The 57671-nt window shown below is 40.8% G+C and carries 60 protein-coding genes and 1 tRNA gene (1 of these 61 running past the window's edge); 15 read left to right on the plus strand and 46 right to left on the minus strand.

Annotated features, from left to right (window positions below; all coding sequences use genetic code 11):
- The 10 genes from NYF15_RS17450 to NYF15_RS17495 form a co-directional block, all read right to left on the minus strand.
- On the minus strand, positions 1 to 589 hold a 589-nt coding region (locus NYF15_RS17450; RefSeq protein ID WP_371354255.1), incomplete at its 3' end, for a DUF1240 domain-containing protein.
- Between the two features lie 38 nt (positions 590 to 627).
- Positions 628 to 1218 (minus strand): DUF1240 domain-containing protein, encoded by a 591-nt coding sequence (locus NYF15_RS17455; RefSeq protein ID WP_371354256.1) that lies wholly within the window; start codon positions 1216 to 1218, stop codon positions 628 to 630.
- 38 nt (positions 1219 to 1256) lie between these two features.
- The gene (locus NYF15_RS17460; protein WP_371354257.1) at positions 1257 to 1847 is read right to left on the minus strand and encodes a hypothetical protein; all 591 of its coding nucleotides are present in this window, start codon (positions 1845 to 1847) and stop codon (positions 1257 to 1259) included.
- 38 nt (positions 1848 to 1885) lie between these two features.
- Positions 1886 to 2476, minus strand: a complete 591-nt coding sequence (locus NYF15_RS17465; protein WP_371354258.1) for a DUF1240 domain-containing protein — start codon at positions 2474 to 2476, stop codon at positions 1886 to 1888.
- Positions 2477 to 2512: 36 nt separating this feature from the next.
- The gene (locus NYF15_RS17470) at positions 2513 to 3103 is read right to left on the minus strand and encodes a DUF1240 domain-containing protein (protein ID WP_371354259.1); all 591 of its coding nucleotides are present in this window, start codon (positions 3101 to 3103) and stop codon (positions 2513 to 2515) included.
- Positions 3104 to 3141: 38 nt separating this feature from the next.
- Positions 3142 to 3732, minus strand: a complete 591-nt coding sequence (locus NYF15_RS17475) for a DUF1240 domain-containing protein (RefSeq protein WP_371354260.1) — start codon at positions 3730 to 3732, stop codon at positions 3142 to 3144.
- Positions 3720 to 4577: a hypothetical protein gene (locus NYF15_RS17480; protein ID WP_371354261.1), complete on the minus strand. Its 858-nt coding sequence runs from the start codon at positions 4575 to 4577 to the stop codon at positions 3720 to 3722. Before NYF15_RS17480 ends, NYF15_RS17475 begins: the two co-directional genes overlap by 13 nt.
- Positions 4578 to 4830: 253 nt before the next feature.
- A complete protein-coding gene (locus NYF15_RS17485) occupies positions 4831 to 5889 on the minus strand; it encodes a succinylglutamate desuccinylase/aspartoacylase family protein (protein WP_062567364.1) in 1059 nt (352 codons plus the stop codon).
- Between the two features lie 47 nt (positions 5890 to 5936).
- Entirely contained in the window at positions 5937 to 6842 is a 906-nt protein-coding gene (gene rimK, locus NYF15_RS17490; protein WP_062567363.1) for a 30S ribosomal protein S6--L-glutamate ligase, read from the minus strand.
- A gap of 57 nt (positions 6843 to 6899) precedes the next feature.
- The gene (locus NYF15_RS17495) at positions 6900 to 7322 is read right to left on the minus strand and encodes an ATP-dependent zinc protease (RefSeq protein ID WP_062567362.1); all 423 of its coding nucleotides are present in this window, start codon (positions 7320 to 7322) and stop codon (positions 6900 to 6902) included.
- Between the two features lie 409 nt (positions 7323 to 7731).
- Between NYF15_RS17495 and zntB the strand changes: the two genes are divergently transcribed.
- Positions 7732 to 8703 (plus strand): zinc transporter ZntB, encoded by a 972-nt coding sequence (zntB, locus tag NYF15_RS17500; protein WP_062567361.1) that lies wholly within the window; start codon positions 7732 to 7734, stop codon positions 8701 to 8703.
- 6 nt (positions 8704 to 8709) lie between these two features.
- Here zntB and NYF15_RS17505 read toward each other — a convergent pair whose 3' ends face one another.
- Positions 8710 to 8922: a Rho-binding antiterminator gene (locus NYF15_RS17505; RefSeq protein WP_371354262.1), complete on the minus strand. Its 213-nt coding sequence runs from the start codon at positions 8920 to 8922 to the stop codon at positions 8710 to 8712.
- A 305-nt stretch (positions 8923 to 9227) separates the two neighbouring features.
- Here NYF15_RS17505 and NYF15_RS17510 point away from each other — a divergent pair, with 305 nt between their 5' ends.
- A complete protein-coding gene (locus NYF15_RS17510; RefSeq protein ID WP_371354263.1) occupies positions 9228 to 12029 on the plus strand; it encodes a TonB-dependent receptor in 2802 nt (933 codons plus the stop codon).
- A 56-nt stretch (positions 12030 to 12085) separates the two neighbouring features.
- Positions 12086 to 14032 carry a glycoside hydrolase family 97 catalytic domain-containing protein gene (locus NYF15_RS17515; RefSeq protein ID WP_371354264.1) on the plus strand — a complete coding sequence of 649 codons (1947 nt, stop codon included), beginning with the start codon at positions 12086 to 12088 and terminating at the stop codon, positions 14030 to 14032.
- 168 nt (positions 14033 to 14200) lie between these two features.
- Here NYF15_RS17515 and NYF15_RS17520 read toward each other — a convergent pair whose 3' ends face one another.
- Positions 14201 to 14860 carry a hypothetical protein gene (locus tag NYF15_RS17520; protein WP_371354265.1) on the minus strand — a complete coding sequence of 220 codons (660 nt, stop codon included), beginning with the start codon at positions 14858 to 14860 and terminating at the stop codon, positions 14201 to 14203.
- A 330-nt stretch (positions 14861 to 15190) separates the two neighbouring features.
- Positions 15191 to 15265: transfer RNA gene (locus tag NYF15_RS17525), tRNA-Arg, on the minus strand.
- Positions 15266 to 15484: 219 nt separating this feature from the next.
- Between NYF15_RS17525 and NYF15_RS17530 the strand changes: the two genes are divergently transcribed.
- The gene (locus NYF15_RS17530; protein WP_062567358.1) at positions 15485 to 15667 is read left to right on the plus strand and encodes a hypothetical protein; all 183 of its coding nucleotides are present in this window, start codon (positions 15485 to 15487) and stop codon (positions 15665 to 15667) included.
- Here NYF15_RS17530 and NYF15_RS17535 read toward each other — a convergent pair.
- The 3 genes from NYF15_RS17535 to NYF15_RS17545 are packed head-to-tail and all read right to left on the minus strand — an operon-like array spanning position 15664 to position 17373.
- Positions 15664 to 16470, minus strand: a complete 807-nt coding sequence (locus NYF15_RS17535) for a phosphotransferase family protein (protein ID WP_371354266.1) — start codon at positions 16468 to 16470, stop codon at positions 15664 to 15666. The genes NYF15_RS17530 and NYF15_RS17535 overlap by 4 nt on opposite strands.
- Complete coding sequence (pnuC, locus tag NYF15_RS17540) at positions 16470 to 17093, minus strand: nicotinamide riboside transporter PnuC (RefSeq protein WP_062567356.1); 624 nt, start codon at positions 17091 to 17093, stop codon at positions 16470 to 16472. Before pnuC ends, NYF15_RS17535 begins: the two co-directional genes overlap by 1 nt.
- Positions 17094 to 17115: 22 nt before the next feature.
- On the minus strand, positions 17116 to 17373 hold the full coding sequence (locus NYF15_RS17545) for a YkoF family thiamine/hydroxymethylpyrimidine-binding protein (protein ID WP_371354267.1): 258 nt from the start codon (positions 17371 to 17373) through the stop codon (positions 17116 to 17118).
- Positions 17374 to 17488: 115 nt separating this feature from the next.
- Between NYF15_RS17545 and NYF15_RS17550 the strand changes: the two genes are divergently transcribed.
- Positions 17489 to 17728: a DUF2960 domain-containing protein gene (locus NYF15_RS17550; RefSeq protein WP_130151710.1), complete on the plus strand. Its 240-nt coding sequence runs from the start codon at positions 17489 to 17491 to the stop codon at positions 17726 to 17728.
- 8 nt (positions 17729 to 17736) lie between these two features.
- Here the strand turns inward: NYF15_RS17550 and alr are convergent, their stop codons facing one another.
- The 17 genes from alr to radC all read right to left on the minus strand — a co-directional run bounded on the left by alr (position 17737) and on the right by radC (position 29225).
- Positions 17737 to 18816: an alanine racemase gene (alr, locus tag NYF15_RS17555; protein ID WP_371354268.1), complete on the minus strand. Its 1080-nt coding sequence runs from the start codon at positions 18814 to 18816 to the stop codon at positions 17737 to 17739.
- Entirely contained in the window at positions 18816 to 20195 is a 1380-nt protein-coding gene (gene dnaB / locus NYF15_RS17560) for a replicative DNA helicase (protein WP_062567352.1), read from the minus strand. The genes alr and dnaB overlap by 1 nt, the downstream gene beginning before the upstream one ends.
- A gap of 111 nt (positions 20196 to 20306) precedes the next feature.
- Entirely contained in the window at positions 20307 to 21248 is a 942-nt protein-coding gene (locus NYF15_RS17565) for a DUF4097 family beta strand repeat-containing protein (protein ID WP_130151708.1), read from the minus strand.
- A gap of 11 nt (positions 21249 to 21259) precedes the next feature.
- A complete protein-coding gene (locus tag NYF15_RS17570; protein ID WP_205989574.1) occupies positions 21260 to 21748 on the minus strand; it encodes a hypothetical protein in 489 nt (162 codons plus the stop codon).
- A complete protein-coding gene (locus tag NYF15_RS17575) occupies positions 21735 to 22286 on the minus strand; it encodes an RNA polymerase sigma factor (protein ID WP_062567350.1) in 552 nt (183 codons plus the stop codon). The genes NYF15_RS17570 and NYF15_RS17575 overlap by 14 nt, the downstream gene beginning before the upstream one ends.
- A gap of 132 nt (positions 22287 to 22418) precedes the next feature.
- Entirely contained in the window at positions 22419 to 24167 is a 1749-nt protein-coding gene (locus NYF15_RS17580) for a polymer-forming cytoskeletal protein (RefSeq protein WP_371354269.1), read from the minus strand.
- Positions 24160 to 24684 (minus strand): prepilin-type N-terminal cleavage/methylation domain-containing protein, encoded by a 525-nt coding sequence (locus tag NYF15_RS17585; protein ID WP_371354270.1) that lies wholly within the window; start codon positions 24682 to 24684, stop codon positions 24160 to 24162. Before NYF15_RS17585 ends, NYF15_RS17580 begins: the two co-directional genes overlap by 8 nt.
- The gene (locus NYF15_RS17590) at positions 24681 to 25082 is read right to left on the minus strand and encodes a prepilin-type N-terminal cleavage/methylation domain-containing protein (RefSeq protein WP_130151703.1); all 402 of its coding nucleotides are present in this window, start codon (positions 25080 to 25082) and stop codon (positions 24681 to 24683) included. The genes NYF15_RS17585 and NYF15_RS17590 overlap by 4 nt, the downstream gene beginning before the upstream one ends.
- Positions 25079 to 25528: a GspH/FimT family pseudopilin gene (locus NYF15_RS17595; protein WP_341803785.1), complete on the minus strand. Its 450-nt coding sequence runs from the start codon at positions 25526 to 25528 to the stop codon at positions 25079 to 25081. The genes NYF15_RS17590 and NYF15_RS17595 overlap by 4 nt, the downstream gene beginning before the upstream one ends.
- 5 nt (positions 25529 to 25533) lie before the next feature.
- Entirely contained in the window at positions 25534 to 25965 is a 432-nt protein-coding gene (locus NYF15_RS17600; RefSeq protein ID WP_371354271.1) for a type IV pilin protein, read from the minus strand.
- 239 nt (positions 25966 to 26204) lie between these two features.
- Positions 26205 to 26657: a 50S ribosomal protein L9 gene (gene rplI / locus NYF15_RS17605; protein WP_062567345.1), complete on the minus strand. Its 453-nt coding sequence runs from the start codon at positions 26655 to 26657 to the stop codon at positions 26205 to 26207.
- Positions 26658 to 26692: 35 nt separating this feature from the next.
- Positions 26693 to 26920 (minus strand): 30S ribosomal protein S18, encoded by a 228-nt coding sequence (gene rpsR / locus NYF15_RS17610; protein ID WP_002962753.1) that lies wholly within the window; start codon positions 26918 to 26920, stop codon positions 26693 to 26695.
- Positions 26921 to 26932: 12 nt separating this feature from the next.
- Entirely contained in the window at positions 26933 to 27235 is a 303-nt protein-coding gene (gene priB, locus NYF15_RS17615; protein ID WP_062567440.1) for a primosomal replication protein N, read from the minus strand.
- Positions 27236 to 27302: 67 nt separating this feature from the next.
- On the minus strand, positions 27303 to 27644 hold the full coding sequence (rpsF, locus tag NYF15_RS17620) for a 30S ribosomal protein S6 (protein WP_036973113.1): 342 nt from the start codon (positions 27642 to 27644) through the stop codon (positions 27303 to 27305).
- A 229-nt stretch (positions 27645 to 27873) separates the two neighbouring features.
- Positions 27874 to 28029, minus strand: coding sequence for a 50S ribosomal protein L33 (rpmG, locus tag NYF15_RS17625; RefSeq protein WP_022946036.1), 156 nt, complete (start codon positions 28027 to 28029; stop codon positions 27874 to 27876).
- Between the two features lie 11 nt (positions 28030 to 28040).
- Complete coding sequence (gene rpmB / locus NYF15_RS17630; RefSeq protein WP_036973115.1) at positions 28041 to 28277, minus strand: 50S ribosomal protein L28; 237 nt, start codon at positions 28275 to 28277, stop codon at positions 28041 to 28043.
- A gap of 273 nt (positions 28278 to 28550) precedes the next feature.
- On the minus strand, positions 28551 to 29225 hold the full coding sequence (radC, locus tag NYF15_RS17635) for a DNA repair protein RadC (RefSeq protein WP_130151700.1): 675 nt from the start codon (positions 29223 to 29225) through the stop codon (positions 28551 to 28553).
- Between the two features lie 141 nt (positions 29226 to 29366).
- Between radC and coaBC the strand changes: the two genes are divergently transcribed.
- From coaBC to NYF15_RS17660, 5 genes are all read left to right on the plus strand, one after another.
- Complete coding sequence (coaBC, locus tag NYF15_RS17640) at positions 29367 to 30560, plus strand: bifunctional phosphopantothenoylcysteine decarboxylase/phosphopantothenate--cysteine ligase CoaBC (RefSeq protein ID WP_371354272.1); 1194 nt, start codon at positions 29367 to 29369, stop codon at positions 30558 to 30560.
- A gap of 112 nt (positions 30561 to 30672) precedes the next feature.
- A complete protein-coding gene (slmA, locus tag NYF15_RS17645; RefSeq protein WP_062567343.1) occupies positions 30673 to 31260 on the plus strand; it encodes a nucleoid occlusion factor SlmA in 588 nt (195 codons plus the stop codon).
- 207 nt (positions 31261 to 31467) lie between these two features.
- On the plus strand, positions 31468 to 34221 hold the full coding sequence (locus tag NYF15_RS17650; protein ID WP_371354273.1) for a prolyl oligopeptidase family serine peptidase: 2754 nt from the start codon (positions 31468 to 31470) through the stop codon (positions 34219 to 34221).
- Between the two features lie 189 nt (positions 34222 to 34410).
- Positions 34411 to 36624, plus strand: coding sequence for a catalase/peroxidase HPI (katG, locus tag NYF15_RS17655; protein WP_371354274.1), 2214 nt, complete (start codon positions 34411 to 34413; stop codon positions 36622 to 36624).
- Positions 36625 to 36759: 135 nt separating this feature from the next.
- Positions 36760 to 38457, plus strand: a complete 1698-nt coding sequence (locus tag NYF15_RS17660) for a diguanylate cyclase (RefSeq protein WP_371354275.1) — start codon at positions 36760 to 36762, stop codon at positions 38455 to 38457.
- Between the two features lie 126 nt (positions 38458 to 38583).
- On the opposite strand, the gene NYF15_RS17665 is transcribed toward NYF15_RS17660, so the two are convergent.
- Complete coding sequence (locus NYF15_RS17665; RefSeq protein WP_371354276.1) at positions 38584 to 39768, minus strand: NAD(P)/FAD-dependent oxidoreductase; 1185 nt, start codon at positions 39766 to 39768, stop codon at positions 38584 to 38586.
- 322 nt (positions 39769 to 40090) lie between these two features.
- Between NYF15_RS17665 and NYF15_RS17670 the strand changes: the two genes are divergently transcribed.
- Positions 40091 to 42235 (plus strand): S8 family peptidase, encoded by a 2145-nt coding sequence (locus tag NYF15_RS17670; protein WP_371354277.1) that lies wholly within the window; start codon positions 40091 to 40093, stop codon positions 42233 to 42235.
- A 60-nt stretch (positions 42236 to 42295) separates the two neighbouring features.
- On the opposite strand, the gene NYF15_RS17675 is transcribed toward NYF15_RS17670, so the two are convergent.
- Positions 42296 to 42769 carry a peroxiredoxin gene (locus NYF15_RS17675; protein ID WP_371354278.1) on the minus strand — a complete coding sequence of 158 codons (474 nt, stop codon included), beginning with the start codon at positions 42767 to 42769 and terminating at the stop codon, positions 42296 to 42298.
- A gap of 100 nt (positions 42770 to 42869) precedes the next feature.
- On the opposite strand from NYF15_RS17675, the gene NYF15_RS17680 reads away from it, so the two are divergent.
- Together NYF15_RS17680 and NYF15_RS17685 are read left to right on the plus strand one after the other, a co-directional pair.
- Positions 42870 to 43511 carry an RNA polymerase sigma factor gene (locus tag NYF15_RS17680; RefSeq protein WP_371354279.1) on the plus strand — a complete coding sequence of 214 codons (642 nt, stop codon included), beginning with the start codon at positions 42870 to 42872 and terminating at the stop codon, positions 43509 to 43511.
- On the plus strand, positions 43504 to 43887 hold the full coding sequence (locus tag NYF15_RS17685; protein ID WP_371354280.1) for a VOC family protein: 384 nt from the start codon (positions 43504 to 43506) through the stop codon (positions 43885 to 43887). The genes NYF15_RS17680 and NYF15_RS17685 overlap by 8 nt, the downstream gene beginning before the upstream one ends.
- A gap of 134 nt (positions 43888 to 44021) precedes the next feature.
- Here NYF15_RS17685 and NYF15_RS17690 read toward each other — a convergent pair whose 3' ends face one another.
- From NYF15_RS17690 to prlC, 4 genes are all read right to left on the minus strand, one after another.
- Complete coding sequence (locus tag NYF15_RS17690) at positions 44022 to 45947, minus strand: methyl-accepting chemotaxis protein (protein WP_371354281.1); 1926 nt, start codon at positions 45945 to 45947, stop codon at positions 44022 to 44024.
- A gap of 115 nt (positions 45948 to 46062) precedes the next feature.
- Positions 46063 to 46818, minus strand: coding sequence for a class I SAM-dependent methyltransferase (locus NYF15_RS17695; RefSeq protein WP_371354282.1), 756 nt, complete (start codon positions 46816 to 46818; stop codon positions 46063 to 46065).
- Positions 46819 to 46861: 43 nt separating this feature from the next.
- A complete protein-coding gene (locus NYF15_RS17700; protein WP_371354283.1) occupies positions 46862 to 48040 on the minus strand; it encodes a two-component system response regulator in 1179 nt (392 codons plus the stop codon).
- Positions 48041 to 48150: 110 nt separating this feature from the next.
- Positions 48151 to 50202: an oligopeptidase A gene (gene prlC, locus NYF15_RS17705; RefSeq protein ID WP_371354284.1), complete on the minus strand. Its 2052-nt coding sequence runs from the start codon at positions 50200 to 50202 to the stop codon at positions 48151 to 48153.
- 136 nt (positions 50203 to 50338) lie between these two features.
- On the opposite strand from prlC, the gene gorA reads away from it, so the two are divergent.
- Positions 50339 to 51700, plus strand: coding sequence for a glutathione-disulfide reductase (gene gorA / locus NYF15_RS17710; RefSeq protein ID WP_062567330.1), 1362 nt, complete (start codon positions 50339 to 50341; stop codon positions 51698 to 51700).
- Between the two features lie 86 nt (positions 51701 to 51786).
- Here gorA and NYF15_RS17715 read toward each other — a convergent pair whose 3' ends face one another.
- Both NYF15_RS17715 and NYF15_RS17720 read right to left on the minus strand, forming a co-directional pair.
- Positions 51787 to 52320: a Fic/DOC family protein gene (locus NYF15_RS17715; protein WP_371354392.1), complete on the minus strand. Its 534-nt coding sequence runs from the start codon at positions 52318 to 52320 to the stop codon at positions 51787 to 51789.
- Between the two features lie 49 nt (positions 52321 to 52369).
- Positions 52370 to 52528, minus strand: a complete 159-nt coding sequence (locus NYF15_RS17720) for a hypothetical protein (protein WP_165381502.1) — start codon at positions 52526 to 52528, stop codon at positions 52370 to 52372.
- Between the two features lie 288 nt (positions 52529 to 52816).
- On the opposite strand from NYF15_RS17720, the gene NYF15_RS17725 reads away from it, so the two are divergent.
- The gene (locus NYF15_RS17725) at positions 52817 to 53551 is read left to right on the plus strand and encodes a MauE/DoxX family redox-associated membrane protein (RefSeq protein WP_371354285.1); all 735 of its coding nucleotides are present in this window, start codon (positions 52817 to 52819) and stop codon (positions 53549 to 53551) included.
- A 53-nt stretch (positions 53552 to 53604) separates the two neighbouring features.
- On the opposite strand, the gene NYF15_RS17730 is transcribed toward NYF15_RS17725, so the two are convergent.
- The 5 genes from NYF15_RS17730 to NYF15_RS17750 all read right to left on the minus strand — a co-directional run.
- Positions 53605 to 53859 (minus strand): hypothetical protein, encoded by a 255-nt coding sequence (locus NYF15_RS17730; RefSeq protein ID WP_228074395.1) that lies wholly within the window; start codon positions 53857 to 53859, stop codon positions 53605 to 53607.
- Between the two features lie 18 nt (positions 53860 to 53877).
- A complete protein-coding gene (locus tag NYF15_RS17735; protein ID WP_371354286.1) occupies positions 53878 to 54390 on the minus strand; it encodes a DUF2799 domain-containing protein in 513 nt (170 codons plus the stop codon).
- A 201-nt stretch (positions 54391 to 54591) separates the two neighbouring features.
- Positions 54592 to 56031, minus strand: a complete 1440-nt coding sequence (gene tldD, locus NYF15_RS17740; RefSeq protein WP_062567324.1) for a metalloprotease TldD — start codon at positions 56029 to 56031, stop codon at positions 54592 to 54594.
- A complete protein-coding gene (locus tag NYF15_RS17745) occupies positions 56028 to 56846 on the minus strand; it encodes a carbon-nitrogen hydrolase family protein (RefSeq protein WP_237119762.1) in 819 nt (272 codons plus the stop codon). Before NYF15_RS17745 ends, tldD begins: the two co-directional genes overlap by 4 nt.
- A gap of 1 nt (position 56847) precedes the next feature.
- Positions 56848 to 57671 carry the 3' portion of a YhdP family protein gene (locus NYF15_RS17750; protein ID WP_371354287.1) on the minus strand. The gene runs 3037 nt beyond the window's last position, so the window shows 824 of its 3861 coding nt (coding positions 3038-3861); the start codon falls outside the window, past its right edge; the stop codon is at positions 56848 to 56850.

The raw sequence follows: 57671 nt of genomic DNA on the forward strand, positions 1-57671 counted from the left end.
AGCGACCTTGCTCTTTATTTACTTTAGCAATAAAGGCTTTTAGTTCATCAAGTTGCGGTTCGATACCTTGCTCATTATGCCACTCAAACCACTCTTTAACATCAGACACAACGTAATGATGAACTTTCAAACAAAGTTCATCATTTTTTAGCCATACATCGGGGGAGCGTGTTGGGGAAAATTTATACCAAGAGCAGTAAGTGTAGCCATGGTTTTTTAAGTTTGCTTCAATGTAAAAACTCAACACAATCGACGAAATAAAGTATAAAACTATGCCAGCTAATGTTGACTTTATCATCAGCAAAAATGTTTTTTCATTTTTATAATTAAAGATCTTTTGAATTATCCCAATCATCATTAATACTGGGAATGGTAATAAAAAGAAAGCAGGAGCCTGAATACTAACCTCACTTACATAATAACCACCTTTATCAAAAAACACATGCTCATTCATTCCTTTATTTGCCCCATAAAGCAATAAAATCGCAATACAAGTCATAAATATCAAGCCAAACAGTAGCCAACATTTAGTAGTAAAATTAAGATCAGAAAACTTTTCATCTGATCTCTCCCATTTAAAAAATGGCATGAAATTCCTTTTCTGATATCTAATTACATTCGTTTATTTTAGCGACCTTGCTCTTTATTTTTTTTAGCAATAAAGGCTTTTAGCTCATCAAGTTGAGGTTCAATACCTTGTTCATTATGCCACTCAAACCACTCTTCAACATCTGACACAACATAATGGTGAACTTTCAAACATAGCTCACTATTTTTTAGCCATACATCGGGGGAGCGTGTCGGGGAATACTTATACCAAGAGCAGTAAGTGTAACCATGGTTTTTTAAGTTTGCTTCGATATAGAAACTCAACACAATCGACGAAATAAAGTATAAAACTAAGCCAGCTAATGTTGACTTTATCATCAGCAAAAATGTTTTTTCATTTTTATAATTAAAGATCTTCTGAACACCTGCAATTATCATAAAAAGCGGGAGCGGCAATATGAAAAAGCCAGGAGCTTGTAACCCTACTTCACTTATATAGTAATGATCTTTATCAAAAAACACATGCTCATTTAATCCTTTATATGACGCATACGTGATTAATAAAGTAATAAAGCTTAAAAAAATAATCGTTATAAATATTAAAAACTTAGCTTTAACCTCAAGATCAGAAAACTTTTCATCTGATCTCTCCCACTTTAAAAACGGCATGAAGTTCCTTTTCTGATATCTAATTATATTCGTTTAGTTTAGCGACCTTGCTCTTTATTTTTTTTAGAAATAAAGGCTTTTAGTTCATCAAGTTGAGGTTCAATACCTTGTTCATTATGCCACTCAAACCACTCTTCAACATCTAACACAACATAATGATGAACTTTCAAACAAAGTTCACTATTTTTTAGCCATACATCGGGGGAGCGTGTTGGGGAAAATTTATACCAAGAGCAGTAAGTGTAGCCATGGTTCTTCAAACTAGCTTCGACATAAAAGCTACTAACAACCATTAGAAAGAAACATATAGGAATTGCAAAAACCATTATTCTAATCATAAAAAAGAACGTTTTTTCATTTTTATAATTACATACTTTTTGTACTCCGGATAACAACATTAGAAGGGGGAATGGGGACAGGAGAATAGCTGGTACTAATATACCTGATTCACTGATATAGTAACTTTCGTCATCAAAAAATAAATTTTGTGATATCCCTATATATGATACGTATAATGAAAGAGCGCTAAGTATAGAAAAAAAGATAATACCAACGCATATCCCAAGCCTGTTTTTCAAATCAAGATCAGAAAATTTTTCTCTAGATTTTTTCCATTTAAAAAGTGGCATGACATTCCTTTTCTGATGTCTAATAATATTCGTTTAGCTTAGCGACCTTGCTTTTTATTTGCTTTAGCAATAAAGGCTTTTAGCTCATCAAGTTGAGGTTCAATACCTTGTTCATTATGCCATTCAAACCACTCTTCAACATCTAACACAACGTAATGATGAACTTTCAAACAAAGTTCACTATTTTTTAGCCATACATCGGGTGAGCGTGTTGGTGAATACTTATACCAAGAGCAGTAAGTGTAGCCATGGTTTTTTAAGTTTGCTTCGATATAAAAGCTACAAATAATTGAAAAAACCACATACAAGGGAACACCATAGAGTAATGATTTTACTAGATGTTTAGCAGTTTTATCATTTTCTTTCCCTAACAACTTTTGAACACCGCCCATAATAGCAATAATAGGAAATGGTACTAAAAAAACAGCTGGAGCTAGGTAACCAACCTCACTAATGTAATATAGCTTATCATTAATAATTAAATGATTTTTCACACCTACGTAAGTACCATACATGTACACAAAAGCCAAAAGCAGCAATAATATAAATGTTAGACATATAATCACTTTCTTATTGAATTCAAAATCTGAAAAATTTCCTTTAGATTCTTTATCTCTAAAAAACAGCATGAAGTTCCTTTTTAAATAGAATTATATTCTTGTATTTTAGCGACCTTGCTCTTTATTTACTTTAGCAATAAAGGCTTTTAGTTCATCAAGTTGGGGGTCAATACCTTGTTCATTATGCCACTCAAACCACTCTTCAACATCTAACACAACGTAATGATGAACTTTCAAACAAAGTTCACTATTCTTTAGCCATACATCAGGTGAGCGTGTTGGCGAATACTTATACCATGAACAATAAGTGTAACCATGGTTTTTTAAATTTGCTTCAATATAGAAGCTGCATATAATTGAAAAAATAAAGTACAAAGGAATAGCTACAAACATAACTTTAACTGCTAATAAAAAAGTTCTTTCATTCTTGTAATTTATTAACTTCTGAAGTCCTGCAACAGTTATAAGCAGTGGAAATGGAACAAAAAGAATTAATGGGGCAACATATCCATACTCATAAATATAATAATGATTTGTATTAATAAATATATAATCAACAAAACCTGTATAAGCTGCATGAACAAAAACAAAAGTAAATGCAATAAATAAGACCACCCCAAAATATACCGTTAACCTTCTGCTAAACTCAAGGTCAGAGAATTTTTCTCTAGATTTTTCCCACTTCAAAAACAGCATGAAGTTCCTTTTCTGATATCTAATTATATTCGTTTACTTTAACGACCTTGCTCTTTATTTGTTTTAGCAATAAAGGCTTTTAGTTCATCAAGTTGAGGTTCAATACCTTGTTCATTATGCCACTCAAACCATTCTTCAATATCTGACACAACATAGTGATGAACTTTCAAACAAAGCTCACTATTTTTCAGCCATACATCAGGGGAGCGTGTCGGGGAAAATTTATACCACGAACAGTAAGTGTAACCATGGTTTTTTAAATTTGCTTCAATGTAAAAGCTACAGATAATGGAAAAAATAAAATATAGAGGAATAGCAAAACACATTGATTTCAGCATAAGAATACTTGTTTTATCATTCTTATAATCTAATGCTTTTTGGATTCCTGCTATAATAATAAAAAGTGGAAATGGAATAAAAAATATCAAAGGTGCCGCATAGCCAAACTCACTAATATAAAACAAACTGTCATCAATAAGTATATGATTAACTAAACCATAATATGACCCATATATGTAACCCCAGCCCATACCAAGAAAAAAAATAAAGGCTAAAAAAAATATTATTTTATTTTTAAGTTTGAGGTCAGAAAACCTCTCTTCTGACTTTTCCCACTTCAATAACGACATGAGCCACCTTTGATATTTAGTTTTGGTACACCAAACAAACAGTAAAAGTAGTTTGACAGGCCATCACAATGAACCTCCTCCAAAACAGGCTTTTTAGGTGTAAGTTTTATAATTCCTTCCGCGATTTTAACCTCTATAACTCTAAGTTCTTCGGCCAAATACCTTACTAAGTTATCAATTTCATTTTTAAATATCATCGACAAAATGGTAAATCCAGTTCCTACTGCGACAACTATAATTAAAGGGATAGAAGCTGAAGTTATGACTATCGCACCTAAAAAATATTTTGCTAAGGTAGTTATCAGTAATGTTGTAGCTATTGTCGCCCCCACAACTGCCATATCAACAGCAACACCTGCAACGAAGTCATGCCATGTTGTTTCATCCCTCAAAACAAGATCCAATGCATGAAAAGAGACGGAGACGATCAAAGTAACAATAAACCCACCCTTCATTGACTTTGCCGCTTCTAACCTGCCCACACCAACTGTAAATAACTTTGGATTACTTGCTAAGTATCGGGTCCCTGTTAAGTGTTCACGAATACGTGGGTATGAGTCTATAATTATGGCTGGCGAGCCGTTATACACTTTGATTTTAAACTTGCCGAACACATTTCCCTGCTGTTTAAGTGCTGCAGCTAGTACAGTAAGCGATCTTACATCATCAAACAAAGGATATAAGCCTACACCGAACTTTAAATCACCTTTAATTCTTTCCCATTTATTAGATACAGAGTTATATTCTTTTAACTGCTCATCAATCCAATCAACAGCTTGTGCACGAGAATATCCCTGTTTCATTTTTACGGAAATAATGTAGTCAACAAACTCCGCTGAGTTCATGATTAACATTGTATGATTATTACTGGCCGAGTATGTTTTGAATTTGTTGTTGACGCTGCCTTTGAGCAATTGCGCGACGAGCATGTGCAGACATAGTAATTTCCTTATCAATTGACTAATTCCATTCGTCTCTATTTTAAACACTAAAGAAGTTAATTCAATGTCTGGTTAATCAGAAATGTCTGTAATTAACGCTTATCTCAAATAATAAAAGCCGCAAATTGCGGCTTTTAAAGTAAAAGATTAACAGCTATTAGTTATTGAGTTCAGCCGTTTTTAGCTCGTCTTCAATATCGCTTATTTCATCAATAAAGGTTTCGAGCTGTTGCTCTACAAGGCTATTAGCATGGGCAAAGTAAGCTAAATGAAACACTGCATCCCCTTCGTTTACAAGTGGCATCGTTTGCTGGCCAATAACAATACCACTGCGGGGTGCCAGTAGCTCAAGCTCAGCATCACCTAATGGACTACTGATATAAGCGAGCACTTGCCCTTTCATCACTCGCTCACCAAGGGATACTTGCGCACGGACAATACCATCCACTTCGGCACGTATCCAGCTCGTCGAGCTTGCAATCACTGGCTCAGGAAGCTTTTTAGCACGCTTGCCACGCACCATTTTTAAATGGCGCATAACATAATCAACCCCTTGCACGCCTGCGGCAATGGCAATTGGGTCAAAGCGCAGTGCCTCTCCCGCTTCATAAGTGATAACAGGAATGCCTAAATTGGCCGCTTCACTACGCAATGAGCCATTACGCAGTGAGGCGTCAATCACTGCCGGCGTACCAAATGCTTTAGCCATAGCTGCAGTCTCGGGGTCACTTAAGTTGGCTCTGATCTGTGGCAAGTTAGTACGATGGATTGCGCCAGTATGTAAATCAATAATATGCGTACAATGCACTGCTACTTGAGTAAAAAACGCATTCGCCATACGCCCTGCTAACGAGCCTCGTGTTGAACCAGGAAAACTACGATTCATATCACGGCGGTCAGGTAAGTAACGCGACTTATGGATAAAGCCAAATACATTCACAATCGGTACAGCGATAATGGTTCCACGCAATTGCTCTGGGTCGATTTTAGCAAGTAACTGTCTTACAACTTCAACCCCGTTTAACTCGTCACCATGAATTGCAGCACACACCATTAGCACAGGCCCTTGCTGCACTCCATTTACAACTTCAATCGGAATATTCAACGGTGAGTGGGTATAAAGCTTTGCAGCCTCAATCGAAAACGCTTTGCGTTCTCCAACCCCAACAGTATCACCCAAAATTGAAAACGGTGTATTTTTCTTAACCTTTGCCACGCACTGTTCCTTTTAATGGAGCGCTTACATGATTTATGGGTAAAGGCCTAGCCTTTACCACGCGTTGCTGTTCTTTTTGATGCCGCTGTTTTTTCAATAAACTCGACAATCATGCCAGCAATGTCTTTACCTGTTGCAACTTCAATGCCTTCAAGGCCTGGTGACGAGTTTACTTCCATCACCAATGGACCACGTGCAGAGCGAAGTAAATCAACACCCGCTACATTCAATCCCATTGCTTTAGCTGCTGCAACGGCTGTTTTTCTTTCTTCTGGGGTAATACGCACTAGTGTCGCGCTACCACCACGGTGTAGATTAGAACGGAATTCACCTTCTTGCGCCTGACGTTTCATCGCCGCAATCACTTTATCGCCTAATACAAAACAGCGAATGTCCGCACCGCCCGCTTCTTTTATGTACTCTTGCACCATGATATTGGCTTTTAAACCCATAAACGCTTCGATTACACTTTCTGCCGCTTTACGTGTTTCAGCTAATACCACGCCGATACCTTGTGTACCTTCAAGTAACTTGATTACAACAGGCGTACCACCTACCATGCTTAGTAAGTCTTTTACATCATCAGGTTTACTCGCAAACCCAGTGACTGGCATGCCTACGCCTTTACGTGACAATAGTTGTAATGAACGTAACTTATCTCGTGAGCGAGTGATTGCGACTGATTCATTTACAGGGAATACACCCATCATTTCAAATTGGCGTAATACTGCACAGCCATAAAAAGTCACTGATGAGCCAATACGCGGGACAATTGCATCAAAATCTTTTAAATTTTCACCACGGTAATGTATTTCAGGTTGCTCTGAATTGATGTTCATATAACAACGTAGTGCATCAATCACTTTTACTTCATGACCACGCTGCTCAGCAGCTTCAATCAAGCGACGTGTTGAATATAAATTTTGGTTGCGTGATAAAATACCAAGTTTCATAGTTAAAAACCTTAACTGATAAACTCATACACGTAAAAACGTGTGATAAGTCCTTTTCTATAATAAATGAGATAAAGCCGGATCAACGACTATGCGGTTTTCCATTGCTGTACGCCCTAACAACATTCTAAACTTCATTGTTGAACGGTTACTTAAAGTCACCCTTACAGGCCAGCTTTGGTTTCCTGCGACTAATTTTGTTTCGATAAAGTAGCGAAGTTCGCGCTGACCACTTGAGCTGGTCACATACTTACGCTCAACAACTTTTGCGCGGCACTCTACTATTGTTTCTTCATCGTCTTGTAAAGGGTGGGTTGAAAATTTCACCCAGTTCTCACCATTTTCTGAAAACTCTTCAACATCAAAAGCATGAATACACGAAGTACGCGCACCAGTGTCCACTTTCGCTTTGATCTTATCAATTCCCAGTTCAGGTAAGCTCAACCATTCGCGCCAGCCAACAATAATTTTTGCAGTCATTAATGTGCCCTCTATAAAAAAGTGTCTTATACGCTACAGAGCTAGAAACACCAACGAAATATATTTATCCCCTCGATAAATCGATTTAATTGACGTAGGCTAAACTATAATCAATTATACCCAAGCCACCTCAAGGTGCGAGTTTCAGTTGGAATTAAAAGCGATTTAGGCAAGGCATTGATTGCAAACAATAGTGGTTCTATGGTTAAAATCAATAACGCAGTATAAATCGCTTTTAAACCAACCCTTTGGGCGCTTCACAGGCACTTACTCTCATCGTTGTTACTTCCTAAAAGGGACTGCCATTCTTGCAAAGTAACGCCTTGATATTAAGCACCTGTGAAACGCTGAATTCTGCATCTTGAGGTGGCTTGGGTATATAGCACTATTTGTAAAACGAGAGTTCAATATGATCAATGGGTTACTTCATGTCTTAATTTTAGACGAGCAAGGCGGTGCGCGTGCTATTGACAATAGTACTGAGCTGCAAAATTGGCAACCCGAACACGGAAAACTTTGGGTTCATATGGATTATAGTCAGCCTGAGGCGATTCAGTGGCTTGAAAGCAGTAATCTATTAACTGATTACGAATTAGCATCATTAACAGCAGATGAGACACGCCCGCGCCTGACTAAAGTAACCAATGGCACTATGCTGTTTTTGCGTGGCGTTAATCTAAATCCTGCGCAAAGCCCTGAAGACATGGTGTCTTTACGTTTATTCATTAATGAAAACATCATAGTGACAACTCGCAAACGTCGTTTGCTCTCTGTACAAGATGTTGTTGCGTCATTTAATGATAGTAACGGCCCCTGTTCAATCTCTGAATTAGTGTGTGATTTGGCACAAAATTTAACATCACGCATGCAAGGTGTGATTGATAGTCTTGATGACACGTTAGATATTTTTGAAGATGAAATTGACGAACCAAATAAAGGCTTTGATAACCAAGCGTTAGCGCAAATGCGTCGCCAAACCATTGCTCTAAAACGCTATTTAAGGCCACAAAAAGAAGCCCTTATCACTTTATTAAACAATAAGTACAAGTGGTTAGATGAAGATGATAAAGCACGTTTAAACGAAACAACCAACATGTTAATTCGCTTTTTAGAAGAGCTAGACAGCTCAATTGAGCGCGCGCAAATCATTCAACAAACCATTGCTAATCAAGTGTCTGAGCAACTTAATCAACGTATGTATGTGATGTCGGTTGTCGCGGCACTTTTCTTGCCACTGGGCTTTTTAACAGGCTTATTAGGTGTGAATGTTGGCGGTATACCAGGTACTGAAAACCCCTATGCATTCAGCGTATTTTTAATATTTTTAGTCGTGCTTACTGTCGGTATTGGCATTTACTTTAAAAATAAAAAGTGGCTCTAACTAAGGTTAAACAACAACTACTGAAGTAATTAAATCAAGGCGAACGTTATGTTCGCCTTTTGCAGTTGTAATAATTAAGTGTTCACCATCGGGGTATATTATTTTCAAATTTACTGCTTTGCCCTGAAGCTGCTCACCAGAATCTAATGTGATCAACAACTCAGCGTTTTGCATACACCAAAGCTCATATTGATCGTAGTCAGCACAAGGTATTGGCACAACACCTCTCCTTCAATAATTTAATATTTTACGTAACCCACTAGCATGGAACTAACTAATCAATGGGATGTTCTCTGCATTAATGAGAAATTTTCAACTTAGTAGCAACATACCATAAACGCTAGTTTAGTTCAGTAATCAATCAAAAGTTCAAATAATAATCACTGTTTTAATGCATGAGCATTATTGACAAAAAATTAACCACATGCTTATTTATAATACAATATTATTAAAATAACAGAAGGAATAAACCCTTTTTACACGGGAAAACAACAATAATCTTTATGGAGAAAAGGTGAACACACATGAAATGTAAGCAATTAAAAAAGACAACATTTACATTATCTGCAATTAGCTTAGCAATATCATTTTCAGTTACATCCGCGCAACAACCTGCTGACAACACAGGTGATGAAATTGAAGTAATCGAGGTAAGTGGTATTCGCGGTAGCTTGCAACGCTCAGTATCAATGAAAAGAGAGTCATTGCAAATTGTTGACTCTATTTCAGCAGAAGACATAGGGCAATTTCCTGATACAAACTTAGCTGAATCTCTGCAACGGATTTCTGGTGTTGCAATTGATCGCAGTGGTGGTGAAGGACAGTCAGTCACCGTCCGGGGTTTTGGGCCTGAATTTAATACTGTTTTACTCAATGGCAGACGAATGGCATCTGACACAGGTGCACGTTCCTTTAATTTTGATGTATTACCCGCTGAGCTGGTTTCCGCCGTTGATGTTTATAAATCACAACCGGCTAAATTAGATGAAGGCGGTATTGGCTCAACAATCGTTATGCATACACCTAAACCACTCTCATTTGATGGTTTTAAGGCAGTCGCATCTGTAAAGGGTCTTTATGAAGACCTATCTGGCGAGTTTACACCGCAATTATTCGGTATGATAACTGACACATTTGCTGACAATACATTGGGCGCTTTAGTCTCGCTCACTCATCAAAAACGCAAAAACCAAATCAACCGAATCCTCACTGATGGCTATATGGTACTAAACCGTGATGATATGACAAATATCTCTGAACAGTTAGCACAGCAAGGTTATAGCCAAAATGATCAGTTCTTTTTCCCACAAAATTTGAACGTTAGCCCTGTATCTGAAGAGCGAGAAAGAACAACAATAAATACAGCGCTTCAATATGCACCAAATAGTAATTTGACCTTTACTTTAGATGGCTTGTACAGTGACTTTGAAGTGTATGCAGATACAACAAATGTGGGCTTATTCTTTACACCCTCTCTGATTTCGGATGCCACCTTCGATAAAAATGGCGTTGCCACATCGGTCACAGAAAATCGAAATCCAGATGCAACGCGGGCTACGTTAAGTAGGCCATCAGAATTATATGCTCTTGGATTTAATGCCGACTGGTGGATCAATGATAATTTAAATATCGCATTTGACTCATCTTGGTCAAGAGCAGAATCTGGTGGCGCAGATAACACCAATGTGAGTGTTGTAGGCATCGCAATTGAAGACGAAAACTTCTCAACAATTAATTACGATGAAAATGGTTTCCCAGCTTTAAGTGGCATAGCTGATGATGCTTTAACTGACCCAAGTTTAGCTCGCGCACATTTTAACTTACTTGGTACTGGCGGTGGCCCTTTTGGAGGTGGTCAAGACTTTGAAGATGAAATCACTCAACATAAGCTCGATGTAAAATGGACACCTTACTTTGGTCATTTATCAGAGGTCTCCTTTGGTGCGCAATATTCCAAACAAAAACAATCAGTAACAATTCGTTTATCACATCCAGAAGTACTTTGTGCTTACTGCGGCTTCAGTGTTGATATGCCCGATTCACTGTTTTCACAAACAGGCATAGGTAATGATTATTTAGGGGGAATTGGTGGGCTCCCCTCGCGTTGGCTTTCGTTCAATATTGCTGATGCAATCGAATACTTAGAATCGCCTGAAGCAATGACCGCTAACGACACTGCCAATAACCTACCTACGGGTACAACTGCTGCATTATTTGCAAACACGAACGGTTTTGATATTGCGACTAGACCTGATTCATCACAAGTTGAAGAAGACATACTCTCGACGTATTTAAACTTTGCATTTGAAGGTGATTGGGCTGACAAAACATGGAATTGGAACATTGGAGCTCGCTACGTTCGAACAGAGACCACAGCTATTGGCGTTTCTCAACTACTCGAAGATCTCACACTCTCCGCGGCTGACTTATACACGCCAGTATTAACAGGAGAAACCCGCGTTTCACAAACCAATAAGTATAACTACGTTCTACCTTCAACTGATTTTCGTATTAATTTAACTGACGAAATTATTGCTCGCGCATCTGCATCAAAAACTCTTACAAGGCCTCCTCTTAGCGCTCTTTCACCAAGAACTACCATTGGCTCCACTCGCCCCGGTAATCTATCTGCCTCTAGTGGCAACCCTGATCTAAAACCGTTTATTTCTGACAATATTGATGTGTCTTTAGAGTGGTATTTCAGCGAAAGTAGTTACCTGACAGCTGGTTACTTCAGAAAAGATGTGAAAAACTTTTTAGTCAGTACCGTCGAAAATCGTCCATTCCCAATAATAGATTCAGAGAACCTCTTTGAAGGCGATCCTATTTTTGAAGTGAGTTTAGTCGATAACGTCGAAAAAGCCGCAGTAGACGGTCTCGAACTATCAGCACAATACAGCTTTGATACCCTACTAGGATTTTGGAGTGGCTTTGGTGTTACCGCTAACGCGACCCTTGTTGATAGTAATGCTGAGCTTAATGTTGAAAATACGTCACAAACATTTGCACTAGTTGGCTTAGGGAATACTTATAACTTGATCGGCTTTTATGATAAAGGGGGATTCCAAGCACGTATTGCCTGGAATCGTCGCGATCGCTTTTTACAAACTGCTCGCGGTTTTGGTGGAGAGCCGACTTATGTTTCTGAATATGATCAAGTTGATATTAGGTTTAGTTATGACCTAAGTCAGTCTGTGCAAATCTTCTTAGAAGGAATCAACATCACGGATGAAAAAACCAAAAAAGTAGGCCGTTACGATAATGAGATACTTCTTTATGAAGAAACAGGCCCTCGCTATACCTTAGGCGTTAGCGCTACTTTTTAATCACCTCAAGTGGCACTAAGCGGCCACTTTGCATTAACGATTCAGAGGAATCTATCATGAGTAAAATAATCGCTTGTTTAACATTAGTTTTTACGAGTTTACATGCTTTAGCATCATTACCGATTTCATTAACAAGCCCTGATAACAAACTAAAACTGACAGTTAAACAAAAACAAGGCGCTCCCTATTACAGCGTTACGTATAACAATATTCTTTTTTTAGAAGACTCTCCACTTGGCCTTGATTCTTCAATAGGTAACTTTACAGATAACTTAAAGTTCCTTGCTCACGAAACACGCCAAATTGAAGAGCGCTATGAAATGAATAATGCAAAAATTAGTAAGGTGCATTATCAAGCCAATAAGCTCATCACACATTTTAAAAATAATGAAAATGACGAGATTGCTATTGAGTTTAATGTCTCTAATAACAACATCGCCTTTCGCTATACATTAAAAGCAAATCAGCAGGCAACACGGGTCAAAGTTTTGAGTGAAGCAACAGGGTTTAACCTACCTGACGATGCAACAACATTTATCACACCACAAGCCCTACCTGAAACAGGCTGGATGCAAACAAAACCTAGTTATGAGGAACCTTATACATTCAATGAACCTGTTGGTATCAAATCATCAAATGGCGTAGGTTATACCTTTCCAGCCTTATTTAAGAATACCAATAAAGGTTGGTTACTAATCTCTGAAACTGGAGTCGATAGCCACTATGTGGGTTCAAAACTAAGTGAGGGAACAAAAGATGGCCTTTATACCGTATCTTTTCCACAACAAGGAGAGAATAACGGAATTGGGGAAACCTATGCGGCAATGGCTCTACCTGCAGCAACACCATGGCGCACAATTACATTAGGAAAGTCCTTAAAACCAATCGTTGAAACAACGATTAGTTATGACGTTGTTCAACCTCGTTATCACGCAACTCAAGACTACAAAATGGGACGTGCAACTTGGAGCTGGATCGTCTGGCAAGATGAAAGCATAAACTTTAAGGACCAGGTAAAGTTTATAGATTTAGCAAGCGAATTAGGCTTTGAATATGTACTCGTAGATAATTGGTGGGATCAACGTATTGGCCGAGAGAAAATTGCAGAATTAGTCAATTATGCAAATACTAAAAATATCGGCATCATTCTTTGGTATAACTCAAATGGATGGTGGAATGACGCACCACAAACACCGCAAAACAAAATGAATACAGCACCCGCTAGACAAAATGAAATGGCTTGGTTACAAGACATCGGTGTTAAAGGACTCAAAGTTGACTTTTTTGGTGGTGACAAACAAGAAACGATTAAGTTATACGAAGACATATTCACAGATGCTAATCAATACGGCCTAATAATTACAGTCCATGGAAGCACATTGCCTCGAGGATGGGAACGCATGTATCCAAATTTTGTCACCTCTGAAGCCGTTTTAGCATCTGAAAACCTTGTATTTCACCAAAATTCTTTGGATCAACATGCATACAATGCAACCATTTTACCCTTTACTCGTAACACCGTTGCAGCCATGGATTTCGCACCCGTATTCTTAAATAAGCACTTATCACGTGATAATTCATCAGGCACAAAACGCAGCACCACAGATACGTTTGAGCTGGCTACTGGCGTGCTTTACCAGTCTCCTGTTCAACACTTCGGAATAACGCCTAATAACTTAGATGAACAACCCGAGTATGTGATTGAAGTATTGAAGAAAATGCCCACGGTCTGGGATGATACCCAATATATCAGTGGTGAACCCGGAACACATGCTGTACTTGCTAGAAAAAAAGGAGATAGTTGGTATATCACTGCTGTTAATGGCGAAAAGAAATCTAAAGATCTAACCATTAGCCTTCCTATGCTCAGTGGTAAGTCAGCAACCTTACTCTTTGATAATAAAGATGGCAGTACAGGAAAAAAGCCAGTCAAAATACCTCTGTCGGGGAAAGTGACACTGTCCTTACTTTCCGAAGGGGGGGCGTTGCTTATAAGTGAATAAAAAGTACGAAGTATGTTTAAAGGAAGCCAAAGCTCACGGTTGGCTCCCTTTATATTTATAAACCGAGTTCACCTATAAATCTAGCCTACTATTTGACTTAGATAGCCAAATTTAAAGAGCTGATTCGTAATGAAAACGCTAGTTTAAAATGCTTATCACCTATTAAAGTTAATCAACTCGAAAACTAATCGTTACAATATTATACGTGCTATCAACCTGATTACCGGCAACGACAGCCTTTCCTTCAACAGGGTAATCACTGGAAATAATGTAGGTTCCTTTCTCTTTATTGGTAACAGTTAATTGCCCTTTTTTATCGGTTGTTATTTTTAATTGCTGGCTAGGTGTTTGCACTAATACAGCATGATCAGCAACAGGATTATTTTTATAAACAAGTGTAAAGGTGCTCCCGTTTGCTTTGCTTGGCACGAACTCAAGCTCTTGTTTAGCTTTGGTATCTTGACGGCCAGCCTTAGCAAAAAGCTTAGCCGCTTGGAGCTTATCCGCCTCTTGTTCTGAGGTTTTCTCCATTTTCCAAGGTTTCCATAAATCATCTATGAAAGCTCTTACATCACCTTGCTCTTTTACCTCAGCTAACCAATAGTTTTGGTGTTGAGTAAGCGCTAAAGTCGACTGACTATCATTAACAAATACCTGTGCATTTTCTAGCCCTGCAATACTATCGCCAGATTCAGGTTCACCAGGCTCTCCTAAATACAGTTTTATATCATCGCCTTTTGCAGACTTTACCAACCAAACTTCATGTGCATTTGCAAAACTACTGCCGATAAGTGCAGTAATAAAAAGTAAATTCTTTAAGCTGTTCATTAAGTTTCCTTTTAAGCTTTAATGGTGTGTCTATCAACATAAAACGCAGTTTGAAATCAACAGTACAAGAGAAACTAAGTACACTTGCGTATAGCTATGCTGAAACAACCTTAACAATAATGATTATCAATTAAATTTGCAATTAAAAAGGAAATTTAAAGTATTTTAAGTAACAGACTTAAACGCAGGAACATAAAATACAAATAAGTTTAATGAATTACTTATAAGGGATGATGTTTGAACAGGCTTAAATATGCAGCTTTACTATCATAAGTAAGTAGCTTTATGGAGGAATCATAAGTTTAAAAAGGAAATAAATAGCAGAGCAAATGGCGCTCTCGGCAGGGATCGAACCTGCAACTTAGCCTCCGGAGGGCCACGTGATATCCATTTCACCACGAGAGCACATTTGTCGTCATCAATACTGACTCGCGATATCAGTATGACAACTCGGCAATGATAATGGCATCTTGCCTTAAATGCTAGCATCTAAAGCCCTATATGCTTATAAATTCAGCAAATTGCATTAAAACACTTCACATTCGGGCAGAACCACGGTATTAACGTATACTTAATAAATTAAATAACAAATGGCACTCATTGCCGTGTAAGGGGAATTTGAATATGAGTTTAATGTCTACAGAGCAAGTTGCTGAATTTTTAGGTGTAAAAGTCGAACGTGTTAAACGACTTGCTCGCGAGCATTTACTAATCTCGAAATCACAAGATGACAAAGGTGAGCCTTTATTTGAACCAGAAGATGTAAAAAAGTATAAAGAACTCGCCGAGCGAATTGGCGGCCTTTAATTTTTTACTTCCTTAATAAAGTGGTTAAGCTGTGTAAGCAGTGGCGCCACTTTATCCATTGCACCGCGTTGTTCATACCAACAAATACACAATAGTAAAAATACAGCATGAAACGCAGCGAGCTTTTCAAGCGATAAGTTGAATTCACGGTGTTCGCACACAAGTGATTGGTAGTTTTTAAGTAACTGCAGTTGCTGCGAATCATTGAGTCCAAAACTCACCACCAGCGCAGCCAAGTCAAAATAAACATCATTACTTTTGGCATATTCAAAGTCGATTAAAAACATGCCCGATTCGTTCACTATGATATTTTCTTTTACCAAATCGTTATGGCAAAAGCCCATATCTTTTGGCGCAGCAGCAATGTACGCGAGCGATTGTCCAATTAAATTCGCATGCTGCTGATACCGTGTAGTTTGCCGGTAGTAGTTAATTTCATAGGCAATATCCATAGGCTCGGTTAGCACTGGGTAGCGATGCAAATTAACTAAGTCAGGTAATAAACTGCTACAAAACTCACCGCTTGCTATGCTACCCGCCACGTAGTCAAAAATGGCAGTATCAGTTGCCTGCTCTAACCAAAGCGGTGTTGGGCAGCAACTTTGTTTAGCAAAATGCGCTTGCGCAGCTAGCCCTATCGCCGGCCAGTGGTCGCGATAATGCTTAACTAAGAAAGCCTTGGTTGATGTTTTTACTAGGTAGTTATCATTGCTTAATCCCTCAACCAACGGGCTAATTGAGGTAATCGTTAAGCTAGAGTTAAAGCGCGTAAATAGCGCATGAATTTGTTGCTCTGTTTTCATTATAGCTGTGCAAGTGGCTTAGCTTGATGTTGCTCGTATTCTTCGTACCAAGTTTTAAAGCCCCACGCTGCCATAACCGTATAAAAAACAAATAAAACGAGTGTTGGGTAATACCCTTTTTCAAAGTACAAGTACATCGATGCAGCATCAATCACAATCCAGTATAACCAATTTTCGAGCACCTTTTTAGCAACTAAATAAGTCGTAACAACAGCAAAACAGGTTGTAAAACTATCAAGGTAGGCAAAATCTGCATGGGTATAATTAGCCATTACAAAGCCAATAATCACTGAAATTAATGAGGTTAAAAGCAAGATAACAGCATGTCTTTTTAACGACCATGAAATAATCGGTAGATGATCTTTATTATTCATCCCTCGACGCCAGACCACCCATCCATATACCGCCATATACATATAATAAAAATTAAGTAGCGACTCCATCAAAAGTGCGCCATTCCAATACATTACGGTATAAATAAAGGTACTTATAAAAGCGGCAGGCCAGCACCACAGGCTTTCTTTAATCGCAAGTAGTAAATACGCCATTGACAGTGCAACTGCAATATATTCCCAAAGAGACATCGCAGTAAATCCTGCAAACGTGTCTGTCAAAAAATCCATGCTTTACTGTAACCTTGTGGTATTAATCATCGCTAGGCGATAAATCGCCATGTAAAAACTTACACACAAAAATAGCTTTACCAAACTCTTCATAAGAACGTTTGATTTCAGTATTCAATACAGACATCACTAAATCATAATCACCGAAAATCTGGGTAGACAAGGTATTGGTGATTACTTTAAGCCCTTCATAACTGTTTATACGGTCAATAAAACCTTTGATAAATGGAATGTAGTCTTGATGTAGTGGGTACTTACTGATCTCTACTGAAAGTTTCATTATGATTTACCGAGTCTTTGAAAAGTATGGCATTGTAACCCGCTTATACTAACAAGTCATGGCTATGGCTATTTTTTAGTGTAAAATCAGCCCCGATAAACTTTGAGGATTCATTATGGCACGCCGCATCACTTACAAATTTAAAAACCAACCTCGCGAAATCAATTTTGCTAAAGATAAATACCGCGATATGTACCATGCGATTGCAGCGGCTGAAGGTATTGATTTAACAAGTTATTTAAAAATGGAGCAGCAAGTCGAAATGACTTCAAAAGGCTCCTCAGCAGTGCGTAACTTTCGTGATCAAGAGTTTGCACGAATGGGGTTTAGCGACGTGTATTTCATTAAAGAGTAACTACAAGGTTACTCTTGATACTCGTAGCTTACGCGTGGGGTAATATTACACAGTAACTCATAAGGAATGGTTGTCGCGCATTGGGCTATTTCTTCAACGGGAAGCTCAGGCCCCCACATGATCACTTCATCACCCACTTGGATGTTGTCAAGGTTATCACCAATATCAACCGTGATCATATCCATCGCCACACTGCCAACAATACCGTAGCGTTGTGATTTAATAACGACCGGTGTGCCCTGCTCTGCGTGTCGTGGATAACCATCACCATACCCCATCGCGACCACAGCAAGCTTGGTTGGTTTATCGCTGTGCCAACGACCGCCATAACCAACACACTGATTCGCGTCAACATCACGAATCGCAATAACACGGGTTTTTAAACGCATCACAGGTTCTAAGCCATGTTGTTGACCAATACTATTTAGCATAGGCGACACCCCATACAGCATCAGCCCAGGTCGAACCCAGTCACCATGTCCGTTAGGCCATGCGATAATGCCTGCGGAGTTTGCCAAGCAGTGGCGCTGACCTTTTCCTGCAACCAAGCCATCAAACAAAGCAATCTGCTGCGCAGTTTTATCATCGTTAATATCATCAGCACATGAAAAATGAGTCATCAACTTAATGTTATTGTGCGCATTTTTACTGGCTTTTAGGCGGCTATAAAACCCTTCAAACTGTGACGGTGAAATACCTAAACGATGCATACCGGTATTCACTTTTAACCAACATGCAATAGGCGCATCTAACTGTGCTTCTTCAAGCACTTTTAGCTGATTTTCATCATGAATAATGGTTTGAAAGTTATTCGCTAAAAGAATGGGTAAATCATCTTTATGAAAAAAGCCTTCAAGCAACACTATAGGTTTTGTCAATCCACCGGCACGAAGCGCTAGCGCTTCGTCAATACGTGCAACCGCAAATGCATCCGCATCATTTAAGTATTGGGCGATTTTAACTAAGCCATGACCATAAGCATTCGCTTTTAATACAGCCATTACTTTGCAATCAGGTGCAAAGCGCTTCACCTGTGCTAAATTGTGAGCAAGCGCTTTTAGGTTAATTTCAGCAATGGCTAAACGCATTAATATTCATCATCCATTGCAGGACCCGCATAATTATCAAAACGCGAGAATTGACCTTGGAAGGTTAAACGTACTTTACCGATCGGGCCGTTACGTTGCTTACCTATGATGATTTCGGCCACGCCTTTTTCTGTACTGTCTTCGTTATATACTTCATCACGGTAAATAAACATGATTAAGTCGGCATCCTGCTCGATTGAGCCCGATTCACGTAAGTCGGAGTTGATTGGGCGTTTATCGGCACGTTGCTCTAGGGTACGGTTAAGCTGCGATAGTGCAATAACCGGACATTGCAGTTCTTTTGCCAGTGCTTTTAGTGAACGTGAGATTTCAGCAATCTCTAAGGTACGGTTATCCGACAAGCTTGGCACACGCATTAACTGCAAGTAATCGACCATGATCATACTAATACCGCCATGGTCTCGAGCAATACGGCGCGCACGCGAGCGCACATCCGTTGGAGTTAGGCCCGATGCATCATCAACATACATCTTACCTTTTTCCATTAACAAGCCCATGGTTGACGACAGACGCGCCCAATCGTCGTCATCAAGCTGACCAGTACGAACCTTAGTTTGATTAATTCGGCCTAACGATGCCAGCATCCTCATCATGATTTGCTCTGACGGCATCTCTAGTGAGTAAATAAGTACTGGCTTATCTTGTGTCATTGCAGCGTGTTCCGCTAAGTTCATCGCAAAGGTGGTTTTACCCATCGATGGACGTGCCGCCACGATAATAAGGTCTGAAGGCTGCATACCCGCCGTCATTTTATCTAGATCGGCATACCCTGTACTAACACCCGTTACACCATCTTGCGGCGACTGGTAAAGCTCTTCAATCTTATCAACGGTTTTTTCTAGAATGCTGTGTAAGCTCTGTGGGCCTTCAGTGCTTTTTGTACGCTGCTCGGCAATTTTGAATACTTTACTTTCAGCGAAGTCGAGTAGGTCATGGCTGGTACGCCCTTCTGGGCTAAAACCGGCTTCGGCAATTTCGTTTGCAACACCAATCATTTCACGGATAACAGCACGCTCACGCACGATATTCGCGTAGGCATCAATGTTTGCCGCACTTGGTGTGTTCTTCGCTATTTCAGCAAGGTAGGCGAAACCACCTATACTGCTTAACTGATTGTTTTTTTCTAAATTTTCAGAAATAGTGATTAAGTCAATCGGATCACCACCTTCAGCAAGGCTCACCATAGCTTCAAAAATCAGCTTATGGGTGCGGGTATAAAAATCCTGTGCAACCACTAACTCAGCAACACGGTCAAACGCTTGATTATCAAGCATTAAACCACCTAAAACAGATTGCTCAGCTTCTATTGAATGGGGAGGGACTTTTAAGGTATCGACTTGCTTATCTGGTTTGGCCATAACATCACAAAACTAAAATTGAATGGCTCTATTCTATCGACTTGCAAAGGCTGTGCAAATAGTAAAGCGGGAAAACTTCCCGCTTTATTGTAATTGAGTGAACTGTAATCGTTATTTCTGTTTACGAAGTTCAATACGCCCGCTAATGGTATCCATTTCGATATCAGCATCCCCACCGTTAATACTAAATTCTAAGTCGCTAGATGGGCCGTATTTCGCTTTAGTCGCTTTGTCATCACTGAGCTCATTTACAATTTTACCGTTAGCATGCGCTTCAATTTCAAACTTTGCCGATACATCAGTTGGGAAGTAAAACTCGGCGTCACCACTGACTGATTCAAAACGAATATTAGCATCTTCAAGCAGCTTATTGATGTGAACTTCTGCTTCACCATTTACGGTATTAATACGCAGCTTTTTAATTGCATCAAAAGCAAAGTCAATATCACCATTTACGTTTTCAAGACGCACATCTTGCGCTTTGGTTTTTGACTTAATGTCGCCATTCACCGCGGTAAAGCGTAAAGCACCTTGCGAGTTTTTATCGTTAATTTCGCCATTGACGGTTTCAAAGCGAATATCTCCGTTCAGGTCATGAGCATTTACATCCCCATTGACCGTTTCAAAGCTCATGTTGCCACTTATATTGTGCACTGTAATATCGCCATTGACGGTATCGATCTCAGCGCCCGCTTCAAGCTCTTTGGCACTGACCGTTACATTCACCCCAGCAAACTCAAGCTCACTGCTTTTTGGCATGTAAATAGTTAAACGAGAGCCATCGCCGCTATTCCAACCACTTAAGTTACGCGGCATTTTTACGATAAATTCAACACGGCTGCCTTCAACCTCTAAACGATAACCTTGTGCTTTATCGTCGAGCTCACCTTCGATTTTAAGTTGTGGTTTATCCCACCCTTCAATGCGCACATCACCACGTTGGTTTTCAATAAAAATACGTTTATTTGCAGGGACATCAATTTGTTCATTAATGGTTTGTCCTGCCATTGCCATCAGTGGCAGTAATCCTAATGTTAAGACTAGTAATTTCATAATTGTTACTCCTAAATCGTTTGCCACTTAGGTGCATGCACCTTGTTAATTAAATCTAATTGTTGCTGATAAACCTGCGATAGCATTTGTAATAAAGCAGGGTTTTCTGGTTCATTCTCGAGAGCCTGCTTGATGGCACTCTCAGCTTCTTCTAACTCTTTTAACTGTTGCTGCCAGTTATCTGTTAATGCAGGTTGGTTTTGATACTGCACTAATAAACCTTGCTTTTGCTTAGTAAAATAATTGCTCATTGCCATCATGCTGTTTGACTCACCGTGTTGGCCTACAAAAAGCTGCACAGTTAAAAGTGCTGCAATACAACAAGCGGCAACAGCAGCGAGCTTATTCCAGCCATGCGTTGGCTTATCTGATTGCTGCGTTTGCGGCCTTGCAATTGCTCGCTCAATACCCTGCCAGAGATCTTTTTCTGGACCAATATCTTGCTTTTGATTAAGCGAGTCATTTAAAAATTGTTCAAATTCTGGCTTACTCATTTTCATACCACTCTTTTAATAACTGCCTTGCACGGTGAAATTGCGATTTACTTGAACCGACTGCCATATCAAGCATGCTTGCTATTTCTTCATGGCGATAGCCTTCAATAGCATGGAGCACAAAAACCATACGTGCTCGCTCAGGTAGTCTCAGCACTAATTTGTCGAGACCATTAAAACCGTCGCAATCAGCTGCACTTTGCTCATCCATACCGCTTTGCTCAAAACTCACTACTTTCTGAAACCAGCTTTTGTGTTTGCGAATGTAGCTAATCGCAATATTACTGGTGACACTGTGTAACCATGTTGAAAACTGTGAACGCCCATCAAAGTTCGCTATTTTGTGCCATAACTGCACAAACACTTCTTGTGTTGCATCTTCGGCGTGCTCTTTATCTGCAAGTAATCGCAAACAAAGGCTATAAACCCGCTTCACATGCAACTCATAAAGTGTTGCATAAGCACCTTGATCACCGCTTTTAACGCGTTCAATTAAGGCATGCTCACTTTGCTGGACGAACGCTTGTTCTGCATCTATCAACATCCTGGATGTCGTCCTTTATGATTATTATTGTGAATTTAGTGTATTAGACGTAAGGGGAGATTCAAAAGGTTTAAATGAAATTAAATTTTTTTAACGTGTCAGGGCAACTAGTTGACCTGACAATATTTATAGCTAGTTAGTAGACGTGCCTTCACTGTTTTGTTGAATAGTTTCTTCCGTTTTATAACGCCAACCTAAAAACACGATTCGAGCAGGCGTTGATGGTTTTCCACCATTTTGCACTTTTAAAAGGCCAGCATCATAGTGAGCGCCACTGCCCCCTGAGGCAGTAATCGTTGAACCACGAACACTACCAAACAATTCACCACTGCCCGATAATTTTACTGTTGTTAAAGGTGCGTAAATTGCCGCATATAGATTTGCAGCACCACTAAATTGCACACCATTTACACCAGTAAATGATGAATAGAATGACAACGATGGATGACCACTTGTCGTTAAGCCCTCTTGCTCTGTGATCACACTCGCACCGGCCCCTATATTAATTTTGCCAGTGATAAGTATCGTTAAGCTGCTATCTTTTTTTATTGTTAAACGCGTGTCCCCTTCCATCGAAAAGTCACCATCAATAAATAAAATAACATCGCCCCCTGAAACTTCCATTTTTCCATCACTGGTCAATTTTAACTTGTCTAGGGCAAACACATATTCCTTACTTGTCGAACCATGTGGTTGGTTTTGAATCTTGGTATCAAATAAAAATACATCACTTAAACTTGGGAGTATCACTTGGCTACCATTTTGGCTAAAAAAGCCCTTTTCATTGGTTAGTTTAAACTGTTGGGTAGGCCCAATTGATAGCGAATGATAACTGTCAGTGTCGCTGTGCAGCTGTGCCATTTTCTCGGGGATGATTAAAGGATCACAGCTTGTATCAGGGTTTGTAGGGTCATAATCTGGAGCACTTGGATCTGCGACTGTGATGGGCTCTACATTTGGGTTCACGTTAAACTTACGATTACTATAGTGCACACCATCTTGCTGATTATTATAGGTATCTTTAAAATTACCCGTTCCACCATACATAATGTCTAAGCTTTCGCCTTGTGTATTATCAATATAAGTTGACCACTGCATAGAAGCATCGCCGTTGGCTCTAACAATCCCAGATACCCGACCACCTTTATGGATATAAAAACCTCGTGTGTATACGTTACCATCAATACGTAAACCACTGCCTGATGAAATATTAACTCCCGTATTTGAGCGTATATTACCAATTATGGGAGATGAGCCATTTAAATAAATAACACCCGTTGCTTTTACGTCACCTTTAATAGGTGAATGCCCTGAAAGAACAACATCTGAATCGCCATCAATTGTCGATACATCACCATCACTCGATTTTGTCTCTTCGTAGCTTCCTTGGCTTGAGTCGTAACTATCGATGGTGCCGCTACCTGACAAATTCACACCTTTACAACCCACCATTGCATTGGTAAATGCCGAACTCCCTTTGCCTCCTTGCACACTAAAACGAGCGACTAAATTGCTTTGAGCATCACCTGCATAACGTTGACCTAAACTTGCAATTTCCAATTCACCATCAAGGTTTTTGCTTAGTAAAGCGGTAAATTTTGCATCATCGCCAATCACCCCTACACCTCTGGCATTACCCGTTTTATCAATTAGTTCATCTATGGCCAGCACACCTTCACGGTTCAATGTTTGCTGTAGTAGTTTAGCTTGCTCGAACACCCCTTTTTCTGCCAATAGGCGGCTATTAAGCTTTTTCTGAAAATTACCACTTAATCGCTCTTGAACAATATTTTCTCGTAATGAACTAAGCACAACAACACTGGCCATTCCGGTTAAAATTAATACTGTTATAAGCGTAAAACCCTGTTGTTTTTTAGACACTATTTCCACCATATGCGTTCACTAGAATAGTGTTTGTTAGAGCAACATCAATATTAATTCCTGCACCAAATTGAGCAGGTAGTTTTTGGGGTTTAACAACAATACTAACCAACTCTCCAGATAAGCTAAACGACACGTTTTCTAAGCCCGTTAATAAACGCTCAGCGGCAGCGCCATTGAGTGAACACATTAAACTACTATTATCTAGGCTATACACTTCAGTCATAACGCCCGTGGTTAAAGTGCCATTACATGCAATCACGCCCTCTGGTTGTGTAATTGTTATGGTTGATTTATCCGCACTAATGGAGGGTACAAGCTGTGTTTGCTTAATGCTGCGGTTGAATACTTTACTGGTATAGCGAATAACTTCTTGCGCATTTTCAAGCTCTTTACTGACTTCAATCGTGCCCTTAATTGCTGCGTATGACAAACTCACACCAGCAAGTAAAAATGCCCCTGCGGCTAAGGCAACCATCAACTCAATAAGGCTAAACCCGCGTGCTAATTTATTCATAGACACACTGCCGACAAGTCAGGAAAACTGGCATTAAGACTTATTTGATTTTCTGCATTATCGGTCATGCGCTCATCAACCCACGCAACATTAATTTGCATATCATCATTATAAGTCGCAGGAATCGTAATTTGATAATCAGCTACTTGGGGGGCCAAACTGGCTCTAAAATCAGCATCTTGGAAAAGTGCGGGGTTAGTTTTTTGAATTTCACAAATGCGAGGCCATATCCGTTCAATACTATTTTGACCTTGAATTAAAGACACCGTGTAGTGAAAGCTATTTGTTGCATATTGTAGCGACTTTAACTGAGCAGCAGCTAAACCTAGTAAAGCGATACCAGCAATCACAACCGAAATCATTACCTCTAATAAAGAAAAGCCCGCTTGCTTTTTCATGCGCATCCCTTTGATGATTCAGCTAACCAGTTTTGACCACTTTTAAGGACACACATTACATAATCTGTGGTATTGGTGTGATTATCTTTAATATCAATTTGGGCTTGCTGGTCAACTTCACCACTTGCACTAACGGTTAGCGCAATTAGGTTTACTGTTACGCCAGCCTTAGTAATTGCAAACTCTTTTAATACAGTATCTGATCCCGCTTCGTTTAAAGTAACTTGCCAGAGATTATTATTGACCACCAATTTAATTTGACGCTCTTGCTTTACAGCTTCACTACGAGCATATTTATAAACACTGTTGAGTTGATTAGCTGTTGTTACAATACGGTCTTGTAGGATTTGCTGACTAAACGACGGAAAAGCAAGACTGACTAAAATACCAATAATCGCAAGCACAACCATTAACTCAATTAAAGTAAACCCAGCCGCTTTATGCACAACAGCTACTCCCAACAATCATTTACAGCAGCACTGTTACTACCGTCATGTTTAATCATGAGTTCACCACAGCGATCCCCAGCCTGAGCTGAGCCAGACTTAGGTGTTGCCTTTAAATTGAAACCACGGTTTTTAAAATCAACAACGGCTCCAGGAGCCTTTTTCGTTGGCGTATACGTAAAGGTGTAGTAATCAGTACTTTGTGTTGCAAATGCATTAGGATAGCCACCATTTCTCGAATATATGCGTTCTAGGCTGGCACCATACTGTAATAAAACTTGCTGGGTATCAGCACGTCTACTGTGCTGCATATGCTCGGTATAAGCAGGTAATGCCACACTGTATAGAATACCTAAAATAGCGATGACAATGAGAATTTCTATGAGCGTAAATCCACGTTGTTTATAATTATTATTTGATGATAATTTACTTTTCAACCTTAAATCCTTACCACTTTTTTACGAATCAAATATAAATGACAGCGCTGTCGGTGTCAATTTAAGCAATTTCATATTGAGTACACCAATTATACTAATTAAGAAGAAGAAATTAAGATAAAAGTACTAATGTTTAAAATATAGGTAAGACTATAAAGCTGCTTTTTGTACTAATTAAAAAGAAGCGGGTACAAAAAAGCCGTGCTTTAAAGCACGGCTTTTATTACTTAATATTGCTATTAAGCTTCAGCGATAACGATTACTTTAATAGTAGCTGTTACGTCTGAGTGTACTGCGATTGCAACGTCAAATTCGCCAGTCTCACGGATAGTACCTAGAGGTAAACGAACTTCTGATTTAGCAACTTCAACACCAACAGCTGAGATAGCGTCAGCGATGTCACGAGTACCGATTGAACCGAATAATTTGCCTTCGTCACCAGCTTTAGAAACTAGTGTTACTTCAGCTAATGCTTCTAGCTTGTCAGCACGAGCTTGAGCAGCAGCTAGATCTTCAGCGATCTTAGCTTCTAACTCAGCACGACGTGCTTCGAAAGTTTCGATGTTAGCTTTAGTTGCAGGAACTGCCTTACCTTGTGGGAAAAGGAAGTTACGTGCGAAGCCAGATTTAACTACAACCTGGTCACCTAGGCCACCTAGGTTTGCGATCTTGTCTAGTAGAATAACTTGCATGTCTCTACACCTTTTAAAAACTGTTAATCCGCTGCTTACTTATGTAAGTCAGTGTATGGAAGAAGGGCTAAGTAGCGAGCACGCTTGATAGCTGTTGCTAGCTGACGCTGATATTTAGCGCTAGTACCTGTGATACGGCTAGGTACGATTTTGCCACTTTCTGTAACATAGTTTCTAAGAGTAGCTAGATCTTTATAATCGATTTGTTGTACGCCTTCCGCTTTAAAGCGGCAGAACTTACGACGTCTGAAATAACGTGCCATGAGTAAAATTCCTCAAAAAATTCTTTCTATATGTTGAGCATGCAAGACCAATTGGCTTAAGCCATTTCGGCCTTCATGACGGTTTAAAAACCCCGTCACTTGCACTTGTTGCCCAACGTGCAATTGTTGAGTCTGTTGCTGCATTGACGCACCGCTGGCAACCACTTGAAGCCTGACATAACTATTACGGTTAAGGTCTGCTTCAACTTGCATTGATTTATGTTCAAGAACAAAAATACAATGCGGAACACCAGCAGGGCTTTGACTATACTTGGGGGTTTTACAAACAACCCCAGATAGTGTCAGCTGATTCATATAAGGATTAAGCGGTTGGCTCATCTTTTTGTCTCAACTGCAAGCGCCATGCTTGGACTCAAAACGATTAAGCAGCTGGTGCTTCTTTCTTCTCTTCTTTTGCAAGAGGAGATGCTTCAGTTACAGCGTCTTTAGTACGCATAACTAAGTTACGAAGCACTGCATCGTTGTAGCGGAAAGTAGTTTCTAGCTCGCTGATTACTTCAGTAGGTGCTTCAACGTTCATAAGAACATAATGAGCTTTGTGAAGCTTGTCGATTGGGTAAGCCAATTGACGACGGCCCCAGTCTTCAAGACGGTGGATAGTACCACCAGCTTCAGTGATAGAACCAGTATAACGTTCGATCATACCAGGTACTTGCTCACTCTGATCAGGGTGAACCATGAATACGATTTCGTAATGACGCATGGATATTCCTTACGGTTAATAGAGCCTTCTACCGTTTCGGCCAGTCGGTTTAAGGCAAGGAATTAAATTTAATAAGCCGAAATGAGCGCGCATTTTACGCTTAGATTGATAATTAAGCAAGATAAAACAGCAAGCCAAGTTAGATTCTTGTACTGAATTATTGCTTTCTACGCTGTAAAAACAAAAAACCCAGCCGAAGCTGGGTTTTTGAGATTCTGAAAAACTAAAATTACTTGATTTTAGCTTCTTTGAAAATCACGTGTTTACGAGCTTTAGGATCGTATTTTTTGATTTCCATTTTTTCAGGCATGTTACGCTTGTTCTTGTCGGTAGTGTAGAAAAAACCAGTACCAGCAGTTGAAACTAAACGGATCTTATCGCGCATGATTCAGTTCCTTAAACTTTTTCGCCACGAGCACGGATTTCTGTAAGAACCGCGTCGATGCCTTTTTTATCGATAATACGCATACCTTTAGTCGTAGTGCGTAATGTTACAAAACGTTTTTCACTTTCAACCCAAAAACGGTGCGTTTGTAGGTTAGGTAGGAAACGACGTTTAGTCGCGTTTCTCGCGTGTGAACGGTGGTTACCAACCGCTGGACGCTTACCTGTAACTTGACATACTTTAGACATGTCTATATATCTCCAATAACTTCGCTCGAGCTTAATTTTCCCTTAGGCCATGTATTTGTGCCCCGGGATAAATCGAAGGGCGCTCTTTATACAGCTTATGCAGGCAAAGATCAAGTAACAGATCTTATCCAATCAGCTCATGTGTAAATTTGATAGCGGCCAATTATAATGATCGAAAGCCCTTAGGGAAAGTAAAAACTGCATTTAAATTAAACTAATTTCTAAAAAACCGCTAAACTGCTCATTTTTAACACACTCCTGTCTTAGCTTCGCTTAAATTAATCCTCGCTCTGCAAACGAAACACAGTTTTTACCGCCCACAATGATGTGATCAAGCACATTAATATCGACTAACGAAAGTGCTTGCTGCAATTTATGAGTAATTAACTTGTCTGCTTCACTAGGCTCCGCTACTCCACTTGGGTGATTATGAGCAAAGATAAGTGCCGCCGCATTCTGCTTTAAGGCAGCCTTAACCACCTCACGGGGATACACAGAAGCAGCATTTATAGTGCCATAAAAAAGCACTTCATCTTTTATTAATCGATTTTGGCTATCTAAATAAAGCACCATGAATACTTCTTGTTGCAAGCCCCGTAATTGAATAGTCAGGTAGTCATACACTGCTTGAGGAGAGCTAAATACCTCTTCTCGCTGGCATTGTTCAAGTAAGTAACGTCGGCTTAACTCTAATACCGCTTGTAACTGTACATACTTTGCAGTCCCTAGCCCTCTTTGAGAACAAAACGCTTGCTCACTGGCATTAAATAAATTCTGCAATGTACTATTAATACGTAATAAGTGTTCAGCCAATTCAATCGCATTCATACCTGCAACACCTGTGCGTAAAAAGATAGCTAACAATTCTGCATCAGAGAGCGCTTTAGCGCCTTGTGAAAGCAGCTTTTCACGAGGTCGAGCTGACAATGGTAAATCCTTTAACGACATCAAAGTACCCCAAAAAGAAACAAACAGATTAAACTGTACAACAAAACTTTCTTTTTTCCTTCCTTTAAAAAAGAAAACTTCATGAAATTGGCAAAGATTTGCTATCGTTAGCGCATATCGACCAAAGTTAAATTTCATGTAATGACAAAATCAGCAAATAAAAAAATCTTACTAGGTATAAGTGGCGGCATTGCAGCTTATAAATGTGCAGAGCTAGTGCGACGCTTAAAAGACACTGGCTGCGAAGTAAAAATAGTTATGACAGAGTCAGCCAAGCACTTTATTACCCCTTTGACGATGCAAGCCGTCAGTGGAGAGATTGTGTCTGATTCATTACTTGACCCTGCAGCTGAAGCCGCAATGGGACACATTGAATTTGCCAAGTGGGCAGATTTGATTTTAGTGGCGCCTGCAACCAGCAATGTATTAGCAAAAATGGCGATGGGTATAGCTGATGACCTACTCACCACGCTTTTATTAGCAACGCCAGCCAAGGTGGCTGTCGCACCGGCGATGAACCAACAAATGTACGCACATCCGGCAACGCAGGCTAACCTTAATACTCTCGCCGAGCGCGGGGTAGCAATTTGGGGGCCTGGTAAAGGCTCGCAAGCCTGCGGTGATGTAGGTGCGGGGCGTATGCTAGAACCGCATGAACTGGTTGCACTGTGTACACAGCCAGACATTGAGCCATTACTTACTGGCAAAACCATTACAATTACAGCAGGGCCAACCAGAGAAGCTCTCGATCCGGTGCGTTATATTTCTAATCACAGCTCAGGAAAAATGGGTTATGCCCTTGCCGAGGCGGCACTTGCTTTAGGTGCAAAGGTAAACCTGATTTCAGGGCCGGTGACAATTAAAGCACCAGCGAATGCAAAACTCACTCACATTGAAAGTGCTGAGCAGCTTTTAATCGCATCAATGGAACTTGCTGTACAGTCTGATGCTTTTATTGGCTGTGCTGCCGTTGCCGATTACCGCGCAGCCGCAATTGAAGATCAAAAAATGAAAAAACAAGGTGATGAACTCACACTCACCTTAGTTAAAAACCCAGATGTCATCGCTAACGTTGCTGCACTTAACGAAAACCGCCCATACACGGTTGGCTTTGCCGCCGAAACACAAGATGTTGCAAGCTATGCCCAAGGTAAATTAAAAAATAAAAATCTCGACATGATCTGTGCAAATGATGTGTCAAAAGAAGGCCTTGGCTTTAATTCTGATCATAATGCTTTAACACTGTTCTGGCACAATGAGCAGCAAGATTTAGCAGTTGGTAGCAAAAAAGATTTAGCGATGAGTGTTATGACAGAGCTTGCCAAGCGTTTGTAAAAATGCTGGAAAGAAGCTGAATAAAACATTAACATAAGCCTCTCATTTGCACAAAAAATGGCTTGTCTGAGTCTATACAGCGCAAGTAATAAATTATAAGAAAGGAATGGTCATGCCTGCGACAAAAAGAAGTAATCGCAAAGAGCAGATTCTGCAAGCACTCGCACAAATGTTAGAAACCAGCCCAGGTCAACGTATCACTACTGCCAAACTAGCGGCTGAAGTGGGCGTGTCTGAAGCTGCGCTTTATCGTCATTTCCCGAGTAAAGCGCGGATGTTTGAGGGCTTGATTGAGTTTATTGAAGATACTCTGCTATCGCGTATTAACCTCATTCTAGAAAATGAAAAAGAGAGTCAAACACGCGTATACAATATATTGCTTTTACTATTAGCATTCGCCGAAAAAAATCCAGGTATTACCCGTATTTTAACTGGTGATGCCTTGCAAGGTGAGCAAGAGCGCTTGCGTGAACGTGTGCAAGGCTTATTCGAAAAGCTAGAAACACAATTTAAACAAGTTCTTCGTGAACGTAAGCTTCGTGAAGGTAAAGCATTCCAATCTGACGAAACAACGTTAGCCAACTTCTTACTGGCTTATGTTGAAGGTAAGATGAATCAATTCGTGCGCAGCGACTTTAAAGCGAAACCAAGTGCGCAATTTGAAAAACAATGGCCTGAACTGAAAAAGATCTGGTTGTAAGTTAGCTGTAGGCGCGATTTAATATCGCGCAACAGTCTAATCAAAAGTACGCGGGTAACCCCGCTGTGCCCTCTTATTACAAAACCTACCGAAAAGTTTTTAGGCTTACAGCTCAACTCCCTAAATAAGCAACTTATCGTATCTACTCGAATTGTTTACTAAAAACGCTACACTGAACGCGTAAATTTAAAAACAACGAGAAGATAAATGAAAGCGCAATTATCACTTTTGAGCTTAGCCTTAGTGGCAAGCCTTGGTAGTGCACAGCTCAGTGCAAAAGAAGCTCTGCAATTTAAAGACGTGTTTGATTTTAAATACGCAAAAGGCACCCAACTGTCTGAAGATGGCCAAATTCTTACTTTCAGTGCCGACCCTTATCGCGGCAATGCACAAGGTCAGGTTTATGCATTAGACAATAACACCCTCCTTGCAAGCGTTGAGCGCGGTACTCGCCCTACAATTAATAAAGCGGCAAATTGGGTGGCGTTTACTCAGGTACCGACCCTACTTGAAAAAGAAACCACTAAGAAAAAAGACGAACTAAAAAACAACCTTGTTTTAGTCAATACTAAAAACGGCGAGCAACAGACATTTAATGATGTAAAAGACTATGCGTTATCAGATGACGGTGTTTGGCTTGCTTACCGACTAGATAAGAAAGCAGATAAAAAAGACGACCAAGAAAAAGACGAAAACAGCAGCGAAATCAAACCAGATAAAAAAGATAAAAGCTTTGATTTAGTGCTTGTTAACCTTCAAGACAAAACCACTCACACCCTAAACAATGTGTTTAGCTATGCAATGAGCAGCACCGGCGAGCAATTACTAGCAAGCCAAAGTTTTAGTGATGGTGCCGACAACCAAGTTGTATTAGTTACGCTTAACAATGACTTTGCTACCAGCGTACTGATTGATGAGCCTGGTGTGGTTGCCAATAAAATTGCCTGGCAACCAAATAGTAATACCGCAGCGCTGTTAATTGGTAACTACGTTAATGATGATACACGACGTCGCGACCATACCTTACAACTTTTACAAAACGGTACCCTATCGACCATAAACTCAGCTGATAATAGCTGGACTATTGGCAAAACAGCCTCACTAACATGGTCTGAAGATGGTGCTCGTTTATACTTTGAAAATCATCCGAAATTAACGGCAAAGATCGAAGCAAAAGAATACACAGACGAAGCCTCATTATATGATTTCGATACCATTCGCGACCATAAAGGCCTTAATGTTTGGCACAATAAAGACACTGAAATTAAGCCACGTGAAGAGCAACAATGGAATGAAAATAACAAGCTTCGTCATTATAAAGCGGTGTATCACGTAAATGGTCAGCAGGTTGTGCAGCTAAGTGCACCAAGTATGCCTGAAGTTTCACTTAACACTAACCGCGAAGCGCTATTAGGCTATTCAGACCTGCCTTACCTAGAACGCATAATGTACGGTGGTTTTTACGCAGACTATTACAGTGTTGACGTTAAAACCGGTCAACAAACCGCTATCGTCAACGATTATCCATTTAGACCCAGCCTTGCGCCAAATGGTCAATTTGCAGCATTTTTCCAAGACAGCCAAGTGCAGCTTAAAGATTTAGGTAACAACAAGGTTTCGACCTTATCTAAAGCAATTAACGCGATTTTTGCTGATGATAAACATGACTACCCATCACCTCAGCCGGGTTATGGTTTTGCAGGCTGGTTAAACGACAGCAGCCAAGTACTGGTTTACAGTAAATTTGATATTTGGGCTTTTGATGTCGCAACACAAAAGGCAACGCGTTTAACCCAAGGTAAAGAAACGAATACCCAGTATCGTGTTATTAAACTTGATAAAGACCAAGTTGGTTTTGCCAAAGACGAAACATTATTACTCAGCGCAACCAACGTGCAAGATAAACAAACCGAAATCGCCAAACTTGACTTATCAAGCAATAAAGTAAGCAAAGTACTTTCGGGTAAAAAGCGCTTTGATGTCGTGAAAAAGGCTAAAAATGCCGATAAATATCTATTTACCGCGCAAACATATCAGCAATTTCCTGATTACTACCAAACTGACTTTAGCTTCAAAAAGCCACAGCGTGTTACCAACCTAAACCCGCAAGTTAGTAATTTTGCATGGGGTGAAAAACCTGAGCTGATTAGCTACAAAGGGTTTGATGGTGAAGACTTGCAAGGCGTATTGATCAAACCTGCGGGTTACAAAAAAGGTGACAAGGTTCCTGTGGTTGTGTACTTCTACCGCTATATGAGCCAACGCATGTATGACTTCCCGAAAATGGAATTAAATCATCGTCCTAACTTCCCGATGTTTACTTCAAATGGCTATGCGATTTTCTTACCTGATATCCGCTTTGAAATTGGTCACCCTGGTAAATCATCAACACAAACCATGATCAACGCCACTCAAAAGCTAATTGATTTAGGCATTGCTGATCCCGATAAAATTGGCTTACAAGGCCACTCATGGGCTGGCTATCAAAGCGCCTTTATGATCACCCAAACAGATATGTTTAAAGCAGTTGTTTCGGGTGCGCCAGTATCTAACATGACCAGTGCGTATAGCGGTATTCGTTTAAAATCAGGTCTTGCGCGTCAGTTCCAATACGAAACAGGACAAAGCCGAATTGGTAAAACCTTATTCGAAGCGCCAGAGCTATACATCGAAAACTCGCCGGTGTTTTTCGCCGATAAAGTGAATACCCCTATTCTGATTATGTTTGGTGACAAAGATGATGCGGTGCCATGGCACGAAGGGGTTCAATACTACCTAGCACTACGTCGTGCGGGTAAAGATGCCACCTTTTTACAATACGAAGGCGAACCACATCACTTGAAGAAATTCCCTAACCAAGTGGATTTCTCGGTACGCATGATGGAATATTTTGATCACTACTTAAAAGGCAAACCTGCTGCTGAGTGGATCAAAAATGGCATCCCTTTTATTGAAGAATAAACAATAAGCTAAATTTAAGCTTACTGAACACCTCCTCCAAAGCCAGCATTTTTGCTGGCTTTGTTCTATAAAATCAATCATATCATCTGTTTTTTCGATTTTATCAATCGATTTAAACCCCAGTTTGTAAGTGGAAAGTTAATCAGAACATAACTATATTTCACGCAACTTCTAACTGGAGACTACACAATGTTTAAAAAATCGACCTCAGCCTTGTCTAAAGTAGCTGTTGCAGTATCACTGTTGGTGGCAACGGGCGTACAAGCTACTAACGACATCAAATCAAACCAATTCTGGTGGCCAGAACAATTAGATCTTAGCCAACTTCGTGCCCATGGCGCAGAGTCTGATCCTATGGGTCCTTACTTTGATTATAAAAAAGAATTCTTAAAGTTAGACCTAAACGCAGTGAAAGCAGATATTGAGAAAGTATTGACTGACTCTCAAGACTGGTGGCCTGCTGACTACGGTCACTATGGTCCATTCTTCATCCGTATGGCGTGGCACGCATCAGGTACGTACCGTACGTTTGATGGTCGTGGTGGCGCAGGCGGTGGTCAACAACGTTTCGACCCGCTAAACAGCTGGCCTGATAACGCGAACCTTGATAAGGCACGTCGCTTACTTTGGCCTATAAAACAAAAATACGGTCGCAGCATTTCTTGGGCTGACTTAATGGCGTTAACAGGTAACGTTGCGCTTGAATCAATGGGCTTCAAAACCTTCGGTTATGCCGGTGGTCGTGAAGACGATTGGGAACCAGATTACGTATACTGGGGCCCTGAAGGCAAAATGCTCACTGACGAACGTCGTGACAAAAAAGGCAAACTTAAAGGCCCATTAGCGGCCGTTGAGATGGGCTTAATCTATGTAAACCCTGAAGGCCCTCACGGTAACCCTGATCCACTTCTAGCAGCAGACGACATTCGTTTATCATTCGGCCGCATGGCAATGAACGATGAAGAAATCGTTGCGCTAATCGCCGGTGGTCACAGCTTTGGTAAAGCACACGGTGCGAAAAAAGCGACGTGTTTAGACAAAGAGCCAGCAGCAGCGGGGATTGAAGAGCAAGGTTTAGGTTGGAAAAACAAATGTGGTAAAGGTCACTCAGAAGATACCATCACTTCAGGTCTTGAAGGTGCATGGACAGTGACACCAACACGTTGGTCAATTAATTATCTACAAAACCTATTCAACTTTGAGTGGGTTAAAACTAAGAGCCCTGCAGGTGCGACTCAGTGGATCCCAGAAAATGGTCAAGCGTCTAACCTAGTACCCGATGCGCACATTAAAGGTAAGCGACATGCGCCTATCATGTTCACAACTGATATCGCGTTAAAAGCAGATCCTGAGTTCCGTAAGATTTCAGAGCGTTTCTTAAACGACCCGAAAGAGTTCGAACTGGCATTTGCTAAAGCATGGTTCAAACTAAACCACCGTGATATGGGCCCACGTGCTCGTTACCTAGGTGACTTAGTGCCAGAAGAAGTATTAATTTGGCAAGACTACATCCCTGCGGTTGACCACAAACTAGTAGACAGCAAAGATATCGCGTCACTTAAAGCTAGCATCTTAGATTCAGGTTTATCTGTATCTGAACTAGTGCGTGTTGCTTGGGCATCAGCAGCAAGCTACCGCGACACAGATATGCGTGGTGGTGCAAACGGTGCACGTATTCGTTTTGCTCCGCAAAAAGATTGGCCAGTAAACAACCCGAAAGAAGTGGCTAAAGTACTGAGCAAACTTGAGAAAATCCAAACTAAGTTCAACAAAAAAGCATCGGGTGGTAAAGAAATTTCACTCGCAGATATGATTGTTCTTGGTGGTGCGGCTGCAATCGAAAAAGCAGCAAGCGATGCGGGTTTCTCTATCTCAGTACCATTTAAGCCAGGTCGTATGGACGCGTCATTAGAAATGACTGACGTTGAATCATTCGAAGTACTTGAGCCAACAGCAGATGCGTTCCGTAACTACTACAGCTCAGCATGGAAGTCACCGGCTGAAATGCTTGTTGAACGTGCTGATTTACTAAGCTTATCAGTACCAGAAATGACTGCACTACTAGGTGGTATGCGTGCCCTTAACGCGAATACTGACCAAACTAAACACGGTGTATTCACGAAAAAACCTGGCACATTAAGCAACGACTTCTTCGTTAACCTATTAGATATGTCAACGAAGTGGTCTAAGTCTTCTGAGGAAGGTGTTTACGAAGGCCGTGACCGTCAGTCAGGCAAACTTAAGTGGACAGCAACACCAGTAGATTTAATCTTCGGTTCAAACTCAGAGCTACGTTCAATTGCTGAAGTGTATGCATCTGACGATGCTAAACAGAAGTTCGTTGATGACTTCGTAGCAGCGTGGACTAAAGTAATGACGCTAGACAGATTCGACCTACGTTAATACTTATTTTCGCAACCAACAAAGCCGCTAAGTTAGCGGCTTTTTTATTTTCGTTGATAATTTCCTCGACAAGACAGCGGTTTAAGTTAAAAATAAGCCTTTACTACCATATTTGTTTAAACACAGGTATTAGGGATGGTTGCGCGCTTTTTACTGCTTTTTGTTATCTACTCGTTATGCCTCAGTACGGCTACACAAAGCCGCGCAGATAATTCCCCCATTGTAAATATCAATCAACGTAGCGTAGAGCTCACTCAGTTTGATATGAGCTATTTTGTTGATGAAACAGGTTCTATGCCCCTCGCACAAGTCCAGCAGCAAAACTTTATCAACAGTCAAAACGAACTTACTTTAGGCACTAATGCCAAAACGACGTGGTCCAAAATAGTTATAAAAAATAGCAACAGCGATACCCTACGCTTATTTGTGCATAACCCAGATGCCTATCATTTAGAAGAAGTCAGCTTTTACGAAACACAAGCAGGAAAATTGATAAACCAATTGGTTATTCAGCTTGATAAGGCAGGCCCTAAAGCCAATATGTTTGGTGGTAGTGCTGTGTTTTCGTTTTATGTCGCACCTAACCAACAAAAAACAATTTATGTTAAAAGCGTCACCTTTTCTCATCAGTGGTTTGCATTAGCTATTTTTGATGAAGAGCACTCAAAGCGAGCCCTTGTCGGGAATGGTAATTACATTGCGCTGCTTGTTGGGATGATGTTAGCGCTGATGATTTATAACTTCTTTTTGTACTTATCGGCACGTAAAATCGAGAATATTGTTTACGCACTGTATCTTATTTCTGGCACTGTTTGGGTGGCGCTATCTTATGGTATTGCCGCTAATTTCTTCGGTATTTTTAGTGCCGAGCTGTTACAGCTCAATTCCAATTTACTGAGCATGCCAAGCTTTTTAGTAATCTTTGTAATGCTTATTTTCGAAACAAAGAAGCACTACCCTAAAGAGCATATCGCGCTTTCAATTATTTTATTCTTACTAGTGGCTGACTTTATCTATAGCTTGTTCGATATTGTGGGTGCATTAAAACCAGCCAGCAGCTTGGCTGCATTAATGATGACGGTGACATTTGGGGTATCCATTTCGCTATGGCGCAAAGGTAATACGCTGGCAAAATACTTTTTACTCGGCCACTCTATGTTCGTTATTTTCAATATGCTAGCGGTGCTTTATTACAAAGGGATCAGTGACGCAAACGTAATCAATAGTCACGGCGTTGGGATAGGTATTTTGCTCGAAGCATTAATGATGGCGTTTATTCTTTCCTACCGAATTAAAAGCCTCGAAAAAATTAAAGCACAGCAAACTGAGCTCAACCGCTTAGTCGACACGGATCCTATGACAGGCCTGTACAATCGCCGTTACTTTGACAGAAAAAGTGAAGAACTGATTGCCGCTATGGCAACCAATCAGCAAGAGCTAACCCTTCTAATTGCTGATCTCGACCACTTCAAAAACATTAACGACACATATGGCCACAATGTTGGCGACAAAGTCATCATTGCGTTTGCTAATATACTCACCTCAGAGCAAGGCCCTGCTGATATAGCTTGTCGGTATGGCGGCGAAGAGTTTGTATTACTACTCAATTGTAACCTACTTAAGGCAAAGCAAGTTGCAGAGCGTATTCGTCAAAAGGCACAAGAAACCTACATCACGATTGATGAAATACAAACCGTGCAGTTCACCGTGAGTATTGGTGTACACAGCGTAGCCCATGCTTCAACAACCGTAAAAGAAACACTCACCATTGCCGACAAAGCATTGTATAAAGCGAAAAGTAACGGCCGCAATTGTGTTGAAGTGGCAGCCTAGAAGGAGTAATAGGTTAGTAGGTCGTCATTTATGACTTCATAAAAACGCGCTAAATCACGACCTACAAGCAAGTGCCAGTCTAGGGCCTAACTCCTAGAACCTGTAGACAAAAACTAGCAACTATAATCAACAATACTGCCCTGCAGCAAAGCCGCAGCTCCACGCATATTGGAAGTTGTAGCCGCCTAGCCAACCAGTGACGTCGGTGACTTCACCAATAAAATAAAGGCCCGCTGATTTTTTTGCTTCGAAGGTTTTTGAGCTTAACTCATCGGTATCTACGCCACCGAGTGTAACTTCGGCTGTTCTGTAGCCCTCAGTGCCGTTGGGTTTAATTTGCCAATTGTGAATGTAGTCATGTAGCGCGTCGACCTGTGCATGGGTTAACTGGTTTACATTGCAATCAGGTATTGCTTTGGTGTCGTGCAGCATTTCAACAAAGCGTTTGGGTAAAATGGTTGCAAGGGTATTTTTTAGTGACTTTTGACCTTGGCTTTGACGCCACAGCTCAAGTTGCTGTTTTAAATCAAGCTCAGGTAATAAGTTGATGTAAACGCTCTGGCCTGCGCGCCAAAACGAGCTAATTTGCAAAATAGCGGGCCCCGACAAGCCGCGATGGGTAAAGAGGATATTTTCTTTGAACTGGGTGCCATCTTCACTCGTCACTAAACAAGGGATACTGATCCCCGATAAACCATCAAAACGATCTTTATCATGCTGATGCAAAGTAAATGGCACTAATGCGGCCATGGTTGGTAACACCGTTAGGCCAAATTGTTCAGCTATTTTATAACCAATGGGTGATGCGCCAAGTTTCGGCATGGTTAAACCACCAGATGCCACCACCAATGACTCGCATTGATAAGTGTCTTGCTCGGTTATAACTTCATAACCAGCATCGTTTTTTATCACGCTAAGTACTTCGTTACGAAGAGCAATGTTTACCCCAGCCCACTCACACTCAGTTAAAAGAATATCAACGATATCTTGCGCGCTGTTATCACAAAATAGCTGGCCCAGCGTTTTATGGTGATAAGCCAAACCATGACGGTCCACCAGCTCTATAAAGTCATGTTGGTTATAACGGCTTAAACAGGATTTTACGAAGTGAGGATTAGTACACAAGTAGTTGTCTGGGCTTGCGTTTTCATTGGTGAAGTTACAACGCCCACCACCGCTTATTAAAATTTTACGGCCAGGCTTTTTGCCCATATCAAGCACAGTAACATTGCGACCTCGATAGCCTGCTTGTGCTGCACACATTAAACCTGCGGCACCGGCACCAATCACAATTACATCTACTTGGGTCATTACTCATACTCACTAAAAAAATTTAGCTGATTATAACAAGATATTACGCGCTCGTTGTTAACTTAGTCATTTTTTTGAAAAAAGATAAACCCGAAAAACGAAATAAAGCAAAAACTCTATAACAGTAAATTAGAACTTTATAATTAGAAAAAAGCTGAAAAACCTAATTAAAAGTTATATTTAGCCATCTATACACTTAGTTATAACCAAAATAGAGACAAACATAACAAAACGATATTTTAACTATATTTACATTTATTTTACCTTTGTCCCCCTTCGCGGAAAGTGGTGCGAAGCAACTTATAACAATCTAGGGATCATTATGACAACTCACAACTTGAAAAAGTGCGCAATTGCATTAAGCCTCACAGCGTTATTTGGGACAACAGCAGCAATGGCTGCACCAAACCAAATGTTACCACCATCAATGGCAGATACTGCAGCAAAACTACAAGGTCAAAGCGGTTTTGGTACGCAATTTATTATTAAATACAAAAATAGCAACGCAGATATGACCACGATGTCTGCCGCTGAGCAAACGCCTGCTATGATGAACCAAAAAGCACAAAGCTTTGTAAAAAATTTCAGTAGCAAAAAAGGCTTAGCAAAAGCTCAGTATGTACGCGCAATGGCAATGAGCAACCACCACGTAATGCGCGCTGATAAAAAACTTTCAGCCAATGAAGCACAAGCATTTATGCAAGAAGTTATGGCAACTGGCAACGTTGAATACATTGAAATTGACCAAATGCTACAACCTTTCGCAACACCTAATGATCCGCGTTATTCTGACCAATGGCATTACTACGAGCAAGCAGGTGGCTTGAATCTACCAACAGCATGGGATAGCGCAACTGGTAGCGGTGTAACTGTTGCTGTCCTTGATACAGGTTACCGCCCGCATGTTGATTTAAACGCAAACATCTTGCCTGGCTACGATATGATTTCGAACCTATCTGTTGCCAACGATGGTGGTGGCCGTGACAGCGACGCTCGCGACCCTGGCGATGCAGTTGTACGTGGTGAATGTGGTACAGATCAAAATGGCGATCCTTCACCAAAGGCAGATCAAGACTCCAGCTGGCATGGTACTCATGTAGCAGGTACAGTTGCTGCGGTCACGAATAATGGTGAAGGCGTTGCTGGTGTTGCTTATGATGCGAAAGTTGTACCAGTACGTGTGCTTGGTAAATGTGGTGGTTTAACATCTGATATTGCAGACGGTATTATCTGGGCGTCAGGTGGCTCAGTGTCTGGTGCACCTGCAAATACTAACCCTGCTGATGTAATCAACATGAGTTTAGGTGGTGGGGGTGCATGTAGCTCAACAACACAAAATGCTATAAACCAAGCCCGCAACAACGGCGCAGTTGTAGTTATCGCCGCTGGTAACAGTAATGATAATTCGGCTAACTACAATCCAGGTAACTGTAATGGCGTTGTAAACGTTGCCTCTGTTGGCCGTAACGGTGGTCGTGCTTATTACTCAAACTACGGTAGTAATATTGATGTTGCAGCTCCTGGTGGTGCGCAAAGCTTTGCGAATGATTCAGAGGGTGTGTTATCAACTCATAACTCAGGCGCAAATGGCCCAAGCAGTGATTCTTATCATTTCTCACAAGGTACATCAATGGCAGCACCGCATGTTGCAGGTGTCGCAGCGCTTATCAAGCAAGCAAAGCCTTCTGCAACGCCAGATGAGATTGAAAGCATTTTAAAATCAACGACTCGCTCTTTCCCTGCTACATGTAATAACTGTGGTACAGGTATTGTCGATGCAGCCGCTGCGGTTGCAGCAGCATCTGGTTCAACTCAACCGCCAACAACAGGTAATGAACTACAAGATGGTCAAGCATTAACAAGTTTAAGTGGCGCAGCAAGCAGCAAAACCTACTACACAATGGAAGTACCTGCAGGCGCAACAAATGTAACATTCACTATGAGTGGTGGTACGGGCGATGCAGACTTATATGTCCGCGCAGGTAGTGCTCCAACGACAACAACGTATGATTGTCGCCCTTATGAAAGCGGTAATAACGAAGTATGTTCAATCGATAACCCAACTGCGGGTACATATCACGTAATGCTAAGTGCTTATTCTGCCTATTCAGGCGTGAGTCTTGTGGGCGACTTAACCGCTTCAGGTGGTACGGGCTCACCACAAGCAGGTGGCGGTACAGTTGACAACATTTCAGCGAATGCTGGCCAATGGAAACACTACACTATTGATGTACCTGCTAATATGTCTAGCTTTACAGTGACTAGCTCAGGCGGTACAGGTGATGCAGATTTATTTGTTAAATTTGGTAGTCAACCTACAACAAGCAGCTATGACTGTCGTCCTTACAAAAGCGGCAGTGCTGAAACATGTACTTTTAGCAATCCGCAAGCAGGAACTTGGCACTTAAGCTTAAATGCATTTCAAACCTTTTCAGGTGTCACACTTGATGCACAATATCAACCTTAATTGATAAACCCCGATTACCCTTGGGACTTTTAGCCGGACTCTCGTCCGGCTTTTTTCGTTTTATAATTTAGCTAAAACAGCCTCTGCACGGCTTACTGTAAATTCTTTATCTTGCTCAACAAACAAGCCTGTTACAGTTTGGTCGTCGACAATCATTGCATAGCGTTTTGAACGCACACCACCAAAGCTAGCGGTATCCTTATCTAAACCGAGCGCCTTGGTAAAACTAGCATCACCGTCTGCTAACATACGAATATGCTCAGCGTTATGTGCCTTCCCCCATGCTTTCATTACAAATGCATCATTCACTGATACACAGTAAATTGCATCAACGCCCTTGCTGGTAATTTTATCAGCCAGCGTAATAAACTCAGGTAAGTGAGCGTTTGAACAGGTAGGCGTAAATGCCCCTGGCACAGCAAATAGCACTACTTTTTTACCAGCAAATAATGCGTCAGTTGATAAGGTTTGCAACCCTTCGCTGGTTAATTCGCTAAGGGTTGCAGTAGGTAAAGTTTGGCCTTGTTCGATCATCGTGATTCCTTGAAAGAAAATATACATTAGCAGTATGAAAGAGTAAGGTTTAATTAAACTATATATCAATTGCTAACTCTACTTATAACCACTAAGCGCTATGAATAATAAAAATTATTACGCAAACCTTTTACGCTATGCTCATAAGGTGACATTACATAAAGAAGAGGCTGAAGACTTACTGCAAACGGCTCTTCTTGTTGCCGTTGAGGCTAAACGCTCAGATCTAACATGTATAAAAAACCGTCGCTGGCTCATGGGTGTGCTGCGTAATCAATCTGTATTTAATGCGCGCTCTGCCGCAAGAAGAAAAAAGCGTGAAGCAACTTTAACTAATACAAACAATATACACACATACAACGACGAAACAGCAACCTATTTTATCGACTCATTACCGCCTAGCCTAAAAACAACAGCACTTTTAGTTTTAACAGGACATTGTAAAAAAGAAATCATCTGGCTGCTGCGAGTATCAGACGCAGCTCTAAGGCAACGGATAGCTGAGATTAAACGCCGCTGGCGACAAACCGGTACAAGACAAATACTTGAACTTGAAGGTTTAGCTGAAGATTTGCCGTTTGGGCAAATACGTAAAGCACTTCTTAATGCGCCATGTCGTGATGAAGCGACACTCGCAAGCCATGACCCTGATGGACACCTTTTTATGGTGACCTCACAAAATAACCTTGCACGGCAACATAGGGTGATATCTATTAAAAAACAGGAAAAGAACCATGCTTGATAAAAGTAAAATTGGCGCAATTTGTTATTACATTAGCGATCTAGATAAAACAGAAGCGTTTTACCGTGATACGCTCGGAATAAACATTCAAAGAATGGAAGAAGATGGAGAGGGTTGGCTGCTCGCTAAAACAGCAAATGACATCGAACTACTCTTTTTTAAGCAGGAGTCAAAGCCCGGAAACTCACCCATTATTGTTTTTGAGTTAGCTGATGGTGGGATTGATGACGTAGTCGAAACACTCGCAACAAAGGGAGTAACTATTGTCACCCCTGTAAGCCATGCACTAGGTGGCTGGTCAGCAGAAATCGCAGATCCAGATAATCATCAAATATCAATGTATCAATCTAGTGATGTTCCACGCAGCAAAAGATAGGGTAAAGATTATACCGTTCAAACCAAGTGCACTCACCCCGCACTTGGTTTAAAGAAGTTAACTAATACATTCCCCATTCTAGAAAGAGCAGCAACTGTCGCTATTTTTTGCGCTTTTCAGTCCACTTGAAGCACTTATAATCCTAAGCTGGTTTTAATTGTCTGCATTTGCTGTTGTAAACGCTGCTGAATATCACTTACTAGCACATTCGATTCACTCACTTGGCCTTTCATGCTTTGCATAGACTGACTAAAGTTTTCGAGTAATGCATTTTGCTGTTTAGCTAGCTCCATGGCATCAAACGCGACCTTGTTAGCATCTTGCGCGTTATCAGCAACGCCTTCTGAGTTACGTTTTAGCTCTTGGGCATTTTGTGTTTGTAACTCTGCATCGTTAGCAAGGGCACTTATTTGTGTCGATACCATTGATGAGTTTTCACTTAGGCGATTAAGCTGACTGTTAATATCATCAAGTGAGCCTTGGGTTTGTCTAGCAAGTTTTCTCACTTCATCAGCTACAACCGCAAAACCTCGGCCATGCTCCCCTGCACGAGCAGATTCTATAGCGGCATTTAATGCTAGCAAGTTAGTTTGCTCAGCAATATTTTTAATTACTTCAATAACTTGACCAACATCATCCACGCCCTTTAATAGCTCATTTAAGCTATTTAACCCTTGCTCAACACGCTGCTCAGTATGTGAGCTTGCTGTTAGCATACTCTCAGCAAAACCTAAGCTTTGCTCCATAGCACCAAATGTCTGTTTTGCGTTGTCAGCCACTTGACTATTAATGGTGTTAACTTGTTCACCAATATGTTGAATATCGCTTAGTAGCCCTTGATTTTGCTCAACTTGAGTGTGGCTAGCATCGGTCTTTTGAGCAATAGTGTGTAAGTGTTCACTCATTTCTAGCATAAAGTCATTAATCACTTTGAGCATTTGCGCACGCTCTTCCGCTTCCATTCGTTGACGCTCAATTAACTGATTAAAATAATGAGCTATCTCCCCTATTTCAGTTTTTGGATTTTTGCTTTCAATATTTTTAAGCTCATTACTTTCAATTAAGAATGCGAAACCATCTCGTAACTGACGCAGCGGGTTTAAAACTTGATTACGCTGTACAAAATAAACACCGCCTGCAAGTACCACTAACATGCCAATCGCAATACAAAATACAATAAATACGTGCTGTTTAAGCTGGCTTTGTTCGTCTTTTAGTTTTTGCTCAGCCCCAAGCACCGTTGCCGATAAGGCCGCAATTTGTTCTCGCAGTGCTTGCATACCCGTTTGACGCTGCTCAGCTTGCTCCAGCGTTGAGGCTAAATCACGAGGAAAACGCTTAGGCCAACTTATTAACTCCGATTTAATATCGCCGGCTAAATCTTCAGCTTCTTCACCAAAAAATAAAGCATCTTCATCGACTTCACTCATCACTCCTAGGTTATCAAGCGCATCAATTTTGCTTGCTAATGCATTTAAATTTTCTACGCTTTGATTAAGGCTTGCTTTGGTGTCTTGATCAAAGCTTAAAACCAGCTTGTAGGTGTATAAGGCAAGTGATGTCACTTCGTTATAATAATCGGCACCAAGTTGGTAATATTCAAGCGCCAAATCTGTTTGCGGCTTTGCTTTACGAGCATAACCTATCAGCGAGGAGGCAGAGCCAGCCATTTGCCTAAGCGAGTTGTCCAATAAAGCCATTTCGTTACCCGATAACTTACCTAAAGCACGATATTTACCATTGATATCTTTATCTAATGCTGAGAGTTGAGTTGATAGGTGTGAATTTAAATCGTGTGGTAGATGCGCTAAGTCTTGCTTTATCACCTCAGCAATCAGTGCCGATGATAAATTAAGATATTGACTATCACCTTGCTCTAAATAATCATAGAGATGGCTTTTTAAATCAATAATGAGCGTATTTTTGAGTTTATTATAAGCGTTATCTTGTTGCTCTAAATTTAATAGAGTTTGACTTGCCCAAAACAAGGTCGCCGCTAACAAGATACTGGCAAGTGTGAGTAAAACGGCTAGTAGCCGAGTAAATGATGACACGCGCATAAACTATAATCCCCAAAGTCGTTACGCGCGTAGAATATTAACCTTTTATGACAATTTGATGTAAACCAACCTAATAACCAGAAATTATCAATCAAAAGCCATACTAAAGGATAAGTTAGGTCATTGCTGCTTTCACATATACATCAAAACGATTCTTTTTAGTTTTGATCTGCATGCTGGGGGTTTTATCATTTAAAAATGGCGCGTAGTCAGGTCGCTTTACCACGACTCGCTTACTCGCAAGCGGGTAGGCAAAATCTAAAAGATCATCTGCATCGCTATCAGCGCCAACAAGCGCTTGGAATACTCGCATTTCTTTTTTAACGAGGGCTGATTTTTCACGATGCGGAAACATAGGATCCAAGTACACGACATCTGGTATATCGTTACACTGAGCAAGTAGAGTATGGCTCGAACCGAATACTAAGCTCATATTTTCTTTCATCCATGCACCAATTTCAGCATCACCGTAAGCGCGTTCAAGGCCATCAAATAATAGCGCAGCTACCACAGGATGGCGCTCATGAAAAATAACTTTACAACCAAGCGACGCCAGCACAAAACCGTCACGCCCAAGCCCTGCCGTGGCATCAAGTACAACGGGTGTGGCTCCTTTATTTAACCCTACAGCTTTGGCAATTGCTTGGCCTTTACCACCACCGAATTTACGGCGGTGCGCCGCCGCTCCTGTGACAAAGTCAACGTGAATAGCCCCTAGTTTAGGCTCATCTTTCTTTTTTAAGCTCAGACCTTGCTCATCATAATGCAATGAAAAGCCGTCATTGCTGTTCGCCCATTCAGTTAAACCAAAACGCTGCTCTATAGCATCTAAATAAGGACGCATTTCTTTAAAGGGACAATGAATTACCACGTAAAACTCCGAGCTATACTAATGGCCATGAGTATATCATGGCTTAAAATAGCTCGATATCCGTTTGTGATGTCACATCTTCTGTGTGGCTAGGCTCTGCCATTTTTTGTAAATTACTCAATAGCTCACTACGTGATTCAATAATGTGGAGTAACTGAAACTTAATCGATTCAAGATCATCATTCAGCGAGGCAAAAAGTAACTGGGTTTGCTGTAAGTGCTGTAAATGAAAAACAATTTCATCGCTATTTAGTAACTTACTTTGTTCAACTGATTTATTCAGCTCACTTAGTTGTACAGCAAACTTTTCGACAGCCCGTTCTCGTGAGTAACTGTGCTGGTACATTTGCTCCGACAGTTCGCTAAATGCATTGCCGATTTGCTTAGCCTGTGTGAGTGCTCGCTCATTGACTTCCATATCTTGAACCTTCGCATTGGTCACTTCAAGAATATGCGGAAACAAGTCTTTATATCGGCCATACAACTGAGCATCATCAAGTGGCATGTTTTTAATTAACATGGACACTTTTGGGTAATTAATAATAGTGCGATGACTGAAATCGACAAATCGGTTTGCATCGCGATGTTTTTCAAGTAACTCACGCTCTAGTGGGCAAACAGCCCCCTCTGCACCACAAAAAACCCCGATATCTTGATACCAAAAAGCAAGCACTACATCGAGATCCATGGGGTTAAAAAACTCAAACATATATTCTGACAGCGATTGGATATCATGTGCATGATAACTTTGACCCACATAGCGCATAATACGTCCCATATCGCCCGAGTCTGTCATGGCTATTTCAGCCGTTATTTGCGCGCGCTCCACATCGCTTTTTAGTTTTTTAGAATGCTGTCGGTATTCATACAAAACACGGATACGCGCCATTAACTCTTCAGCATTAAAGGGTTTAACAATATAGTCAGAAGCCCCTGAGTTGTAACCCTTAACACGATCAGGAAGTTCCTTTTTCCCAGATAGAAACATCACGGGTGTATCTTTGGTTTGTGGATTAGCCTTTAATTCACTGCATACCTCAAACCCTGTTTTTCCAGGCATTTCAACATCTAGTAAAATAATATCTGGATTATATTTAAATGCTTGTCTTAACCCTTCATCACCATTTTTAGCATGGATCAATGTGCAAAAGCCTGAAAGTGACTCTTCAATTACATGATGTACGTATTTGTCATCATCTATGGCTAACACCAGTTTCGACATGCTTTAATCCTGTAAATAGCTTTTTAAAAAGCATAGTACGCAAGGTTGATTTTGCTAAGATTTTTTAATAAAAAAAGCGCCTTTCGGCGCTTTCCAATAATACTCACTATTTAAGCTGCAATTCCGCTGTGCCTAAGCAATGCATCAACTTGTGGCTCACGGCCTCGGAACTTCTTGAATAGTTCCATAGGTTCCTCGCTGCCTCCTTTTTCTAAAATATTGTTAAGGAAGGCCAGCCCTGTCTCTTGATTAAAGATCCCTTCTTCCTCAAATTTAGAAAATGCGTCAGCCGAAAGAACCTCTGCCCATTTATACGAGTAATAGCCTGCACTATAGCCACCAGCAAAAATATGACTAAAGCCATGCTGAAAACGGTTAAATGCTGGCGCTTTTACAACGGCAGTTTTACTGCGCACATCATCAAGTGTAGCTTGAATATTACAAGGCTCACCCGCTTTATAAGTATGATGAATCGTAAAATCAAACAGCGAAAACTCTAGCTGACGCAGCATTTGCATACCAGACTGGAAGTTCTTTGCTGCGAGCAATTTATCAAGCAGTTCTTTTGGTAGTGGTTCATCTGTTTCATAGTGACCCGAGATGAAGTTAAGCGCTTCTTCTTCATAACACCAGTTTTCTAAGAACTGGCTTGGTAATTCAACCGCATCCCATGCAACACCGTTAATACCCGCCACTGGCGCTGCATCAACTTGAGTTAACATATGATGGATACCATGACCAAACTCATGGAATAAGGTTGTTACTTCGTTATGAGTAAACAGTGCAGGTTTATCACCCACTGCTTTATTAAAGTTACACACCAAGTAAGCAACGGGTGTTTGTAGCTCGCCGTTAGCACGTACTTTACGACCCATGCAATCGTCCATCCATGCGCCACCACGCTTGCGGTCTCGTGCATATAAATCTAAATAGAAACGGCCTCGTAGCGTGTTGCTACTGTCGTAAATCTCAAAGAAACGTACGTCAGGATGGTAAGTATCAAAGTCACTCACTTCTTTAACGTTAATACCAAATAAGCGATTTACCGTGGTAAATAAGCCATTTAATACTTTATTTGCAGGGAAATAAGGGCGCAGTACTTCATCAGAAATCGCGTATTTCTCTTGCTTAAGCTTTTCTGCGTAATAAGCGTAATCCCACGCGGCAAGCTCCGTCACACCGTGTTTATCTTTTGCATAAGCCGTTAGCTCAGCCAGCTCTTGCTCAGCTTGTGGCTTAGACTTAGCTGCTAAATCTTCTAAGAATGAAAATACCTGAGCAGGTGATTCTGCCATTTTAGTCGCCAATGACATATCTGCATAACTGTTAAAACCAAGTAACTGCGCAAGCTCATGACGAAGCGCAAGTTCTTCGCTCATAATTTCTGAGTTATCAAACTCACCCGCATTCGGACCTTGATCCGACGCACGAGTAACAAACGCGGTATATGTTTCTTCACGTAATTCGCGGTTATCTGCGTAAGTCATGATAGGTAAATAAGATGGAAAATCTAACGTGAATACCCAACCATCTAGATCTTTACTTTTTGCCGTATCAGCACCCAGAGCTAATGCAGATTCAGGCAAACCAGCAAGCTCGCTTTCATCAGTAATGTGCTTTTGCCAAGCAAGTGTGGCATCCATTACATTATTACCAAACTTAGATGAAAGCTCTGATAAACGCGCACTAATTTCACCGTAACGCTTTTGTTGCTCTGGTTTTAGCGCAATACCAGATAGCTCAAAATCGCGCAGTGCATTAGTAATAGTTTTTTGCTGGGCAATGGTTAATGTTTTAAATTCGTCACTGCTGTGAAGTGCGTTATAAGCATCGTATAAACCTTGATGCTGACCCACAAACGTTGAGTACTCCGATAACAACGGCAAACATTGCTCATAAGCTTCTCGTAGCTCATCGCTGTTCACGACTGAGTTCATATGAGATACCGGTGAAAATAGTCGTGATAGCTTATCGTCGGCTTCTTCAAGTGGAAGCACCAAATCATTCCACGTATATGACTTAGCTGCCAAGACCTTATCGATAGTTAAACGACACTCTTTAATTGCCGCTTTTAACGCTGGCACCACATGCGCTGGTTCAATCTTAGAAAACGGCGGAAGCCCTTCTAAACCAATAAGTGGATTATTTTCTGCAATTGTCATTTTCGTTCTCAATTTTTAATGCGAAGATGATTCTGAGGTTGGGGCAAATTGATGAAATACAAGGGGCTTAACCTTGGTCTTTATTATGCTATTATCGATTAATTAAAGAAAAGTTATCTATTTTTGAGGACAAACTATGGCTCAGCATTTTGATTACATTGCAATTGGTGGCGGTAGCGGCGGTATCGCTTCTGCTAACAGAGCAGCAATGCGTGGCGCAAAAGTGGCACTTATTGAAGCAAAACACATGGGCGGCACGTGTGTAAACGTGGGCTGCGTTCCTAAAAAAGTGATGTGGCATGGTGCACAAGTGGCTGAAGCTATTAATGCTTACGCACCTGATTATGGCTTTGATGTTGAGTTAAAAAGCTTTAGCTGGGCTAAATTAGTAGAAAGTCGCGAAGCGTACATAGGCCGTATTCACCAAGGTTACAATAAGTATTTATCAAGCAATGGCGTGACTGTAATCAATGGCTTTGCTAAATTTGTTGATAGCAAAACGGTTGAAGTTAATGGTGAACTATACACTGCTGACCATATTCTTGTTGCCGTAGGTGGCCGTCCTACTATTCCTAATATCCCAGGCGCTGAGCTTGGTATCGACTCAAACGGCTTCTTTGAATTAAACGAACAGCCAAAACGTGTAGCTGTTATTGGTGCGGGTTATATTGCCGTTGAAATCGCAGGCGTACTCCACAGCCTTGGCACAGAAACCCACCTGTTTGTTCGTAAAAACAAACCACTGCGTACTTTTGACCCATACATCGTTGATACCCTAGTCGATATTATGGCAAAAGAAGGCCCAACTCTTCATACAGATTGCACGCCAAAAGAAGTCGTTAAAGAAAGCGATGGTAGCTTAACGATTCATTTTGAAAATGGCCACAGCCAAAACGTTGATGAAGTAATTTGGGCCATTGGCCGTACACCAACAACTGATAAGATCAATCTTGCAGCTGCGGGGGTTGAAGTCAATGAAGGTGGTTATGTAAAAGTAGACGAATTCCAAAACACCACTGCTAAGAACGTCTATGCAGTGGGTGATATCATCGAAAACGGTATCGAACTTACACCTGTAGCCGTTAAAGCAGGCCGTATTTTATCTGAGCGTTTATTCAATAAAGAATTACCTGATGATTTAAAGATGGACTACGAGCTAGTGCCTACTGTGGTGTTTAGCCACCCACCTATCGGCACGATTGGTTTAACGGAGCAAGAAGCTATTTCGCAATATGGCGAAGAAAACGTTAAAGTTTATAAATCAAGCTTTGCGGCTATGTATACCGCGGTTACACAACACCGCCAAGCATGCAACATGATGCTAGTATGTGCAGGTGATAACGAAAAAGTTGTTGGCTTACACGGCATTGGCTTTACCGTAGATGAAATGATTCAAGGTTTTGCTGTTGCCATGAAGATGGGCGCAACCAAAGCAGACTTTGATGCTGTTGTGGCGATTCACCCGACTGGCTCAGAAGAGTTTGTTACCATGAGATAAACTCACGTTGTGAGTCAATATTAAAACCTTGTGGTGCTACCACAAGGTTTTAATAAAATAAACTTATCAGCGCTTTTAGCACACTATCAAAGTTCAGAAATAGCTTGGCTAAAAATACGTTTAAGTAAATCTAGGTTTAAATTAACACCTGCAATATTCGCATCAATCCACTCTTGCTGAGAGATTGGAGGCCATGAAACCTTATAACCGATGGTATATAGCATCTCTTCAAAAAAGAAGCGCAGCACTCTGCCGTTACCTTCTCGGAATGGATGAAGTAAATTAAGTTCACAAAACAAGTCTGCTACTTTTTCAATTAGCTCATCATTATTCTGACAATTCGATATTGCCGAAATGCCTCGAAATAACTTTTTAGCTTCAGGCTCGATACGCGTCCAAGTACAAAAGCGGGTATTACCCTTGGAGATATCAACATCCCTAATTTGACCTGCCCACACATATAAATCTTGGAATAAGTGATGATGAAGATATTTTAAATGCTCAAGTGAAAACTTAGATAGAGGCTGTTGAGGGGAGTCATAGGTTCTATAACGTTCAGCGGTAAACTCAGCTTCGGCTTGATCTAATATACCCGGTTCTCGAATATCTAACAGATTAATTCATACATCAGAGTCAGGATAGCAATATTTATCTTGAGCTACCCCATATTTATCGTGCATATTTACGCTTCAATTCAGCAATACTTTTGCCGTCATTACTCGTTTTCAACGTTAGACCTTCATAGCTTAAACTGACCTTAAAGTTATCCATATCGGGCATAAACTTGGTCTTTTGCTGATTGCTAGTCTTAGAAGTTTTGGTAGCCATAACCCCTCCTGTTATACTGATAATTCTAACTTATTCAGGTATGAATTGCCATTAACCAGCCTATTTCAAAATACAATCAAAGGAAGGATTTAGGGTATTAAAAGACTACTTTGCAGGTGTTGACCTTGTGATGGATGCTGTTTTAACCATAACTAAGCAATAAACAGTGCTGGCACAAACCTTGTAACTGTTAATAAAGTAATCAGTTATAGCAAGAATTTGCCCCTGTTTACTGTGTAATTAAGCAATTATTACGCAGTAAACAAGGCATTTTTACAAGGAGGCACTGTGTCTAAGTCTGCAATTTTATATCGCATGGTGACCGATGAGCATATTTGCCCATTCGGTTTAAAATCAAAAGATTTACTAGAACGTCATGGTTACGATGTTGATGACCGTCATTTAACAAACCGTGAGCAAACCGATAAATTTAAACAGCAGTATGATGTAAAAACCACACCGCAAACCTTTATCGATGATAAACGCATTGGTGGTTACGATGATTTACGCGACTTTTTTAATCTGCCAGAAGCAGGGCAACAAGGCACAACTTACACACCCGTGTTAGCCATTTTCGCAGTGACCATGCTACTGAGTTGTGGTTTTAGTTATGCTAGTGGCACCGCTTTACTGTCGATGCAGAACATAATGCTATTTGTTGCACTGACAATGGCTGTGCTCGCTATTCAAAAACTGCAAGACTTATACAGTTTTTCAAATTCATTTATTACTTATGATTTACTCGCCATGCGTGTTGTGCCCTATGCCTATATTTACCCGTTTATTGAGGCGTATGTTGCCATTGGCATGGTGGCTGAATTACCCGCCTTAGCTGTTGCGCCATTTTCGCTGTTTATTGGTAGCATTGGAGCTATATCTGTGTTTAAAGCTGTATACATTGATAAACGAGAACTCAAGTGTGCCTGTGTAGGTGGAGATAGTAATGTGCCGCTCGGTTTTATTTCTCTGAGCGAAAACTTATTTATGATTGCGGCGGGTATATGGATGCTTAGTACTGTTTAAACTATTTACTTATAGGCTAGGTAAAGCCTGCTACAGCAGGCTTTATTGATAGATCAGTTATAACCACCTGTTCTTATATCTTTTTCAAGTTCAGATTGGGTTTTCACTGGGTGACACACTGTGTCCACCGTGCTTTTATTCATTTCATCAGCATCTGTGCTAAAAAATGTATAGTTATAATTTGCTTCAACTTCGCCGCCCAAACAGTGATGGTCGAGTAAAGCGCGTTGCTCATGGTCTTGCAAATTTGATTCTGAGGCACAACCGGCAAGCATCAAAAAAGCCATTAATACTGATATTTTTTTCATAGTATCCTCTTAAATTAATTACAGCTCATATCTAAAATGAAATGAGGGAAGCTTGTCGAGTAAAGGTAAAAGTGACCTTTCTCTTCTTAAATCTTTACGCTCTCTTTCTAGCTGTGTCCGTCGATATCTCAACTCTTTACGTTTTTCGCTTGAGTTATTTTTATTGCTCAATTCATTCGAAATAGATTGAAGCTGCCAATTTATGGTATCTATTCTTTGATCTATTTCTGCTTTTCTTGCTTCAATTTGATAGCGATCATTCCCCTCTTCCCATGCTCTTCTAAAGTGCTCATCATTGCATACACCATTGTAGGCTTGTCCTTGAATACCGAGGGTAAAGCCATTTTCTGGTACACAAAATACAGCAAGTCCTTGTTGATAGCTTTTCTTGTACTCTTCTAACTGAGGCGTGATACCAAACTCTCTACATGCAAAGACAATGTCTTTACCCTGATCATAGCTATACCCCTGAACACCATGGTCATAGCCCAATTCTTGCCAACTAGCTTGCATACACTCTTCGTGCGACAAACTGCTGCACCCAGATAGCAACAACAAGAATACACATAAATAAATGAACCGATAAAACACTGTGACCTAACCGATATAAAATAAGCAAGGTACCTATTTTAGGTCACAAATTATAAAAAGGGAAGATTATTGATAGAAACTCAAGAATAAGGGATTGCAGTGTGTTTACGTACTAGCGTAAACACACGTTAAATTAAGTTTTTATGCCGTACCACCAACAGTTAAGTTATCAATTTTAAGGCTTGGCTGACCAACGCCTACTGGTACACTTTGGCCGTCTTTACCACACACTCCTACACCTTTGTCGAGCGCAAGGTCATTACCCACCATTGAGATTTGCTGCATCACTTCAGGGCCGTTACCAATTAATGTAGCCCCTTTAATTGGTTGAGTGATTTTACCATTTTCAATTAAATAGGCTTCCGATGCACTAAACACAAATTTACCTGAGGTAATATCTACTTGGCCGCCACCAAAGTTCGGCGCAAAAATGCCTTTTTTCACCGAACTGATAATATCTGCTTGGCTATGTTCGCCACCTAACATATACGTATTGGTCATACGCGGCATAGGTAAGTGAGCATAAGATTCGCGGCGCGCATTACCTGTAGGGTTAACACCCATCAAACGGGCATTGAGCTTATCTTGCATATAGCCTTTTAGAATACCGTTTTCAATAAGTACGTTATACGCAGCAGGAGTCCCTTCGTCATCTACGTTCAATGAACCGCGGCGGTCAGCAATGGTGCCATCATCCACTACGGTACATAGCTCAGATGCTACCTTTTCACCTACTTTGCCGCTAAACGCTGATGCGCCTTTGCGGTTAAAGTCACCTTCAAGGCCATGACCTACGGCTTCATGAAGTAATACCCCAGGCCAACCTGCACCTAATACAACTTCCATACTGCCTGCAGGGGCATCAATTGCTTCTAAGTTTACTTTTGCTTGGCGAACCGCTTCTTCTGCGTATCCCATCCAACGAGGCTTACCGTCAACTAACTCTTTAAAATAACCATAATCTAAACGCGCGCCGCCACCAGCACCACCGCGTTCACGGCGGCCGTTCTTTTCAAGTAATACAGAGCAGTTTAAACGAATAAGCGGACGAATATCGGTTGCAAATGTGCCATCGCTGGCGGCAATAAGTACTTCTTCATACACTGCCGACATTGAGCTAATCACTTGCTCTGCATCAGGCGCTAATTCACGAATATAGTTTTCAAGCTCACGTAGTAAGTTTACTTTATCGCTATCACTCATGCTTTGAATAGGTTGATGCGGTGCATATTGTTGTTTTGCAGCAACATCACTAAATACTTGAACTGTTTTATTTTCACCTGCATCTGCAATACTACGCGCAGCAGTCGCCGCTTTATTTAACGCTTCTAAGTTGATTGCATCTGAGTATGAAAACCCTGTTTTTTCACCACTGACAGCACGAACACCAACCCCACGTTCAACGTTATATGACCCTTCTTTCACAAGGCCATCTTCAAGTACCCACGATTCATGATGACTTGATTGAAAATACAAGTCGGCGTAGTCCACTTGATGTTGGTGAATAAAGGCGAGCGTTTTTTCGAGTTCTTCTCGTGTTAGCTGGCTGTCTTGTAATAAATGCTGTTCAACCGTGTTCATAATAAATGCTCTCTAAATCGTTGCTGAGACTGCACAGGCATGTCTTGGCGTATCTTATTCAATCGGTTTAAATCAAGTGTATGACTGATAAACCCTGTGCCACTTGGAAGCTCACTGAGCGTATCTCCCCATGGCGAAATTATAATGCTGTGGCCATATGTTTGCCGACCATTTTCATGATCTCCCCACTGCGCAGCTGCAACTACATAAGACTGTGTTTCAATTGCTCTGGCAGCTAATAAGTGATGCCAATGAGCAGCACCGGTAACAACAGTAAAGGCACTAGGAACTAAAATTAGCTCAGCCCCCTGTCGCTGCATAGCACTAAACAAGCCACTAAAGCGCAGATCATAACATACTGCTAAACCAATTTTACCAAAGGGTGAGTCAACCACGACAATATCGCTACCCGCTTGTGTCGCATCTGACTCACGATAACACCGGGTGGAGTCCGCAACATCGACATCAAATAGGTGAATTTTATTGTACTGCGCGACTACATTACCTTGGCTATTAAATAAAAATGAGGCAGCTAAATATTTTCCATTATCTTGCGACACAGGCACGGTGCCAGCAGCTAGCCAAATATCATGTTGCTTACACAGCTTTGCAAGTTGTGCTTTATAATCATCAATTTTAAGCCCTAATTGATAACTCGCTTGGCTACTTTTACTAAAGATCAAAAAAGCTTCGGGTAGGCATACCAATAAAGGACGCATTTTAGGTAACTGCTGTAATGACAGCCTCAAAGACGCCATATTTTGTTCTGCATTGATACCAGAACACATTTGTAATGCTAAAACCTGACCCGACATATTAGCCTTCATTGGTTTGTAAACTCGCAGATGATGCCGCGTCTTTTAATTTTAACCGTGAGGAGGATTGCGGTTGGCTCTGTGCAGCTTGTGGTAAAGTAACTTCTCGACTTTTACGATCGACTTCGGTCACCTCTGGATCGCTCATACTGCCACTGACTTTAAAATTAATTTCTGAGATCACCCGGGCAGAGTGAATCACCTTATCGATGGCAAGTGCCGCTAAACCACTTACAGGATTAACCATCCATGCAACTATAACAGGAATACTTGAAGTCACTTGGGGTGCGACTGCCAAATCATAGTCTATCTCAAGGGTATTTAGGTTAGTATGGCCTTTAATGGTCAAGTCAGCAGGTACACCGTCAAGTTTGGTATCTTGCGTATAAGCAATGCCTTTATCGAGCTGCATAGTCCCTTTCATACTGTTGTAGAAAAACCCCTTCGAAAACACATCTCTAAAATCCAGTTTTAGCTTACGCACTAAGGAGTCTAAACTTAACAATGAGAATACTCGCGCACCGCCATCACTTATCTCAGCAAGGTGGCCTTCACCTAAGCGCCAATCTAGCTCTCCCATCAGGGTTGGTACATCAAAGTCATACGGCGCACCTTGCCACGCTAAATCAAATTGAATATCAGCGTCTGAGTCCTTAACGGTGGTTGTTATATCAAACTCATCAAATAACTCACCAATATCGTCACTTTGTAAGTTACCAGTAAAACGTGTTTGGCCTTCGGCAAATTGCCCCTTGCCTCTAAGTACATGATCGCCTTTATCAATGACCACTTCGGTAAATAAGAGTGCGCCTTGCTCACCGACTA

The sequence above is a fragment of the Pseudoalteromonas sp. 68 DY56-GL68 genome, assembly GCF_041414825.1.
In the GTDB taxonomy this organism is placed as follows: Bacteria; Pseudomonadota; Gammaproteobacteria; order Enterobacterales; family Alteromonadaceae; genus Pseudoalteromonas.

Coding starts and splice junctions, on each gene's coding strand:
- NYF15_RS17455 (WP_371354256.1), bottom strand. CDS start 1,218: ATGCCGTTTTTAAAGTGGGAGAGATCAGATGAAAAGTTTTCTGATCTT.
- NYF15_RS17675 (WP_371354278.1), bottom strand. CDS start 42,769: ATGATCGAACAAGGCCAAACTTTACCTACTGCAACCCTTAGCGAATTA.
- slmA (WP_062567343.1), top strand. CDS start 30,673: ATGCCTGCGACAAAAAGAAGTAATCGCAAAGAGCAGATTCTGCAAGCA.
- tldD (WP_062567324.1), bottom strand. CDS start 56,031: ATGAACACGGTTGAACAGCATTTATTACAAGACAGCCAGCTAACACGA.
- NYF15_RS17665 (WP_371354276.1), bottom strand. CDS start 39,768: ATGACCCAAGTAGATGTAATTGTGATTGGTGCCGGTGCCGCAGGTTTA.
- NYF15_RS17460 (WP_371354257.1), bottom strand. CDS start 1,847: ATGCCACTTTTTAAATGGAAAAAATCTAGAGAAAAATTTTCTGATCTT.
- NYF15_RS17480 (WP_371354261.1), bottom strand. CDS start 4,577: ATGAACTCAGCGGAGTTTGTTGACTACATTATTTCCGTAAAAATGAAA.
- NYF15_RS17660 (WP_371354275.1), top strand. CDS start 36,760: ATGGTTGCGCGCTTTTTACTGCTTTTTGTTATCTACTCGTTATGCCTC.
- gorA (WP_062567330.1), top strand. CDS start 50,339: ATGGCTCAGCATTTTGATTACATTGCAATTGGTGGCGGTAGCGGCGGT.
- NYF15_RS17475 (WP_371354260.1), bottom strand. CDS start 3,732: ATGTCGTTATTGAAGTGGGAAAAGTCAGAAGAGAGGTTTTCTGACCTC.
- rpmB (WP_036973115.1), bottom strand. CDS start 28,277: ATGTCTAAAGTATGTCAAGTTACAGGTAAGCGTCCAGCGGTTGGTAAC.
- NYF15_RS17495 (WP_062567362.1), bottom strand. CDS start 7,322: ATGACTGCAAAAATTATTGTTGGCTGGCGCGAATGGTTGAGCTTACCT.
- NYF15_RS17685 (WP_371354280.1), top strand. CDS start 43,504: ATGCTTGATAAAAGTAAAATTGGCGCAATTTGTTATTACATTAGCGAT.
- NYF15_RS17530 (WP_062567358.1), top strand. CDS start 15,485: ATGAGTTTAATGTCTACAGAGCAAGTTGCTGAATTTTTAGGTGTAAAA.
- NYF15_RS17515 (WP_371354264.1), top strand. CDS start 12,086: ATGAGTAAAATAATCGCTTGTTTAACATTAGTTTTTACGAGTTTACAT.
- NYF15_RS17570 (WP_205989574.1), bottom strand. CDS start 21,748: ATGAAAATGAGTAAGCCAGAATTTGAACAATTTTTAAATGACTCGCTT.
- rpsR (WP_002962753.1), bottom strand. CDS start 26,920: ATGGCACGTTATTTCAGACGTCGTAAGTTCTGCCGCTTTAAAGCGGAA.
- NYF15_RS17670 (WP_371354277.1), top strand. CDS start 40,091: ATGACAACTCACAACTTGAAAAAGTGCGCAATTGCATTAAGCCTCACA.
- NYF15_RS17510 (WP_371354263.1), top strand. CDS start 9,228: ATGAAATGTAAGCAATTAAAAAAGACAACATTTACATTATCTGCAATT.
- rplI (WP_062567345.1), bottom strand. CDS start 26,657: ATGCAAGTTATTCTACTAGACAAGATCGCAAACCTAGGTGGCCTAGGT.
- NYF15_RS17690 (WP_371354281.1), bottom strand. CDS start 45,947: ATGCGCGTGTCATCATTTACTCGGCTACTAGCCGTTTTACTCACACTT.
- NYF15_RS17550 (WP_130151710.1), top strand. CDS start 17,489: ATGGCACGCCGCATCACTTACAAATTTAAAAACCAACCTCGCGAAATC.
- prlC (WP_371354284.1), bottom strand. CDS start 50,202: ATGACAATTGCAGAAAATAATCCACTTATTGGTTTAGAAGGGCTTCCG.
- NYF15_RS17575 (WP_062567350.1), bottom strand. CDS start 22,286: ATGTTGATAGATGCAGAACAAGCGTTCGTCCAGCAAAGTGAGCATGCC.
- NYF15_RS17565 (WP_130151708.1), bottom strand. CDS start 21,248: ATGAAATTACTAGTCTTAACATTAGGATTACTGCCACTGATGGCAATG.
- NYF15_RS17590 (WP_130151703.1), bottom strand. CDS start 25,082: ATGAAAAAGCAAGCGGGCTTTTCTTTATTAGAGGTAATGATTTCGGTT.
- NYF15_RS17730 (WP_228074395.1), bottom strand. CDS start 53,859: ATGAAAAAAATATCAGTATTAATGGCTTTTTTGATGCTTGCCGGTTGT.
- NYF15_RS17700 (WP_371354283.1), bottom strand. CDS start 48,040: ATGTCGAAACTGGTGTTAGCCATAGATGATGACAAATACGTACATCAT.
- alr (WP_371354268.1), bottom strand. CDS start 18,816: ATGCGTTTAGCCATTGCTGAAATTAACCTAAAAGCGCTTGCTCACAAT.
- priB (WP_062567440.1), bottom strand. CDS start 27,235: ATGAATCAGCTGACACTATCTGGGGTTGTTTGTAAAACCCCCAAGTAT.
- NYF15_RS17520 (WP_371354265.1), bottom strand. CDS start 14,860: ATGAACAGCTTAAAGAATTTACTTTTTATTACTGCACTTATCGGCAGT.
- pnuC (WP_062567356.1), bottom strand. CDS start 17,093: ATGGATTTTTTGACAGACACGTTTGCAGGATTTACTGCGATGTCTCTT.
- NYF15_RS17465 (WP_371354258.1), bottom strand. CDS start 2,476: ATGCTGTTTTTTAGAGATAAAGAATCTAAAGGAAATTTTTCAGATTTT.
- NYF15_RS17680 (WP_371354279.1), top strand. CDS start 42,870: ATGAATAATAAAAATTATTACGCAAACCTTTTACGCTATGCTCATAAG.
- zntB (WP_062567361.1), top strand. CDS start 7,732: ATGATCAATGGGTTACTTCATGTCTTAATTTTAGACGAGCAAGGCGGT.
- radC (WP_130151700.1), bottom strand. CDS start 29,225: ATGTCGTTAAAGGATTTACCATTGTCAGCTCGACCTCGTGAAAAGCTG.
- rimK (WP_062567363.1), bottom strand. CDS start 6,842: ATGAAACTTGGTATTTTATCACGCAACCAAAATTTATATTCAACACGT.
- coaBC (WP_371354272.1), top strand. CDS start 29,367: ATGACAAAATCAGCAAATAAAAAAATCTTACTAGGTATAAGTGGCGGC.
- NYF15_RS17545 (WP_371354267.1), bottom strand. CDS start 17,373: ATGAAACTTTCAGTAGAGATCAGTAAGTACCCACTACATCAAGACTAC.
- NYF15_RS17535 (WP_371354266.1), bottom strand. CDS start 16,470: ATGAAAACAGAGCAACAAATTCATGCGCTATTTACGCGCTTTAACTCT.
- NYF15_RS17745 (WP_237119762.1), bottom strand. CDS start 56,846: ATGTCGGGTCAGGTTTTAGCATTACAAATGTGTTCTGGTATCAATGCA.
- katG (WP_371354274.1), top strand. CDS start 34,411: ATGTTTAAAAAATCGACCTCAGCCTTGTCTAAAGTAGCTGTTGCAGTA.
- NYF15_RS17720 (WP_165381502.1), bottom strand. CDS start 52,528: ATGGCTACCAAAACTTCTAAGACTAGCAATCAGCAAAAGACCAAGTTT.
- NYF15_RS17470 (WP_371354259.1), bottom strand. CDS start 3,103: ATGCTGTTTTTGAAGTGGGAAAAATCTAGAGAAAAATTCTCTGACCTT.
- rpmG (WP_022946036.1), bottom strand. CDS start 28,029: ATGCGCGATAAGATCCGTTTAGTTTCAACTGCTGGTACTGGTTTTTTC.
- NYF15_RS17585 (WP_371354270.1), bottom strand. CDS start 24,684: ATGAATAAATTAGCACGCGGGTTTAGCCTTATTGAGTTGATGGTTGCC.
- NYF15_RS17650 (WP_371354273.1), top strand. CDS start 31,468: ATGAAAGCGCAATTATCACTTTTGAGCTTAGCCTTAGTGGCAAGCCTT.
- rpsF (WP_036973113.1), bottom strand. CDS start 27,644: ATGCGTCATTACGAAATCGTATTCATGGTTCACCCTGATCAGAGTGAG.
- dnaB (WP_062567352.1), bottom strand. CDS start 20,195: ATGGCCAAACCAGATAAGCAAGTCGATACCTTAAAAGTCCCTCCCCAT.